Origin of the sequence: Bacillus sp. GMs2/2 (assembly GCF_050172095.1) — a bacterium.
GTDB lineage: Bacteria > Bacillota > Bacilli > Bacillales > Bacillaceae_G > Bacillus_A > Bacillus_A cereus.
On sequence record NZ_JBNLYE010000016.1, the window covers coordinates 1 to 41,155 of the forward strand.

Here is a 41,155-nt window from a genome sequence, read left to right on the forward strand (position 1 = left end):
TTGTTTGAAAATGAAAGGGTTAACATTTTTTTGGAGGGTGGAAGTATGAAAAAAAAGATACCAGTTTTTGTAGCATCAACAGTAGCGATGAGCATGATGTTAGGGGCATGTAGCTATCAAAAAGATGAATCGCAAGCAAACGCTAAAGGGGATAGCGGAAAAAGCGGCGCGAAGCAAGTTATTAACTTAATTGAAACACAAGAAATTCCAACGATGGATCCAGCGTTATCAGCTGATGCAGTTTCTTCAAGAGTAATGACTAATACGATGGAAGGCTTATACAGTTTAGGAAAAGATGATAAGCTAGTTCCTGGTGTAGCGAAGGAATTCAAAAAATCAGAAGATGGTAAAAAATATACATTTAAATTACGTGAAGACGCAAAATGGTCAAATGGTGAGCCTGTGACGGCAAAAGATTTCGTATATGCATGGCAAAGAGCGATTAACCCAGATACAGCTGCGAAATCAGCGTACATTATGTATGATATAAAAAATGCAGAGAAAATTAATAAAAAAGAGATGAGTCCGGATCAATTAGGGGTAAAGGCGATTGATGATTATACATTAGAAGTGGAATTAGATAATTCAATTCCATACCTTGTAGATTTAATGGTATATCCAATCTTCTATCCTGTGAATGAAAAGTTTGTGAAAGAGCAAGGTACGAAGTTTGGTTTGGAAGCGAATACAACGCTTTATAACGGGCCATTTACATTAAGTGATTGGCAACATGAACGTAGCTTTAAAATGACAAAGAGCGCGTCATATTGGGACAATAAAGAAGTGAAGATTGAAGAAGTAAACTTTAATATTGTAAAAGATACATCTACGCCAATTAACTTATATGAAACAAATGCAATTGATCGAGCGTCGTTATTAGCGGAGTTTATTGATAAATATAAAGGAAAACCAGATTTCCAAACAGTAGAAGATACATCTGTATTCTTCCTTCGTTTAAATCAAAAAGATCCAGCTTTAGCAAATAAAAATATTCGTAAAGCAATTTCACTTGCTTTTGACCGTAAGCCATTCGTGGATACATTATTAAATAACGGTTCTAAGCCAGCGACAGGATTAATTCCTGATAACTTCATTAAAGGACCAGATAAAAAAGATTTCCGTGCTGTAAACGGGGATATTGTAAAACCAAACGTGAAAGAAGCGAAGAAATATTGGGAAGCTGGTAAAAAAGAACTTGGTAAAAATGAAATCGAATTAGAATTATTAAATGAAGATGTAGAGTTATCAAAGAAAACTGGTGAATATTTAAAAGGTGAATTAGAAAAGAATTTACCAGGTTTAACAGTAAAAATTAAACAACAACCATTCGCACAAAAACTAAAATTAGAAGATGCGGGCGATTATGTCATGTCATTCTCTGGATGGAGTGCGGACTTCCCAGATCCAATTACATATCTTGATATGTTTGTAACAGATGGGTCACAAAATAAGATGAAGTACTCTAATCCAAAATACGATGAAATCATTATGAAGGCGAAAAAAGATGGAAGCGATGTAAATGCTCGTTGGAAGAACTTATTAGAAGCAGAAAAAATGTTACTTGATGATGCTGCGATCGTTCCAGTATATCAACGTGGTAGAGCATATTTACAAAGAGATTCAATTAAAAATATGTATAACCATAAATATGGCGGCGATTTAAGCTTTAAATGGGCGTCAGTAGAGAAATAAGAAAAAAAGCAGGTGATCACCTGCTTTTTTTAATACGTTCGTTTCTTATAAATGCCTTTTCCGCCAACTTGGTTCCAGCCAGATTGTACATCCAAACTTTTGTTAACAAACTTCATTTTTTCTTTTCCACCAAAGAGCTTTTCGCCGATGCTATTTGTAATGACACCAATCAATGCTGTTATTCCGATGATGAGGGCAGCAACCGTAATAAAATCAATAAAAAAAGCAATCATTTGAAAACTCCCCCTTTGCCTGTCTGTATGTTTATTGTATGAGATAAAAAATGAAAAAGAAAGAAATGTCAGAAAAATATTTAATTTACTTTAGAAATCATGTAGACAGGAGGGAGGATATTTGTTAAAATAAGAACAAATGTTCCTTTTTATTCTCATTTGTATAGTCTTACATTTCTTAATTGATTTATCAAGAAAAAGTAAGAAAACGTTCTCTTTTTCATAGGGAAGATTATAGATAAATAACTATATATTATATGAAAAATCTATGGGAAGTGAGTAGTAAAAGGGTTGAAAGTTATTGTTAAAGTACAGCTGAAATGAGCGTAATCATGTTACATAGCAGTGAAATACACGGGAGAGTTTTCTCAACTAGCAGGAAATTTACTGTATATTTCTTGCAAAATCTATTGTATAATGATTATAGAAGTTACTTATTAAAAGTAATTGTTGTTTATTATAAGTTGTTGCTTACATGAAATGTGATTTTTGTACTTTTCAATAAGACAAGTTATCACGAAAAATTGCTGAAGTTAGAAATTAAAACTGTATTTAGTACAGAATTTGTACTCTTTAAGGAGAGTGAGCTTTGTATGGTAACATTATATAGTTCTCCAAGCTGTACGTCTTGTAGAAAGGCGAAATTATGGCTAGAGGAAAATCATATTCCCTATACAGAACGTAATATTTTCTCAGATCCATTAACGATTGAGGAAATTAAAGAGATTTTACGTATGACAGAAAGCGGAACGGATGAGATTATTTCTACTCGTTCGAAAGTTTTCCAAGAATTGAATGTAAACTTAGAGTCTTTACCACTTCAAGATTTATATAAGATGATTCGTGACTATCCAGGGATTTTACGTCGTCCAATTATGATTGACGAGAAACGCCTTCAAGTTGGTTACAACGAAGACGAAATTCGTCGTTTCTTACCACGTACAGTAAGAACGTTCCAATTACGTGAAGCACAACGTCTTGTAAATTAATTATAATAATATGAAAACCTTCTACCTATTATATAGTAGAAGGTTTTTTTTAATGTTTCACATTGCGTAATCGAACTTGTTGTACAATAAAGCCGATGCATAAAATAGTGAAAATGAACAAATAAGGAATGCTTGCAGTGAAACTTGGATTGTTATGAAAAAAGGTTGCAAGTCTGTCTTCATGTGTAACCATTTTTCCTGCAGTATAGGCAAGAATTGCTGCACCGCAATAAATGAGGAATGGAAATCGCTCCATAAGTATTAAAATAAGTTTGCTGCCCCAAATAATAATCGGGATAGAAATGAGTAAGCCGATTATGACGAGTAAAAATCTCCCGTGAGCTGCACCTGCAATGGCAATAACATTATCAAACCCCATAACGAGATCCGCGAAAACAATTGTCCGCACAGCTTGAAATAAAGTTGTTTTTCCTTGAATAGAAGAAAGATCGTTGCTATTATCGGTTAATAAATTGACTGCAATTAATGTAAGTAAAACCCCGCCAATCAATTGTAGAAATGGAATGTCGAGTAAATAGACAGCTAGTATAGTAAGGACAATTCTTAGTACAATCGCTAAAAGAGTACCGATCAAAATAGCCTTATTTCGTTTCGATTCAGGTAAATTTCGGCTAGCTAGTGCGATGACGATTGCATTGTCACCACCTAATACAACATCGATACCGACAATCATTAGTACGGATGTTAAAAACTCTAAGTCCATTCGTCTGCCTCCATTTATGATGTTTTAATAAGCGAACTATATGTATGTGATGAAGAAAGTTGTTGTTAAATAATCTCTTCTAATAGAAGTTTCACTTTATTACAGTGTACGGGGGAATGTGGAAATGTATGTCCAAATTTTTTGTAAGTAAGAAATCGCTATAATAATATATTTACGTAGTTGATCGAGTAAAGATAGGCATATAACTATTTTTGTAAAATAAATCGATTTTATTTCCATTCTGGAGAATCTTATCATAAAATGAGAGTACAAGAATCTATTGATTTGTCATATGAGTGGGGAATCCCTTCATAACAATTCTAAGCAGGAAGGGAGAGTTGTATTTTGGATATTGAAAGAATTAATGATCATACGATGAAATTTTTTATTACGTACATTGATATAGAGGATAGAGGATTTAATCGTGAAGAGATTTGGTATGATCGCGAACGAAGTGAAGAGCTCTTTTGGGAGATGATGGACGAAGCTCGTGATCATGACGATTTCTTTATTGATGGACCGTTATGGATTCAAGTGCAAGCAGTCGATAAAGGGATTGAAGTACTTGTCACGAAAGCAGAGCTTTCAAAAGACGGGCAAAAGCTGGAACTACCGATAGGGGTAGACAAAATTATAGATATTCCTCTAGATGAAGGCATCGAATCATTATTCCAACAAGAATTAGTCGAAGAGGTAGAAGAACAAACAGGAACAAACTTTAATGAAGATGGTACGTTTGGCTTTTTAATTAAGTTTAATGATTTTGAAGATGTCATTTCATTAAGTCATCGTCTTATCTTTGAAGATATAAAAGATGAGCTGTATTCATTTGAGAACCGCTATTATGTATATGTGGAATTCGATGAAGTGCTACATGATGAAGAAGAAATCGATCGTATTTTAAGTATTATTTTAGAATATGGGGAAGAATCAACTTTAACAATTCATCGTGTAAGTGAGTATGGAAAACAAATTGTGAAAGAGCATGCTCTTGAAACGATTCGCAATAATTTTCCTGCTAAAACGTAGGCCGATTTCTGTAGTATGAAATCGGCTTTTTATATGAAGAATAGGAAAGCTTTCTTAGTTAGGAGGTAAGAGATGAAAAATACGTTAAAGCTGATTTTCTTTATACTGCTATTGTTCGCATTATTTGTTTCGTTACGTATGTTTATTGATGTAGCATTTTATTCAGATGTGATTGGGATAAAAGATGTTTCGATTTTAGGTATTATCAGTATTTTATTTACAGTATCTGCGTTTTTAATTGGTTGCGTTATTTTCTTAGAAAATCGACATCCATCTAAAACACTTACATGGTTAATTGTTTTAGGAATTTTTCCGGTATTTGGATTCTTCGCTTATTTATTATTCGGACAAAATTTTCGGAGAAAAAGAATGTTCCAAAAGAAGGCGTTACTTGATGAACAAGCGTTTTTACAATATAAGGGGCATGAAGATTACGAAGAACGGATTTTACGCAATCATAAGCATCAAGAGCTGTTATTTCGTTTAGCGGATCGATTAGGTGCTTTAAATATTTCATTTCAAACTGAAACGAGGACATTAACAAATGGAGATGAAACGTTTCGGGCTATTTTAAATGGGTTAAAACGAGCGAAACATCACATTCATATGGAATATTACATTGTGCGTGATGATAAGTTAGGAACAGAAATTAAAGATATTTTAATACAAAAATCGAAAGAGGGCGTAGTCGTTCGTTTTTTGTATGATGCGGTTGGAAGTTTTAAATTATCAAAATCGTATATTGAAGAATTAAACGATGCAGGAGTCGAAATGATTCCGTTCTTCCCTGTACGCTTTCCGATTTTAAACGATAAAATTAATTATCGAAATCATCGAAAAATCGTTATTATTGATGGAAATGAAGGCTTTGTAGGTGGATTAAATATTGGTGATGAATATTTAGGGAAGGATAAGTACTTCGGCTTTTGGCGAGACACACATTTATATTTGCGTGGTGAAGCTGTACAAAGTTTGCAGCTTATTTTCCTTCAAGATTGGTTTTATATGACTGGTGAGGCTGTGCTAGCCCCTGAATATTTACAAGCAAAAGCAGTTGAGGGTGATCATTGGGGAGGAGTGCAGCTAGTTGCAGGTGGCCCCGATAATAAGTGGGAAACGATTAAGCATTTATATTTTGCAATGATCGCTTCTGCTCGAAAATCTATTTGGATTGCAACGCCGTATTTTATTCCGGATGATGATATTTTATCCGCATTAAAGGTTGCTGCACTTGCTGGTATTGATGTTCGTTTATTAATGCCGAGTAAACCGGATAAGCGGACTGTCTTTTACGCATCGAGATCGTACTTCCCAGAGCTTTTAGATGCAGGTGTAAAGATATATGAATATGAAAAAGGTTTTCTTCATAGTAAAGTTGTCATCGTCGATTCTGATTTAGCTTCAATTGGGACAGCTAATATGGATATGAGAAGTTTTCATTTGAATTTTGAAGTAAATGCCTTTTTATATGATACAGATAGCATTCGAAAACTTGTTCAAGACTTTAAAGATGATTTAGAAGAATCAAGTGAAATTCATGTTGATCATTTTCATAAAAGACGTCTTCATAGACGAATTGTTGAATCAACATACCGCTTATTATCACCTTTATTATAAAAAGAGATGTCCGAAATTGGGACATCTCTTTTTTAAAAGGAATTTGTAACAAATTGTAGAATATAAGGAGCTGAAAGGGTGTGATTACGATATTTATCGCTAAAAGAGAAAACGGAGAGAAAATTCATTTACTCTATAATTGTAATGAAAAGCTTTTGCGCCGTATGCGTCAACAAGAACGATTCTTTTGTGTAGCTTGTGGAAAGGAAGTGCAAATGAAATTAGGGAAACAAAAAAGTTGGCATTTTGCTCATAAAAAAGTGGATTCATGTCTTGCCTTTTATGAAGCGGAATCAACGTATCATATGCACGGTAAAGAATTGTTATATAGATGGTTCAAGCGTCAAAACTTTCAGGTGGATATAGAGTACTACCTTCCAGAAATTAAGCAACGACCAGATGTTTTTGTAGAGAGGGCGGGCAGAAAAATTGCAATTGAATACCAATGTGCAAACCTCGCTATAGAACAGCTGTACAAAAGAACATATTCGTATTGGCAAGCTGGTATACAGGTCATTTGGATCGTTGGTGGAAATCAATTGAAAAAGCAATCTGCATATTGGATGAAATTTTCCTCACTTATGGCTTTCTCCTTACAATCTTATCCTCAGCCACTTCTTATTTTCTTCTGTCCGAAACAAAAATCATTTATGAAATGTGCATTTGTCACTCCCTTTTCTACAAATGTTTTTTTCTCACATACTATATATTTACCAACTGATACGACTACTTTTGAAATGCTTTTTTCTCCCGTTCCTTTCGGGAAAGAAAGATTGGGTGAAGAGTGGGAGAAGAGAAAGAACTACTTCCGCAAAAATGCCCTGCCGATTTGGAATTATAATTATAAGTCATTATTACGCCTCTTATATCAATTTAAATGTACTCCAGCAAGCTTTCCTTCTGAAATTGGTGTTCCACTCCCTTCTGCATTTGCTTTACAAACAAACCCATTTATATGGCAAGCTTTCCTCTATATGAAGTGTATAGGGGAGCTTGCAGTGGGAGAGTGTATTTCTCTTCAATACGTGTGTAGTTATGCAAAAAGGTATACGAAAAGGCGGATACTTCCGTACTTTTCAAAGCACATATGGAAAGTGGCAGTTACTGAATATATGACATTTTTATGCTATATAGGTGTTTTGCGTAAAGCGGGAACTTATACGTACCGGAAAATAAGGGATGTCGTGGTGTTAAAAACAGAGGAGGAAATTATGAAACATGATGAGATTTGCTTAATACATGCGCTATCTTTATTTGAGGCAAATTTTAACATGAGAGCAGGAAAAGGGGATATAATAAAGAATGATTGTGAAGGAATTACATAAGAAAAAAACGAATTGTACTTAAGTAGAGATATTTAAAGGAGGGCTTAAAGAATGTCTGAACAAAACAAAGCGAAAGCATTACCAGATCGCAACGAGATTGAAGAAGCAAGTACGTGGCGCTTAGAAGATATCTTCCAAACGGACGCAGAATGGGAAAAAGAATTCCAAGCTATTAAAGAGCTATTGCCGAAGTTAACTGAATTTAAAGGGAAACTTGGTGACTCTGCGGACAATTTACTTGAGGCATTGCAATATGAAGATGAAATTTCAATGCGATTAGGTAAGTTATATACATATGCTCATATGCGTTACGATCAAGATACAACAAACTCTGTATATCAAGCATTAAATGATCGCGCAACAAATTTATATTCACAAGTATCTAGTAGCACAGCGTATATTGTGCCTGAAATTTTATCGATTTCAGAAGATACACTGCAAACATTCTTGAAGGAAAATAGAGATTTAAGTGTATATGAACATGCATTAGAAGAAATTACACGTCAACGCCCGCACGTCTTATCAGAAGCTGAGGAAGCTTTATTAGCGGAAGCATCTGAAGTAATGAGTTCATCAAGCAATACATTCGGTATGTTGAATAACGCGGATTTAAAATTCCCATCTATTAAAGGGGAAGACGGAGAAGAAATAGAAATTACACATGGCCGTTACATTCAGTTTTTAGAAAGTGATGATCCTCGTGTTCGCAAAGATGCATTTAAAGCTGTATATGAAACGTACGGAAAATTTAAAAACACATTCGCAAGTACGTTAAGCGGAGCAGTAAAACGTAATAATTTCAATGCGCGTGTTCGTAAATATGATTCTGCTCGCCAAGCTGCACTGAGCAATAATAATATTCCGGAAGCAGTATACGATCAACTCGTTGAAACAGTAAATGACAACTTACATTTATTACACCGTTATATCGATATTCGTAAGCGTGCACTAGGACTTGATGAGCTTCATATGTATGATTTATATACACCACTTGTACCAGAAGTGAAAATGAATGTGAAATACGAAGAAGCGCAAGACCTTTTATTAAAATCTTTAAACGTACTTGGTGATGAATATGTTGATATTTTGAAAGAGGCATATGAAAATCGCTGGGTAGATGTGTATGAGAATAAAGGAAAACGAAGCGGTGCATATTCATCTGGTGCATATGGAACAAATCCGTATATTTTAATGAACTGGCATGATAATGTAAATAATTTATTTACACTTGCTCATGAGTTTGGTCATTCGGTGCATAGTTACTATACAAGAAAAACACAACCGCACGTATATGGTGATTATTCCATCTTCGTAGCAGAAGTGGCATCTACTTGTAATGAAGCGCTTCTAAATGATTATTTATTAAAAACGACAGAAGATAAGAAAGAGCGTCTATATTTATTAAATCATTATTTAGAAGGGTTCCGTGGTACTGTATTCCGTCAAACGATGTTTGCAGAGTTTGAACATATTATTCATAAGAAAGTACAAGAAGGACATGCTGTTACGCCAGACATGCTAACGGAAATTTACTACGATTTAAATAAGAAATATTTCGGTGACGCTTTAGTAATCGACGAAGAGATTGGTTTAGAATGGTCTCGTATTCCACACTTCTACTACAACTATTACGTATATCAATACGCAACAGGATTTAGTGCAGCGACAGCTCTATCTAAACAGATTTTAGAAGAAGGACAACCAGCAGTAGAACGTTATATTAACGAGTTCTTAAAAGCAGGAAGCTCTGATTATCCAATTGAAGTGCTGAAAAAAGCAGGAGTAGATATGGCATCTCCTGAACCAGTAAAAGAGGCGCTACAAGTATTTGAAGAGAAATTAAATGAATTAGAAGCATTATTATTTGAAGAAAAGTAATGAAAAAAGACGAGGGATTGTATCCTCGTCTTTTTTGTTGAATAGATTTAATGTCGATATTTGTTGAAGAGAAAGGTGGATTCCTTTGTTTTTTCTAACTGAAAGGATAGCTTTACGGCTGATTTTTGAAATTAAAACCCTTTGAATCGTTTTTTATAATTGAAATAAGAGAGTGTGATAACGATGATTCCGAATAAAAGAGGTAAGGCAATAATTTTAGGAAAAGCTTGTAGTAGAGAGAGGATGTACAAGAAAAAAGAAACGATGACAGCTAGAAAGAGAAGAGCAATATAAGATTTTTTCATAAATAAACCCCCTAAATGACCTTTTTTATAGCTTATTCAAAATGAAAACGTTTAGAATGTGACAAAAGTGTGAAATTCGACAAAAGGGGTTGTCATCTGACGTCGAATCTTGTAATATAATAAGCGTGAACGAATTCACATACAAACATATACCCCTTTGTTTGAACGTGAAAATTTCTCCCATCCCCTTTAATATTTTTATAAGCCGTAAAGAAGAAGACCTGGTGTTTACACCAGGTCTTTTTCTTTTGCTATCCATTTCCAATAACGTTCGCATTTTACTTCTATCATTTGTACTTTTCGTTTCAGTTGTAATTTTTTTAGTTCGCGTTCAATTTCTTGTTGCGGACAGTCATAAATAAATGCTACTTCTTTTGAAGATATAAATTGTGTTGCTTCTAGTAGCACTTCTAAAGGTGGTAATGGTTCTGGCTCAATTTCACATTTTACAAGTTCTTTCAATAATTGTACGTATACATCGTAGGAATAATTTCCAGCGATTTTAATACCTTCTTCATCTGAGTTCGCATGAAAAAAGACGAGGGAAGGTATTTCTGTAATATGCATTTCATTCGTGAATTTCAAGTCACATTGGAAAGCTTTTTTTGCACTAGCAGAATGTAGATCTTTTTTAAATTCTTCTACATCAATATTGCTATCTCTCGCACATGCAAGTAATAGTTCGCAATCAGGGTTTGATACATTTTCAAGGAAAATGTATTCTTGGAGTTTTCGCAAAAACTTCGAACCTGCTTTTCGGCCTTGCAACTCCGCTGCCTTAATTGCCATCGAAACTAAATATGGTGTTGACGATGCTTCTTGCATATGTACCTTTCCATCACATGAAAAACCTTGTAAACTGGTTGTCTTTTCCCACACAAATCGAATATTAGCAGGTTTATTCCATTTGTGTGAGGAAGCGTTCGTTCCATCCACTTTTCCTGTTACGATATGACGAATAGAGAAGTATTTCCCGTATTCAAGCCATAGTTTAATAATAAAAGGCTCAATTTCCCAGCAATCTTTACAAAGTGGATCAATAAATAAATATGCTTCTACAGACTTATGCTCGCATGCGGAAGGAGATGGCATATTTATATGCTTTGCTTCCTGCTTATCCATTACACTTCACCTGTTTCGTTTGGAGTATTAACCATATGCTGAGCGGTTAATGCTAAACGTTCAAAAACAAACTCTCTTATATGACCATGCACTCCAGTATCATCCATTGCTTGCTCCATACATGATAGCCAAGCCTCTGCTCGTTTTGGGGTAATCTCAAACGGGAGATGGCGTGCTCTTAACATAGGATGCCCATGTTCTTCAGTGTACAAATTAGGACCACCTAAATATTGTGTTAAAAATTGCTTCTGCTTCCTAGCGGTTTCTGTTAAATCTTCCGGGAAGATGGGAGATAAGTCAGGGTGTTTACTGACATAGGAATAAAATGTATCTACTAATATTGCAATGCATTGTTCACCGCCAATTGCTTCAAATGGTGTCATCGGTTGCTTGCTCATCCTTTATAAACTCCTTTTTCCATGAAATGTATATCTATTGTAGCAATGGAATGTTCGAGAGGGCAAATAAACAGACTTCTCAAAGATTCTTTGCTTATTCTACGGGTGTAACCTTTTTTAGTGAGATGTATCCACTAGTGAAACATATTCACTAGTGGAATTTTCACTTTAGCGTGCTTTGTTTTGTTTGGCAAGGAAAAAGCGTTTTACTTTGTTATTTGTATGGCGAACAGGTATGTTATGTTGCGTTAATAAATCAATAAATGCAGCTTTTCCTGTTTCTTCATCTTGCACTTCAAATTCAATTTCATAATCATCGTGATTGTAATAGAAACTATGATCAAAGACAAGCGTTCCGCCTTTAAATAATGTTTCTGCTCTTTCTGTTGTTAAACTACCCATATATGTTAAAGCAGAAACAGGAATTTGTAATTTGTGTAATTGATCTACTACTGCTCCTTGAATGATTGTGTTTGTTTCCATCATCATTTTTGCTTCGTCTTCTGTTACGACTTGATGCGTTTCTAATAAACCGATTTCTGCAGGTTGTTTCAACGTTAACGTATAAGTTTCTCCTTTATGACGAATACGAAGTGCAGAGCCAGCTTCTTTTAACGAGAAGTCAGGTGTTTCAAAGTAGTGATTCACTTGTTTTGTAAATGCTTCAATAGAAAACGATTTACATAATGTATCGAATTCTTCTTTTGTAACGATATTTTTGAATTCAATTTCAATTTCTTGTGTCATTGTATAATCTCCTTTTGAAAAATAATTCTTTACACATTATCGCTTTTTCATAAATTTGGTTCAATGTTTTATTTGTTTGCGTCCATGTTATGATACAATAATACTGTTAAGTAAGACAGGAAGTTGAGATGGAGGAGTTAGAGCATGCAAAATAAAATCCAAGTTAAGAGCGTAGAAAAGAGAGAGAATGCTCTTATTTTTTGTGCGGAAAATAGTGAAATAGAGGTAAAGGAGTTAAGTGCACGTAATCATGTACTTGTAGACTCAGACAATTTATCATTTTTATATATCTTAGAAAACGAATCATCTTTCATTTATGTAAGTATTCCGCACACATGCTGGGAAGCAATGCATGAAGCGATGAATAACGATGTGGTTATGTTCGTTCGTGTGAATGAAATTGAAATGGAATTAGAAGGATTAAAAGAAGAAGTAGAATATTTAGTTGAAAATATTGAAGGTAATGCAAATTACGGAGAAGAACTAGTAACTGCTGTAGAAAAAGTATTTCTATAAGCAAATGGATTGATTTTGGTGGTGGTTGAAATGAATCGAAATTGGGAAGAATTTTTAGCACCTTACCACCAAGCGGTGGCAGAGCTGAAAGTGAAACTAAAAGGAATGCGTACTCAATTTACAATGTTAACAGAGCATTCTCCAATTGAGTTTGTAACAGGAAGGGTAAAGTCGGTTCCAAGTATTATTGATAAAGCGGAGAAGAGAAATGTACCGCTGAACCGGCTGAGAGAAGATATGCAAGATATCGCGGGCCTTCGAATGATGTGTCAATTTGTTGATGAGATTAAGCCTGTTGTAGAATATCTTCGAAAACGAAATGACTTTGAAATCGTGGAAGAACGTGATTATGTCACGCAGAAGAAAGATAGCGGTTATCGTTCTTATCACGTTGTCATTAGTTACCCAGTCCAAACGATTCAGGGTGAACAAAAAGTATTGGTAGAAATCCAAATACGCACGCTAGCAATGAATTTTTGGGCAACAATTGAGCATTCTTTAAATTATAAATATAGTGGACGTTTTCCTGAAGATATTAAAATACGCTTGCAACGCGCAGCAGAAGCAGCATTTTTATTAGATGAAGAAATGTCTTCTATCCGTCTTGAAATTCAAGAAGCGCAGAAAGCTTTTTCAAGAAAGCAAGAAACGAAAGATTCCGAATCATAAACTAAAGGGTGTTGTGCGATGAAATTTACAATTATGTCAAAGGGAGATCAATCATCAGATGCACTGGCAAGCACGATGAAAGAATACTTGCTAGATTTCGGATTTATAATGGATGAAAAGGAACCCGATATTGTAATTTCTGTTGGGGGAGATGGAACGCTTTTATATGCATTTCATCGTTATTATGATCGATTGGCTGAAACGGCATTTGTTGGTGTACATACAGGACATCTAGGTTTCTATGCAGATTGGTTACCGACAGAAGTAGAGAAATTAGTAATTGCAATTGCAAAAACACCATTCCAAGTGGTGGAATATCCGCTTTTAGAAGTTATTATTCGCTATGTGAATGGAAGTAAAGAGTCACAGTATTTAGCGATGAATGAGGCGACTGTAAAAAGTGCAGAAGGTACATTAGTAACAGAAGTAGAAATACGCGGAGAATATTTTGAAACATTCCGCGGAGACGGCCTTTGTATCTCTACTCCTTCAGGAAGTACCGCGTATAATAAAGCGCTTGGCGGAGCGATTATTCACCCATCTATTGAAGCGATACAAATTGCAGAAATGGCGTCCATTAACAATCGTGTATTTCGTACTGTAGGATCGCCGCTCGTATTGCCGAAGCATCATACATGTGTGTTAAAGCCAGCTGCAGGAATGAACTTACAAATTACAGTGGATCATTTAACGATGGTTCATCAAGATGTGAAATCAATCCAGTATCGCGTCGCAAACGAGAAAGTACGATTTGTTCGTTTCCGTCCATTCCCGTTCTGGAAACGAGTTCGTGACTCGTTTGTTGCAGATAAATAGAAAGGGTTATATATTTGAACAGATTTACATTGAAATGGGATATAGGGCCGGCTGAAGAGGGAACTTTAGTTAGGGAATTTTTGAAAACGAAAGGCGTTTCTAAAGCCGCTTTAACGGATATAAAGTTTCACGGCGGGGCAATTGAAGTAAATGGTCAACATGCGAGTGTTCGTCATCAGTTGCGTGCTGGTGAAGAATTACGTGTCTTTTTTCCAGTTGAGGAAAGAAGTGAAGGGATGATGGCAGAAGATATCCCTTTAAGCATTGTATATGAAGATGACGCGGTTCTTATCATTAATAAAGAGGCGAACATGTCAACGATTCCGTCTAGAGAACATCCGACAAGGAGTGTTGCAAATGCGCTTTTATCTCATTATGATAAGCAGCACCTTGCAAGTACAGTGCACATCGTAACACGTTTAGATCGTGATACTTCGGGGCTTATGCTTATTGCAAAAAATCGTTTCGTGCATCATCTTTTATCGAAGCAGCATCAACAAAAAGCTGTGAAACGAACGTATGAAGCAATTGTTCACGGAAGGATTGTAGAACGAGAAGGAATGATTGATGCACCAATTGGTCGAAAATCTGATAGCATTATTGAGCGAACGGTTTGTGAGGATGGACAAAGGGCAGTTACTCATTTTAAGGTAATTGATAGTACATATCATAAGACACATGTAGCGCTTGAGCTTGAGACAGGAAGAACGCATCAAATTCGTGTGCATATGGCTCATATAGGACATCCGTTACTTGGTGATAGCTTATATGGAGGGAGAAGGGATGAAATGAAACGGCAAGCACTTCATAGTAAATCTTTGACGTTTTATCATCCTATTTTAGAGAAAGAGATGTCTTTCACTATAAAGCTTCCAAGCGATATGCAAGAAGTGTTGCGGCATACTTAAAAAGGGAACAAAATTCTTATATTATAAAGAATTTTGTTCCCTTTTTTCTTAGCGGAATAATATTAAAATTTGGTTTTCACCCGTACGCTTTATAACGAAAAATCCACTTTCGGCTTTTGTAGCAATGCCATTGTCATTTGGACGACAATATCCATGTGCTTCGCAAGTGCCGTCATCATGTACTAACATTTGTCCAATTAATCCGACAGGAAGCCACTCGGCGCGATCTTTTCTTGCTACATATTTGCAAGTTGGATCCCATTCTGTATTTAAAAGAGGTTGTATTTCTTCGGCTTCCGTCCATACATATTGGCGTTTTCCAAAGTTATCTGTTTTATAACGTTTTTGCCAACTTAAAGCCCCGCTATTTCCTATAAGGGCAGGGGTTGCACTAGATATTCCTAAAATGAACGAATCGCGTGAAGTAGCTATCCGAATTTTTTCTTCGTTACTAAATGTAACGAAATAACCGACATCAATAGGTTTATAACCTTCGGTTTCAAACATTTGTGCAAAATCCGTTCCGCTTGCATTGTAAGACGCGCCCTCAATGTACATTTCTCCATTATGAGCAAGCCATTTAGCCCCGATATTATGGTCGGTGTCGCTTACACCATTTGCAATAAACCAAGAATAAGCTTCTTCTGCAGTGCCGAAGCGCCCCATAATATGGCTACCTGCAAAATGAGCTGTTGATGTATGATGACCTTCCGCATGAGAAGAGGATCCGTTAGCAATAGTTGCGTTTCCTTCTGCGTGTGCTGCTTCGCCTAAAGCAATTGTCTGTTTACCCTCCGCATGAGAATAAGCCCCGCCTGCTGTCGTTTCACTTCCCTCACTATGAGAACTATGTCCAGTTGCTTTTGAGTTTGATCCTTCTGCATGAGAGAAAGAACCTTTTGCGTGTGTTAATAAGCCTTCCGCATGTGCTGCCATGCCCTCCGCATGAGAGTGAAGCCCCTCTGCATATGCATATCGGCCGCCCCTTTTAACTTTTGTATTTTCAGGTGTAGGTGTCTCAATTATGAGTGGTTTTTCAATTTGTATATCATTCGATGAAGCTAATGCTTCTTTTATTTTTTTTACTTTGTTTATAATAGCAGCTGGAATTTCTGGTTCCACTTTTTTATTCATTGCTACAGAAATATTTTCTTCCGTCTTTTCTTCTGTTTGGTTAGAACGTAGTATCTGTTCATCTTGATTTGAAAGCTGTTTATTTTTTTGTTGCATCTTTATTTTTCTGCGATCGATTATGCGGCTCATCACAGCATTTTCTAAAGAGACATATGTTGGTTTTACTTTGCTTTTTTTTGATGACTCTTGTTCTTCCAGTTCTTCTATCGCTGCAGCCCGAATACTACACCAGTTGTTAATTCCGTACATGGGCAGATATAAAGGGGGAAATTTTCTTTTTTGTTTAGAAGATTTTTTCTTCATTCTGTCACCTCCTGCGACATTATATGTAGTGTAATTAAAAAAAGATGCACTTTATTGCATCTTTTTTTAATTACTTTACCTAGTTTCATATGAAATCTGCCTAAATAATGCTAAGTAAGGTAGTTATGAAATTGGACGGAATTTCTCAGCGACAAAAGGTAAAGAAGAAGGGACAGAGATAGTCTCCATTTCAGGATAACGTAATCCGGTTAATTTGCCACCAAATACAGCACCAGTATCAATATTGACTGTCTGATTGACGAATCGAGGTTCTTTTACTGGTGTATGTCCATATACAATCCAAGCTTGTCCCTTGTATTCTTGCGCCCAATCGCGACGGACCGGTGAGCCATCGGCATGCTTTTCTCCTGTAATATCGCCATATAATACAAAGGTTTGTACTTTTTTATCTCGTCTTCCTATGTAATCTTGCCGAATCCCAGCGTGACATACGATTACTCTTTTTTCGTCTAGTATGTGGTAGAGTGGTGATTGTTCATAAAGAGTGATAAACTTTTCTTTTATAATGTTTTGCTTATGAGAAGGAAGTGCCTCATATTCAGCAACAGTTGTTTCAAGTCCGTGAGCGACTGTTACATTACGCCCAAGGAAAAATCGATATAGTTTATTACAGTGATTTCCAGGAGCGTAATAAGCTTCTTTTTTATGTATGACAAGTTCCCATACAATTTCAATCATACGTAATGAATGAGGACCACGGTCTGTAATATCGCCAACGAATGCAAGTTTGCGTTGGTCAGGGTGAACCGGTAGACCGCTACTCCAGTTATATCCTAGCTTCTCTGTTAAATTTTGAAAATCTTGGAAACATCCATGAATATCTCCTATAATGTCATATTTCATATTTAAACCTCCATCGTATTTTTCATTAGTATATCTAAAAAAGGATAGAGATAAAAATATAGCGTTTTTGTGTTGTTCATTTAAACATAAAGATTTTCGTTCTTGAGCGAACATTTAAAATGAACCCAATCGCAATCATGTATGTAAGCAGTGAACTTCCTCCGTAGCTCATAAGAGGTAATGTTATCCCTGTAATGGGAAGTAATCCGATTGTCATCCCGATATTTTGGAATACTTGGAAAGTAAACATTCCGATTGTACCAGCGCAAATGTAACTACCAAAAGGGTCATTACTTTCTAAAGCAATATGAATCATTCGAAAAATGAGTAAGAAAAAAAGAGAAATAATGACACTTGCGCCTAGAAATCCAAATTGTTCAGCGACATTAGTGAAAATAAAATCTGTATGTGGTTCTGGAAAATATACTTGTCCATTTTCCCACCCTTTTCCTTGCATTTCTCCGGATCCAGTCGCTAAGAATGCTTGTCTTAATTGATATCCTTGTGCATCATATTTGTAAGGTGCTAACCATCCGTAGAAGCGATTTAATTGATATTCTTTTAAAATATGTGCTTTAAAGAAATCTGTGTGAGTAAAAAAAATATATATTAATGTAGATCCAGCCACGAAAGTAGCTGAAACTAATCCGAAAATAAAACGCCATCGTATGCCAGAAACTAGTATCATTGCTGCAAGCATCGCTGAAATGACCATTGTATTTCCTAAATCTGGTTCCTTTGCGATCAGTAGTAGTGGTGGCAAACTTGTTGCAAATATTTTTCCAAGTAGTAAAAAATCGTCATGTATTGTTTGGAGAAAATATTTCTCATTATGGTTTGCTATAATTCGTCCAATGACGATAATTAAAAATAATTTCATAATTTCAGAAGGCTGAAAATTTCCGATGCCTGGGAGCCTGTACCAAGCTGTAGCGCCTTTAATTGTAACGGCACCTGGTACTTGAAGTTCTAGTCCAATAAGTAGTACCATTGCAAAGCTGTACAAATACCAAGCGATTTTTTGATAACGGTCGAAATCGATAATCATAATAACACCAATGGCTATAAATCCAATGAAATACCATTGGATTTGTTTTAGTACAAAATTGACGTTTTGTAAAAATGGCGGTAAAGAGGCTTGCGCACTTGCAATAGCACAACAACTAACAATCCCAATGGCAAATAAAATAAATAGTAATACGTAGTCTATTTGATATTGAGAATTTGGATCTTTCAATGTAGGTATTCCTTTCTACTGCTCTTTATAGTAATGGATTTTATCCCGCATTAATGGGCAGTAAGACCCCCACCTCAAAATTCAGCGAAAGCGAGGAAGTTCGGTGGGGGATCAACTGCCCGTAAAAGCCCGATTGGTGAGAGCTGATTAAAGTTTCACTTTATAGTATGAGAAAGAATGTATGAACTATACAAATAATTCACATATAGTCCATACACTTTTGATTTTGCAGAGTAGTTTAATTGTTTAACTCTTTAATAATTATATCCAAACAATGGGAAAGACGTACATGTGCGTCAGGAAAAATATCTAGTTGATGAAGATAGTATTTTAAGGAACTTTTACACCATTGGTAAGCACTAAGTAGAGCTGCTCTATAGTCCGTAGTATTTTGTAAAAAGCCATATTCTTTTGCTGTTATAACAAGGTGTGTGAAATCTTCACAACCTTGAAGGAGCTTATTGTGTATTTGTTGTCCAGCATGGTAGCGAAATTGACTTAAAGGCTCAGAAATGTATATTGCATTTCCTTTAGAAAGTAAAGAAATCCATGAGGCCATATCAACACTACAAGAATATTGTCGCTCTTTAAGGGTGCCAAAAGGTTCAGTGAGCAATTCCTTTCGGAACAAAGTAGTTGTAGGCTCACCGATAATGTTGTGTCCGCCCTTTAACATCCAATTACCTAAAAATATCCCGTTTAATGGGGTATCTTCACTATATAACCTTTGTGTTGGATGGGAATCACCTATTAGATTTCCATGATCATCAATACGTACTCGATAAGAAGTAACAAGAGCAAGGTTTTTATTGGGATCTTGCTCAAAATAGGCCATCATTTTTTGTATTTTATGCTTATAAAACACGTCATCGTCCATTAAAAAATTTATATACTCACCATTTGATTTTTCTATGAGCATAAGGTCATTGTGAAATTGTCCTAGAGTAGGGATATTTCGAATGTATGTTATATTTTTATAATTTGGTAAGTATTGTTCACGTATTAAAGTTGCTGTTTCATCATTTGTACTATCATCTCCGATGATGATTTCAATATTAGAATAAGTTTGTGCCAATGCACTTTCTAGAGCAATTTTGAAATAATGAGGCCGATTATAAGTGGGAATAAGGATGGAAACGAGAGGTGGATTTTTTTCATTCATCATACATAACTTCCTTTCAGAAGCTTTTTTTTGTAAGAACAATATCTTGGTAACTTGTATATTCATGTCTGCCGCACCATAAACCGTAATGCGGCTTATTGATTATTTCTAGGCCGTACTTATTCAATAGATTGCAAATATCTGTCTCAGGATAAGCAACTGCGAAATTCGGAATATCTTTATTTACAACGTAGCAATTTTCGATTCGATGATAAAAACCTAATGTACTTTGTCCTGCATTTAAATAATAGGCCGATTCAGGATTTATAAGAAAGAATGTAATGAAACATCTCCCGTCTTTTTTTAATACACGTACAATTTCAGATACGTAATGTTCTAATTCTTCTGGTAGAAGATGCGTAAATACAGAAGTTAAAAAGATAAAATCGAATGTCCCGTCTTCATAGGGAAAACGATATTGAGAGGCATCTTCTTTTCCTTCTGGATTATAGAATTGATTGTATATGTCAACATGTTCAAAGTGAAAATTATTACGCATAGTTGAAATGTTATTTTGACACCAAGTAATTCCATCTTTAAACAAATCAAATCCATAATACGCTCCATCATCATGTAAGTAATTCAATAATGGTACAGCCATTCGGCCGACGCCGCAGCCTACATCTAATACTTTTTCATTTGGTTTTAAAGCGCCAATTTGAATAAAATGCTTTAGGAACTCTTTTCCAACTTTTTTGAAGTCGCCACCTACATATTGGACGAGTTCAGGAGGGGGGAGTAAAGTCATTTCTTTGTTAAGTTCACTCATGAGTATACCCCTTTCTTGTATGAGAAGATGCAGTAAATCTATTAATAAAATTTTTAATTTGTAGTGAGAGAACACAGGAAAACAATTGTTATATGTAAGGAGATTCCGAAAAAGAATACTTAATTGGATTAGAAGTGAGAGAAGGATGAGTGAAAATGAAATCTCCTATAGATTAAATCTTTTTTATTCTTTTCTCCAATAAACGCCAAATACATCAATTTTAGTAATAGGGGCTTTTAAATTTCGTTGGTTTCTAAAGTCTGTCACAGCCTCAGCGCATGGCGGTAGCCCGTAGTCATCGATAATTATATAGCCACCTTTAGAAACTTTATCATATAAGTTCACGAGACCATCCATTGTGGATTCGTACATATCACCATCAAGCCGTGCAATTGCTATTTTTTCAATTGGTGCTGTTGGTAAAGTATCTTTAAACCAGCCTTTTAAAAATTTCACTTGATCATTTAGTAAATCATATTTTTTGAAATTCTCTTGTACTTGTTCTAAAGAGACGCGTAAGTAATCGAATGTGTGTAAATAATCACCGTAATCTTTTGGATATTGTTCTAGATTCGGTGCTGGCAAACCTTCAAATGAATCAGCGACCCACACATTACGATCCGTAATGTTGTTTGCTTGTAAAAAACCATTCATAAAAATGCACGATCCTCCGCGCCATACACCTGTTTCAATAAAATCTCCCTCTATATTTTCACGAACAACAGTTTCCATTGCCTCTTGTAATTGGTTCATACGTTCTCGACCGATCATGCTATGTGCTGCTCTTGGCCAATCCATTCCATCATGGCGTTCACTTTTTGAAACATTTGGTTTTACAATTTTTAAGTTATGGTTTTCAGCATATTGCTTAATGAATAAAGGGAGGGGGACTGTAACTGGCTCGAATTCTAGTTCTTTTGAAATATGTAGAGATGCGGGTAAGTATGCCTCATATTCTAACCATATTTCAAATAAAATGGTCTTCTTTAGCAATTCGAGATAAAGCTGAACAGCAGATTTACTTTCCATATTTGTGCCTCCTGCAAAATGTCATACAACAATATGATTATGTAGGTACCGAATGTTTCATGATTGAATTTGAAATTGAAAAAAGCAGTAAAACTGATATCAGTTTTACTGCTAAGTAAAAATTAAGCAACTTTTTCAATAATAATGGATGCACTCGTGCCAAGAGCTAATGATAGCCCAAGCCCTGTAACAATTACTTCAACTAATGATGGAGTTGTCGTAATTTGCGTAATTGCTTGAATAACGATAGGTGCTCCGAGTGAGATTAAACTCGATCCAGTACCTGGTACAGGTACTCCATTCACTTGGATTGTAAGACCTCCTAATAGACTTGCTGTTGCAGTGTTAGCGATAACAGTAATTTTATAGAATCCAGTTTCACTAATTACGAAAGTATCAGCATCTAATTGAGAAATTGCTGTACCAAACTGAGATCCAACAGTATTAAATGGTACTGGATCATTAATTCCTAGATCTAAAGAAATCCCACCGGAGTTAAATGCGTATAGTCCTGCTGGAAGTCCTAGTCCGGATGGTCCAGTCGGTCCAGTCGGTCCAGTAGCCCCAGTTGGTCCAGTCGGTCCAGTAGGTCCAGTAGCCCCAGTGTCACCAGTCGGCCCCGTAAGTCCAGTAGCCCCAGTGTCACCAGTCGGCCCCGTAGGTCCAGTAGCCCCAGTGTCACCAGTCGGCCCCGTAGGTCCAGTAGCCCCGGTGTCACCAGTCGGCCCCGTAGGTCCAGTAGCCCCGGTGTCACCAGTCGGCCCCGTAGGTCCAGTAGTCCCAGTGTCACCAGTCGGTCCCGTAGGTCCAGTTGGCCCAGTAGGCCCAGTCGGCCCAGTCGGTCCCGTAGGTACAGTCGGCCCCGTAGGTCCGGTAGGTCCAGTAGGCCCGGTCGGCCCAGTCGGAAGGGTAAACGGTGGTATCGGTGGTAATGTAGGTCCTACAAGATTAGGGTCAAATGCACTAGCTGATAAAGATTCATCGGGATTTAATCCATTTGAATAATTATTATTTGACATAAATTCACCTCCATAAAGCGTTCATTATATAGTAGATGCAAAACCGAAAGAAAATGACACGGACATTTGAATTATTGAAAAGAAATCTTAAACTACTTGAACAATTTAAAAAAATGGAAAGTTTAGTATATGTATAACATATGATTGATTTGGAAGAGGGTGATTATGTTGAACAAGCAAGGAATTACAATTAGTTTATGTATGATTGTTCGAGATGAGGAGGAGACAATAGCCCGTTGTTTAGACACAGTTGAAAAAATTGTGGATGAAATTATAGTGGTTGATACAGGCTCCGTCGATCGAACGAAAGAAATCGTAGAGAAATACACTTCTAACATATATGATTTCCAGTGGATTGATGATTTTGCAGCAGCAAGAAATTTTTCTTTTTCAAAAGCGACGCAAGAGTATATATTGTGGCTAGATGCAGATGACGTCTTATTAGAAGATGCTCAAGAAGCATTGAAACTTTTAAAAAGAGAATTAGATCCTAAAATTGATGCTGTTTCGATGCCTTATCACCTTGCAATGGATTCTAACGGGAAACCTTTATATTGTACAAAAAGAAATCGACTTGTAAAGCGTGAAAAACAATTTCAATGGTTTGGAAAGGTTCATGAGTATTTAGCTATTTCTGGTGAGGTTTTTAGTAGTAATGTTGCTATTACACATAAAAAAGAAAAAAAAGTAACAAATCGTAATTTGAAAATTTTTCAAAATACTGTAGCGGCAGGTGAAGAATTAAGTCCGAGAGATTTATTTTATTACGCAAATGAATCTACGGATAACCAAAAATATGATGATGCAGTTCTTCTATATGAAACATTTCTTAATCAAGACGAAGGATGGTATGAAGAGAAAATTTATGCATGTGGTAAGTTAGGAGATTGCTATGCAAAGCTCGGAATGTGGGAGAAGGCAATCGAATCTTGTGTGAAGTCGTTTCGGTATGACGTCCCTAGAGGAGAGAATTGTACAAGAATAGGATATATATATATGGAACAAGAAAAATATAATGAAGCGATATTTTGGTTTAAACTTGCTACGGAAGTACCAATGGCAACGGAAAGTCCTTTCCATAGTCCAGCTAGCTACACATGGCTACCCTATTTACAAATGTGTATTTGTTATAGCAGGTTAGGAGAGCAGGATAAAGCATATTATTACAATGAATTAGCAGCTTCTTATGTTCCGAATAATGCTGCAATTGAATATAACCGTAAATATTTTCGTGGAGTTTTTGATAAACCATATAAAGCGTAATAGGTTTCGTTTTTTGTAGAAATGATTTATCGTTATTCTAACTCTAATAGATTGGTTATATATTAAAGTATCAGTAACGTAACCAATATAGATAAAAAATTTTATACTGCTATTTGCGGACTAATAATCAATGGGGAGGAACAAAAACTGCACTTTATAGAATTCATATGAGATTTATATTTCTAATTCAATTTGCATAAGGAGTGTGTGAAATGAATCGCGAAAAAAGTTCTTTATATGAAGAAAAATCCGAACATTATTATAATGCAGCGAATCCGAATTTATTAAAGCATATAAAAAAGGAATGGAAAGAAGTTCTTGATATTGGTTGCTCGAGCGGTGCATTGGGAGCGGCTATTAAAGAAAATGGTACACGTGTATCAGGAATTGAGGCGTTTCCAGAGGCGGCAGAAAAAGCGAAAGAAAGACTAGATCATGTTATTTTAGGGGATATAGAAAAAATAGATCTTCCTTATGAGGAGGGGCAATTTGATTGCGTCATATTTGGGGATGTATTAGAGCATTTATTTGATCCGTGGGCTGTAATAGAAAAAGTAAAGCCATATATAAAGCAAAATGGTGTGATTCTAGCAAGTATACCAAACGTTGCTCATATTTCAGTATTAGCTCCCTTACTTGCTGGAAACTGGACGTATACAGAATATGGTTTATTAGATAAAACACATATTCGTTTCTTTACATTTAATGAAATGCTAAGAATGTTTTTAAAAGCAGGATATGTTATTAGTAAAGTAGATCGTGTATATGTTGATCATAAAATGTATGAACCGCTTATTGAGGAGTTATATGGAATTTGTAAAAAATATCGTCTTGGAAGTGGCTTCATGGCTGAGACAGTTGTATTTCAGTATATTATTGAAGCTGAAAAATCACAATTATGAGTGCTGCAGACAAAACAATATTATTTGTTACATGTATAAATGATCGGAAATTGTATGCAAACTGCGTGCGTCATATATTGCAATTGTTAGTACCGCCAGGGTATATTGTACAATTTATGCCGATTCGAAATGCGAAAAGTATGACGAGTGGATACAATCAAGCCATTTCGCATCCAGCGAAGTATAAAGTTTATTTACATCAAGATGTTTTTATTATAAATAGGGCTTTTTTATACGGATTACTTCAATTATTTGAGGAACATGAACACCTTGGGATGATTGGGATGGTTGGAGCGCAATATGTTCCTCCGACTGGCGTATGGAACGAAGGGCGTGGAATTGTAGGAAAGGTCATTGGTTATATGAATGATTTGTTTTATATGGCAAGTTTAGAACAACCATATCATGAATCAAAAACATTTATTCCTGTAGAATGTATTGATGGTTTATTAATGGCGACACAATATGATGTTCCGTGGCGAGAAGATTTATTTGACGGATTTGATTTTTATGATGTATCTCAATCATTTGAATTTAAAAAAGCAGGATATACAGTCGGTGTACCTGTACAGCGCGATGCTTGGTGTATCCATTATCATTTTGATGTGAATATGACGAACTATGAAAAGTATCGGAAAATATTTGTGGAACACTATATGTCAGATGTAAATAAGGAAGAATAAAAGGGGGGACAAAAATGAAAGATCATACAATATTAGTCGTTGTTTGTGTAAATAATGAGGAGCTTTTCAAACAATGTGAGAGCCAAATAAGAAACATTTTTGTTCCCCCAGGTTACACAGTACAAATTTTTCCGATACGAGATGCACAAAGTATGGCAAGTGCTTACAACCGAGCCCTTTCATATCCAGCGAAATACAAAGTGTATATACATCAAGATACATATCTTATTAATCGAGACATGTTTTCTACACTTATATCTCTGTTTAAAGAAAATGAAAAGCTTGGTTTAATAGGAGTCGCTGGGGCTCAGTTTTTACCGAATAACGGGATATGGTGGGAAGGGAAAAATTTAGTAGGGAAAGTGATTGAGTATAGAAGACGGAATTATCAATTATTAAATTTAGATCAGGTTTTTTATGGTAATCAACCATTTTTGTCAGTTCAGGCAATTGATGGTTTATTCATGGCAACGCAGTATGATATTCCGTGGCGAGAAGATTTGTTTCAAGGGTTTCACTTTTATGATGTGTCACAGTCTTTAGAGTTTCAAAGGGCTGGTTATTTAATTGGTATCCCAAATCAAGCAAATTTATGGTGTATTCATTACAACGGGGATGAGTTTGATGCGGATACATATGAGAAGTACCGGAAAGTGTTTGTAGAACATTACAAAGATATATTATCTCCATCATAAAGGAGAGATGCAAAGTGAAAGGAATTATTTTAGCAGGTGGTACTGGATCGAGATTATATCCAATAACGAAAGTAACGAATAAACATTTACTTCCTGTTGGTCGGTATCCGATGATTTATCATGCGGTATATAAGCTAAAACAATGCGATATTACAGATATTATGATTATTACAGGTAAAGAGCATATGGGGGATGTTGTTAGCTTTTTAGGGAGTGGTCATGAATTTGGAGTGTCCTTTACGTATCGTGTGCAAGATAAAGCGGGCGGGATCGCACAGGCGTTAGGACTTTGTGAAGATTTCGTCGGGAATGATCGTATGGTAGTTATATTAGGGGATAATATTTTTTCAGATGATATTCTTCCGTATGTTGAAGAGTTTGCAAACCAAAAAGAAGGTGCGAAAGTGCTATTGCAATCTGTAGAAGATCCCGAAAGATTTGGCGTAGCACATATTCAAAACCGAAAAATAGTTGAAATTGAAGAAAAGCCGAAAGAGCCGAAAAGTTCTTATGCGGTTACGGGAATTTATTTGTATGATTCGAAAGTCTTTTCTTATATTAAAGAATTAAAACCTTCTGCACGGGGAGAACTTGAAATTACAGATATAAATAATTGGTATTTAAAGCGAGGGGTACTTACTTATAATGAAATGAGCGGCTGGTGGACTGATGCGGGAACTCATGCTTCGCTTCAAAAGGCGAATACGTTAGCACGGGATATTAATTTTGGGAAACAGTTTAACGGAGAATAGGTGAGAATATGAAAGTTGTAGAAACAAATTTTACCGATGCAAAATTGTTAGAACCGAGGTTGTTTGGAGACGATCGTGGCTTTTTTTCAGAGAGCTATAATAAGCAGGTGCTAGAAACATTAGGGATAACGTATTCATTTGTACAGGATAACGTATCTTATTCGGCTAAGGCAGGAACGATTCGGGGACTACACTTTCAAAAAAATCCGAAAGCACAAACGAAACTCATTCAAGTTATGCAAGGGGCAATTTATGATGTTATCGTTGATTTACGAAAAAAATCACCGACATTTAAACAATGGAAAGGATATATTTTAAGTGCAGATAACCATCGGCAATTACTAGTGCCAAAAGGGTTTGCACATGGATTTTGCACGCTTGTCCCGCATACTATCGTTATGTATAAAGTAGATGAATATTATAGCGCAGAGCATGACTCAGGATTACTTTGGGAAGATAAAGATTTAGCAATTCCTTGGCCAGTAACCGATCCTATATTGTCCGATAAGGATCAGATATTACCATTACTAGAGGAATATGAAGATAGTTTTTAAGTAGGAGCGTTGTTTATGAATATATTAGTAACAGGTGGGGCTGGATTTATTGGAAGTAATTTCGTTCATTACATGCTACAAAGTTATGAAACATATAAAATTATTAATTACGATGCATTAACATATAGTGGGAATTTAAATAACGTAAAATCTCTTCAGGATCACCCGAATTACTCTTTTGTAAAAGGAGAAATTCAAAATGGAGAGCTATTAGAACACGTTATAAAAGAGCGAGACGTACAAGTGATTGTAAATTTTGCAGCTGAATCACATGTGGACCGTAGTATTGAAAATCCGATTCCTTTTTATGATACAAATGTAATTGGAACGGTTACTTTATTAGAACTAGTTAAAAAATATTCGCATATAAAACTTGTGCAAGTGTCAACGGATGAAGTGTATGGCTCTTTAGGAAAAACAGGGAAGTTTACAGAGAAAACACCGTTAGCTCCAAATAGTCCATATTCTTCAAGTAAGGCGAGCGCGGACATGATAGCTCTATCTTACTATAAAACATATCAATTACCGGTTATAGTAACGCGTTGTTCTAACAATTATGGACCGTACCAGTATCCTGAAAAATTAATTCCATTAATGGTTACGAATGCACTAGAAGGAAAAAAACTACCGCTATATGGTGATGGTTTAAATGTAAGAGATTGGTTACATGTAACGGATCATTGCAGTGCGATTGATGTTGTTCTGCATAAGGGACGTGTAGGAGAAGTATATAATATAGGTGGAAATAATGAAAAAACAAATGTAGAAGTTGTGAAACAAATTATTACTCTTTTAGGAAAAACAAAAAAAGACATTGAATATGTTACAGATCGTTTAGGGCACGATCGTCGTTATGCGATTGATGCAGAGAAAATGAAGAATGAATTTGATTGGGAACCGAAATACACGTTTGAACAAGGATTACAAGAGACGGTGAAATGGTATGAAAAGAATAAGGAATGGTGGAAACCACTAAAAGATTAGTAAGGGGCATGTTAAATGAAAGAGAGGGTTATCATAACAGGAGCAAACGGTCAATTAGGAAAGCAACTATTTGAAGAGTTAGACTCTGAAGAATATGATATATATCCATTTGATAAAAAGTTATTAGATGTGACAAATATATCTCGAATACAACAAGTGGTACAAGAAATAAAACCACATATAATTATTCATTGTGCTGCCTATACGAAAGTAGATCATGCGGAGAAAGAACAGGATTTTGCGTATAGAATAAATGCAATCGGAGCTCGAAATGTAGCGGTTGCTTCACAATTAGTAGGGGCAAAGCTAGTTTATATTAGTACTGATTATGTATTTCAAGGTGCCAGACCAGATGGATACGACGAATTTCATAGTCCAGCGCCGATAAATATATATGGGGCCTCTAAGTATGCGGGGGAGCAGTTCGTCAAAGAGTTACATAATAAATATTTTATCGTTCGCACATCGTGGCTATATGGTAAATATGGAAATAATTTCGTGAAAACGATGATGCGATTAGGAAAAGAAAGAGATGAAATATCCGTTGTAGCGGATCAAGTTGGCTCTCCTACGTATGTGGCGGATTTAAATATGGTTATTAATAAGCTCATTCATACTTCTTTATACGGTACATACCACGTATCAAACAGTGGTTCATGCTCTTGGTTTGAATTTGCACAAAAGATATTTTCGTACGCCAATATGAAAGTGAATGTATTACCTGTTTCAACGGAAGAATTCGGGGCTGCAGCTGCGAGACCCAAATATTCTGTTTTTCAACATAACATGCTACGATTAAATGGTTTTTCACAAATGCCGTCTTGGGAAGAAGGATTAGAGCGGTTTTTTATAGAAACCAAAAGTCATTAACAAATTTCTGTTAATGACTTTTTTGTTTGCCTTTAAGCGGTTTTATGGTACTATAATTATAGTATCAGGTACTAATAACAAGTATAAGTATTTCTGGGAGGATATATCATGGAACTATTACAAGGGAAAACATTTGTTGTTATGGGCGTTGCGAACCAAAGAAGTATTGCATGGGGAATTGCTCGCTCTTTGCATAATGCAGGTGCAAAATTAATATTCACATATGCAGGAGAACGTTTAGAAAGAAACGTTCGTGAATTAGCGGACACATTAGAAGGACAAGAATCACTTGTATTACCTTGTGATGTAACGAATGATGAGGAACTTACAGCTTGCTTTGAAACAATTAAACAAGAAGTAGGTACTATTCACGGTGTAGCACATTGTATTGCTTTTGCAAATCGCGATGACTTAAAAGGTGAGTTTGTAGATACTTCTCGCGATGGATTTTTACTTGCACAAAATATTAGCGCATTCTCTTTAACAGCTGTAGCAAGAGAAGCAAAAAAAGTAATGACAGAAGGCGGAAATATTTTAACGTTAACATACCTTGGCGGCGAGCGTGTTGTGAAAAATTATAACGTTATGGGTGTTGCGAAAGCTTCATTAGAAGCGAGCGTGAAATATTTAGCGAACGATTTAGGTCAACACGGTATTCGTGTTAACGCTATTTCTGCAGGACCAATTCGTACGTTATCTGCAAAAGGTGTAGGCGATTTTAACTCAATCTTAAGAGAAATTGAGGAGCGCGCACCACTTCGTCGTACAACAACTCCAGAAGAAGTTGGCGATACAGCAGTATTCCTATTCAGTGATTTAGCACGCGGTGTAACAGGAGAAAACATTCACGTTGATTCAGGGTATCATATCCTAGGATAAATATAATATTAATTTTTAAAGGACAATCTCTAAATGCTGAGATTGTCCTTTTTATTTGTTCTGAGAAAGAACGATTTTTAACGAAAGTTCTTACTACGTAATGAATATAACTATAATAGTACACGATTTATTCAGCTACGTATGGAAGTGGGAGGGACGAGTGTGAAGAATAAAAATAAAAGTTCAACAGTTGGAAAACCGTTGTTATATATTGCGCAAGTAAATTTGGAACTTGCTGCACCGAAAATAAAAAGGATTATCTTAACAAACTTTGAAAATGAGGATCGAAAAGAGAGCAGTAATAGAAACGAAAATGCTGTAAGCAGTGCTGTGGAAGAGGTAATAGAACAAGAACAACAAGAAGAGCAGCAAGTGGAAGAAAAAATAGAAGAAGAAAAAGAAGAACACATAGAACAAGAAGAGCAAGAACCAGAATCAGTAAGAACTGTCCCGTATAATAAATCATTTAAGGATATGAATAATGATGAAAAAATTCATTTTTTACTAAACCGCCCTCATTACATTCCGAAAGTAAGATGCAGAATAAAAACAGCTACAGTCTCATATGTTGGATCGATCATATCGTATCGTAATGGCATTGTATCTATTATGCCGCAAAATAGTATGAGAGATATTAGGTTGTCTATAGATGATATCCAATCGATTAGTATGGCCGGTTTTTAAATATGTAAAGGTGGTAGAAAGCTTCTACCACCCCAATAGTTTTTTAGTTTACTTTACGATAGAAACGTCGCGTAAGCATTGAATTGCACAGAAACAGCTTAAATCAACAGTAATGCAAGTAGTTGTAGATATTAATCTTGCATTTGGTACAGCTAAAAACGTACAAATTGGATCGTCACCAGGTGGTACCGGAGAACTGTCACCTAATACTACAGTTAATACACGTAATACAGCACAGCTATCGTCATCTACACTTTCCACACGGAAAATTGGAGAACGGCAGCTAGTAAGGCTTGCTGATGGTGCGAATGCTTCAAAAGGTTCTCCAGTTTTTGTGTATAAAATAAAAGGGCGTGTATTTGCTACTGATGCAGTATTATGTGCACCTAAAAATGGGATTTCACAACCAGATCCACATGTTGTTGTAGAACAATCTTGTAATTCATTGATGAATTTAACAACGTCAACTACACAATGAGAAGAGCCATGGTGTTTATTTTCGTTACAACTCATTAATGTCACTCCTTATCTTCTTGTTTGTATTTACATTAATAAGATATTGGAGTCGAGGAGATTTGGTCACAATCTCAAGACCTTTTTTTTTAAATAGGCGAAAGAGGATAAGGGAAGGTGGAATTATGCTGTTTACAAGCTGGCTTTTATTTTTTATTTTTGCGTTAGCTGCCTTTAGGCTCACTCGTTTAATTGTTTATGATAAAATTACAGCCTTTTTGCGAAGACCATTTATTGATGAATTAGAGATTACGGAGCCGGATGGAAGTGTATCAACGTTTACAAAAGTGAAAGGTAATGGATTAAGAAAGTGGATTGGCGAATTATTAAGCTGTTATTGGTGTACAGGTGTATGGGTTAGTGCTTTTTTATTAGTCTTATATAATTGGATCCCTATCGTTGCGGAACCGTTACTTGCATTATTAGCTATTGCAGGAGCAGCAGCCATCATTGAAACAATTACAGGATATTTTATGGGAGAATAATATATTTTCATAATACGAGAAAAAGCGGAGTTTAAAAGAATGAGGGAACGGAAATAAAGAGTTGTTCATATAGTAAATAGACAGAATTGACAGTAGAGGAGATGTTTGCTGTGAGCAATAATCCAAGGCAGAATTCATATGACCTGCAGCAGTGGTATCATATACAGCAACAACACCAAGCACAACAACAGGCATATCAAGAACAATTACAACAACAAGGATTTGTGAAGAAAAAGGGATGCAATTGCGGGAAAAAGAAGAACACAATAAAACAATATGAAGAATGAAACACTCATGCTACTGTGAGTGTTTTTTATTATGTATAAAAAGCGGTATTTCTGTATTAGAAATACCGCTTTTTACTAGCTAATTTGTGCAACTGTTAATGCTGCCGCACGGATGTCTACAGTTCCAATTAACTCAACTGGCACAATTTGAATTAAGTCACCAGGATTTAAGTTAATAAGAATAACACCACTGGATACATCTACTTCACCAGTACCAATAACGTTAGAACGAACTGCTGTACCTGATCCAGGAATAATGTTAGCTGGTGTATTTAATGATAAGAAGAAACGACCAGCTTCTGGTGCAGTAGGTACGTTATCAAGACTAATTGTTAATGTATAACTAATTTGATAAATACCAGCTCGCAGAATTCGAATGCCATCTCCGACACTTACTGTATCGTTGATTACAGGAACAGTAATATTTGGGTTTGGACTTACACTAGGTAATAGTAGTGGTGTAAATAGTGAAGCGAACTGAGGTGCAGAAGCATTGAAAGCAAAACCAAAGGCAGGTAGTGTACTAGCTGGTTTTGCCTCGCAATCGATTTTAGTAAATTCGCAATCAGAAGAGAACATGTTTTTCACTCCTTTATCTGTTTCTACTTTCAGTTAATGAAAAGGACAGGTTCTATGTTCTAGACAAGTTCCCAATTTTAAGAAATTTACATAAGAATACTCTTTAAGCATGGATTGGGTGGCAGAATTATCTGCCACCCAATCCATGCTTAACTCATTATTTAGTTTTAAATAGAAACATCACGTAAGCATTGAATAGCGCAGAAGCAACTTAAATCAACAGTAATGCAAGTGGAGGTTGATATTAGTCTTGCATTTGGTACAGCTAAAAACGTACAGATTGGGTCGTCACCAGGTGGTACAGCGGTACCATCACCTAAAACTACAGTTAATACACGCAATACAGCACAGTCATCATCATCTATACTTTCTACGCGGAAAATGGGAGAACGGCAACTAGTAAGGCTTGAAGATGGTGCAAATGCTTCGAAAGGTTCTCCAGTTTTTGTGTATAAAATAAAAGGACGTGTATTCGCTACTGATGCATTGTTATGTGCACCTAAAAATGGAACTTCGCAACCAGATCCACATGTTGTCGTTGCACATTCTTGTAGTTCATGTATAAAACGAACGACATTCGATACACAGTTGAAATCACACTCATGTTGATGATCTTCATTACAATTGCAGCTCATTATGTTCACTCCTTCTCGTGAGTTCTGACATACACTATTACAATATGAGTGGGATATGGCTGATATTACGTTAATTCTTACGATAAAAACAAGGAATTTATATAGGAGGGATGTACATAGCGTGATATAAAAAAAAGACATCCTTATTTAGTGGATGTCTTTTCAGGTAAATCTTTTCGCACAGTATATAAAAAACGAGATATATCTAATTTCTTTCCTCGGAAAAATTGCGGAGAAGAAATGTAAAGTTCTTCTTTCGCACGTGTAATGGCGACATATAGTAACCGGCGTTCTTCTTCTAACGCTTCAGAAGTTTCCGTAACACGATCATTTGCATCTTTTAAAGAAGAAGTATGGGGCAGGATTCCATCACTCGCTCCAAGTAAAAAGACACATGGAAATTCAAGGCCTTTTGCGTTATGAATTGACATAAGTGAAACGGCATCTTTTTGCGGCATTGTTTTTAATGCTTCCATTTCTTTTTGACCTTGAATCGCCTCGTCGATAAATTGTAAATAAGCTGGAATATCGGTGAAACGAGTGGCAGACTCCATTAATTCTTCCAACATTTCTTCTTGTATGTCTTTATGCATTGTAAAGGAAGAACGATCGTTACTTTGCAAGTACTCTAAATATTTTCCTTTACCATGAATGATTTCTTTTAATGCTTTTTTCGGTTCTAATTCTTTTATAAATTTAATAAAATCGATGCGCTCATTTACCTTTTTCACTTGAAAAGGTTTTAAGCTTGGATTTAATAGTAAGAAATGAAGAAGAGAAGGGAAGCGCCCCTCACCATATTTCCATTGTTCACGTTCAATAAATGAAATACAATCATCACGTCCGATATACATCGTCGGCAATATGTTTGAAAGTGATTCTAGTCGAAACGGCTCAATCACAAGTCGTAGATGATCTAATACAGGCTTAATTAAAGAATGTTCATAAAATGATTGGCTCGCTCCGTGTTTAATAAACGGGATTTTATGGATGGTAAGCTGATCAAGTAACGAACGACTTACAGAATGTGTGCGATACAGTAAACAAAAATCTTTAAAGTTACGTTCACCACTCTCTACTTTTTCTTGAATAAGCTGCAAAATTTGATTTGCTTCATCAAGAGTCGTAGCAGGTCTTGCATAAAAAGGTTGTACACCTTCCTCACGAACAGAGTATAGCTCTTTATCAAAACGTTCTTGATTTAATTTTATAACTTCATTTCCAAGCCCGACGATAAAGGGATTGGATCGATAATTCGTATTTAGTGCAATGATTGTTGTGTTATCAAATTCTTTTGGAAAAGATAAAATAATTTGGTGACTTGCTCCTCGCCAGCCGTATATCGCCTGGTCGTCATCACCTGCGATAAATAAATTATTTCTTGGCGTGGCTAACAATTTTACAATTTCATATTGTGCATAGGATGTATCTTGAAACTCATCTACTTCAATGTAGTGAAAACGTTGTTGTAATTGAGTTAGTAAAGGAGCATTATTTTCTAACATATAATATGTTTCCAATAAGATGTCATCGAAATCAATATAATTGTATCTTTGTTTTACCTCTTCAAAACGTTCGTATACTTCTTTAAATTCTTGTTCGACTGGTGTTTTCGCTTTTACATCTTTCGGACGATTTAATTTGTTTTTCTCAAGTGAAATCATCGCGAGCATCGTTTCAGCATCATAATCGTCTTTTAAACGCAATTCTTTTAAAATTTTTTTTATCATAATTTGTTTATGTTTTTCATTTGCTAAAATTTGCTGATTATACCCTTGGCTACGAAGCAATTTTAAGAAAACAGAGTGGAATGTACCAGCAACAACGTAACTACTTGCTGCATGATTCATACCCGGTAACTTCGCAACACGACTTCGGATTTCTTCAGCTGCTTTTTGTGTAAATGTAAGTAATAAAATATTTCGTGGATGAACTTGTTTTACATTTACTAAATAACCTACGCGAGTTGTTAAAACAGATGTTTTTCCGCTTCCGGCACCAGCTAGTGTAAGAACAGGACCTTCTGTTGTACGCACGGCTTCTAATTGTTTTTCGTTTAAAAAAACATTTTGTTGTTCGAGAGCGCGGAAATAAGCCGCATCTACATCTTCTTCCATGATTAAATGGGTAGATGTTTTCGGAATATGATATGTCGCACGCGGAATATCAGCGTGTGTTAACGATTTTTGTGAAAATTTTTCTTGTGTCATATGTTCACCTTCAAAACTATAGCATCAACATTTAACTTTAGCGGAAGAAAAAGAAAATAGCAATGTAAAAAAACAGGAGGGATCACCTCCTGCTTTCAAATTACAATTCTTTTATCATTACGACGTGCGGGATATTAGCTTCCATAAATACATCAGAACTCGTTACATATCCAAGTTTTTTATAGAAATCTTCGGCATGTGTTTGAGCGTGAAGTTTCAATTTTGGTAGCGAATTTTCTTTTGCATACGCTTCAAGCGCATCCATAACAATTTTTCCGATACCTTTTTTTCGATGAGAACTTAGCACGCAAATGCGTTCCATTTTTCCGATACCATCAAGGGCGCGAAAACGTCCAGCACCGATTGGAACATCATTGTCATATATAACAACGTGTGTTGAAGTTTCTTCAAACTCATCGTACTCTTCTTCAGCAGAGACACGTTGTTCATTTACAAACACTTGTTTACGTACAGAGAATGCATCTCTTAGTTGTTCGTCCGTTTGTACAATCTGTGCGTGCAAATTAGTTGTTCCCCTTTCCAAGACGGAATGTTTCGTGTACAGTCCATGTTCCATTTTCTAATTGATATAGAAGATGGAAACGATCAATTGGTTGTTCGTAATAGAAATCTTTCATACGTAATCGGCCCAACACATCAGCATGCTCTGCATCTGATAAGCCTTGTCCGATTGTTAAATGAGGTACGAAAGCATATTCGCGTTCTTGCGTGAATAACCCGCTATGCATTTCTTCATTTAAGAAAGTAAGTTCAGGTGTTTTTTCTACTTTAAAGTAAAGGACGTTATTAACAGGTGCGAATGAACCAACTTTCCCAACATGAAGGGTGAAAGGGTTCGTTTTACTTGCGATTGTATGTAACTCGTTTACAATCGACTCTAATTGTTCATCTTGCGCCTCAAAGGGTGTTTTCAATGTAATATGTGGCGGAACTAATGCGTAGTGCGGGTCATAACGTTTACGCAATCCGTTCGCTTTATCTTGAATCATTTTAGATGGAAAAATTACAATGCCTAATTTCATGTTCCAATTCCTCCCTTTGTAAGTCTAGTTAGATTTTGAGATAAATAAATCTCTTTATCTATTATATCAAATTATTCTGAATACTGCTCTCTATTATTTCATTGATAGAATATGAGAGAAGGCTTTCGGTAAATCAGTCTGCCAATATTTCCAAGTATGATTGCCTTCAAATTCCTCATAATGCGTGATGAAGTTTTTATCTGTAAGAAGCGTATTTAACTCACGGTTCGGCCCTACGAAATCAGATACTTGTCCATCAGTACGCTTTACAGCCGTTTCTTCTGTACCGATGACGTGATACAGTTCTAACGCCTGTGGATCTTTGAATTCTTTTGCTAAGTTCATCACTGTCTCATCCACAAATGGTGATTGCATAACGACTTTACCGAATGTATGCGGATACATAAGTGCAGTCATAAAGGAAACTGTTCCACCAAGAGAATCACCAATTAAAACACGGCCTTTTCCCATTTGGTACGTTGGATAATTTTCATCAATATATGGTGCAAGTTCATGAGCAAGGAAACGAATATATGCAGCATTTTTTACTTCATTTGGGAAATATTTTTCTTTACGATCATGTACATTTTTATATGGAATACCGACAATAATTGTACGGTCAATTTCTTCGGTTTCACGAAGGCGCTCAATTACACGGTGCGCTTTACCGAGCTGAAAATAATCTCTACCATCTTGTGCAATTACAACTGTATGTTTGTGCAGTGGCGTGTAATTTACTGGTAAATAAACGAGAAGTGTAACGTCTTCTTGGAGTGATGCGCTATAAAATGAAATTTCTTCAATTCTCCCTATTGTTTGACTCATGTAGATCCCCCTAAATAAAAATTTACTGTAACGATTGTAAGAGCGACGCTTGTAGTGAAAAGGAAAGAAATATTCACTAATCGGTGCCTTAATTTCTATTTTACCATAATGGTACGAAGAATCTAAAAAATTAGTATTTAAGTTGCGAAAGAAAACGGATATAATGAAGTGGGATTTTTGACAGGTGAGAGGGGAGACAGGATTTGAAACAAGAAAAATCAATCGCACTACCATTAGCAATTTCTATAATTGCCATTTCCTTTGCAGCAGTTTTTGTAAAGATGTCCTCAGCACCATCTTCAATATTAAGTATGTACCGCTTATGGATTATCGTACTTATTATGCTGCCTATCGTATGGAAAAAAAGAGAGGAATTTAATAGGATTCAAATGAAAGATTGGGGCTTTTTAATTGGATCTGGTTTCTTTTTAGCACTTCATTTTCTTTTATGGTTTGAATCTTTAAAGCATACAACAGTTGCTAGTTCAACAATTATTTTGGCACTTCAACCAATCGTATCTTTAGTTGGAGGTTTTTTTCTATTTAAAGAAAGAACAACATATTCAGCCATTGCAACGATGGGAATCGCTATTTTAGGAGTAATGTGCATTGGTTGGGGAGATTTAGGTTTAAGTAAGCAAGCAATTTATGGTGACATATTATCCTTTCTAAGTGTAATAGCGGTTGTCGGTTATTTATTTATCGGGCAAACGACAGTGAAGAAAGTATCGCACTGGATTTATAGCTTTACAGTCTTTGCGTTCGCAGGTCTTTTTATGGGGATTTATAATGTTATATTACAAGTACCCTTTACAGGTTATACGAAGTGGGATTGGACTGTTTTTCTTTTACTTGCGGTTGTGCCGACAGTGTCACATGTAATTAATAACTGGCTATTAAATTATGTAAATGCAACGACAATTTCAATGAGTATTTTAGGAGAACCTGTTGGAGCATCTATACTTGCGTTCTTCTTACTTGGAGAAAAATTAAATGCAATGCAAATGATCGGTAGCATGCTCGTATTGTTTGGTGTATCTGTTTTCTTAATGCAGCAACAAAAGCGAACAGCAAAAAATGTCGTAAACGAGCCGGTGTATACACAGGAATTATAGTGTTAGGGGAGAAAAGAGAAGTTATGATACTTCTCTTTTTGTTTTATAGAAATGCGGGCGTAGAAGGGGGAGGAAAATGGAAGAGATATTAAAGAAGTATATGAATAGATTTACAACACTAAGTGAAGAAGAGCAGCAAATGATCCTCAGTGAATTACAAATTGAAGAATATAAAAAAGGAACAGTGCTCCTAAGACAAGGAAATGTTCCGTTAAAATGTTATTTTGTATTAAAAGGATGCGTTAGGCAACATAGTATAGATGAAGCAGGGAAAGAAGTTACATCAAATTTTTATACAGAAGAACAGGCAATTTCGAATTTCAACCATCATAAACAAGATAAATCTTCATCTTTTTTTATTAACCTTGTAAAAAGTAAAAACTAAAATATTGAAATCAAGTAAAAGAGTGGCTACGAAGCCACTCTTTTACTTTGGATTTGTCATATAAGGTTGTACATGAATGACACATAGGTCACGAAATTTGCCTTCAGCAGTTGTGACAATTACGACTGCTTTACCTGCACTTTTTCCAGTAATCGTTACGGTGTCACCTTTTGGATATATGGTGATGATATCAGAATTCATATTTGACCAAATAAGCTCTTTATTCGTTGCTTGTATTGGTAAAATGGAAGCTGATAACACAATGTTTTGTCCCGTTTTTATTTTTAATTTATGTTTTTCCATATGAACACCGATGACTGAAATAACAGAAGGAGCAATTGAAATTTTAGGCGGGTTAGGTTGCATGTTTAAACAAGACGCAGAAGTATTTGTGATAGGTGAAAATTTTCGTGTTTGTTGTTGCTGGAAAGCTGCTAACATGTTGGAGTCCCCTTTCTGTATAAGTGCTGATACTTATACTATAAAGGAGTAGTGTTATGTTAAATTTAACGAAACATAAAGAATTTGTTAAATTTGATAAGAAGATTGTCGAACTGTAAAAAATCTCTGCTGTTATCGTAACAGCAGAGATTTTTTTATAAATTATGACGATGTTGTTTTTCGAAATCCTCAAATTGCTCTTTAACTTCTTTTGAAGGTTGTGTTAGTAAACTAACAATTACGATTACTAGTAAACTAATAGTAAAACCAGGAATCATTTCATATAAGAATTCTTTTAAGAATTTGAATTGAGTCCAAATAATGACTGTAGCGGCACCAGAAATCATACCAGCAAGTGCGCCCCACTTCGTCATGCGTTTCCAATATAAGCTTAATAAAATAGCAGGTCCGAATGAAGAACCAAATCCAGCCCAAGCGTACCCAACAAGAGCTAAAATCGTATCATTTTGTTTAAACGCTAATGCGCACCCAACTAAGGCAATAACAAGTACAGCCATACGACCGACAAATACAAGTTCTTTATCAGAAGCAGAACGTTTAAAGAATGTACGATATAAATCTTCTGTTATAGCGCTAGAAGTAACGAGTAATTGAGATGAAATTGTACTCATAATCGCTGCTAAAATAGCTGCTAATAAAAATCCAGTAATAAGTGGATGGAATAAAATTTTTCCGAGTTCAAGGAAAATTGTTTCTGGGTTAGATAATGTTAACTCTTGTTGTGAGTAGTAAGCAATACCGATAAGACCAGTAAACATAGCTCCGACAACAGAGAAAATCATCCAGCTCATACCAATTCTTCGTGCGCTTTTAATTTCTTTTACAGAGGAAATCGCCATAAAGCGTACGATAATATGAGGTTGTCCAACATAACCAAGGCCCCATGCAAATAAAGAAATAATCCCTAAAGTAGAGGCACCTTTAAAAATATCTAAACGTGTTGGATCTACAGAACGAATTGTATCAAATGCAGGTCCCAGTCCGTTCGAATTCATAATTGTTACGATAGGAACAAGAATAAGAGCAACTACCATAATGATTCCTTGCACGAAGTCTGTCCAACTCACTGCTAAGAAACCACCAAATAATGTGTAAGCGACAACAACACCAGCTACAATGAATAATCCAACGTGGTAGTTCATACCAAATGAATTTTCAAATAATACAGCGCCTGAAACTAATCCTGAAGCTACATAGAAAGTAAAGAAAATCATAATAACAAGTCCAGATACTAAACGTAGCATATGAGATTTGTCGTGGAAACGGTGTTCCAAAAATTCTGGAATAGTAATAGAGTTATTTGCAATTTCTGAGTAGGTACGTAAGCGAGGAGCAACATAAAGCCAGTTTGCGTATGCGCCTAGTGTTAGGCCGATCGCAATCCAACTACTACTTAATCCAACGCTAAACATTGCACCTGGTAATCCCATTAAAAGCCAACCACTCATATCGGATGCTCCAGCACTTAATGCCGTTACTGCGGGGCCTAGTGTACGCCCGCCAAGCATATAATCTGTTAAGTTGGACGTTCGTTTATAGGCGAAATAGCCGATTACTAACATCCCGAGCATGTAAATAGAGATTGAAGTTAAAGTTAACATCTGCGTACTCATGAAGTTCCCCTTCCTTTTGTCATGTCTTTTGATGCGTTATGCATATTTATCCCGCATAAACGGGCAGTAAAACTCCCACCTTAAAATTGGCTGGGCAAGGAAGTTAGGTGGGAGAGCAACTGCCCGTAAATGCCCGATTGATTTAACTAATAATCAGTGGGATGAACAAACCCCTACTGATTAAAGTTTCACTTTATAATCTATCATGATTATTCTGAAAAATCCATATAGAAATACGAATTTTCAGAAATG

Annotated in this window: 45 protein-coding genes and 1 pseudogene; 24 read left to right on the forward strand and 22 right to left on the reverse strand. The window is 35.8% G+C overall.

Translation table 11 applies throughout. The annotated features are described in order from the left end of the window. The first annotated feature begins 45 nt into the window (after positions 1-45). Positions 46-1,692: a peptide ABC transporter substrate-binding protein gene (locus ACQGS6_RS04685; RefSeq protein ID WP_000727250.1), complete on the forward strand. Its 1,647-nt coding sequence runs from the start codon at positions 46-48 to the stop codon at positions 1,690-1,692. 29 nt (positions 1,693-1,721) lie between these two features. Here the strand turns inward: ACQGS6_RS04685 and ACQGS6_RS04690 are convergent, their stop codons facing one another. Further along, the gene (locus ACQGS6_RS04690) at positions 1,722-1,925 is read right to left on the reverse strand and encodes a hypothetical protein (RefSeq protein WP_000559971.1); all 204 of its coding nucleotides are present in this window, start codon (positions 1,923-1,925) and stop codon (positions 1,722-1,724) included. A 593-nt stretch (positions 1,926-2,518) separates the two neighbouring features. Between ACQGS6_RS04690 and spx the strand changes: the two genes are divergently transcribed. Next, entirely contained in the window at positions 2,519-2,914 is a 396-nt protein-coding gene (gene spx / locus ACQGS6_RS04695; RefSeq protein ID WP_000258267.1) for a transcriptional regulator Spx, read from the forward strand. A 49-nt stretch (positions 2,915-2,963) separates the two neighbouring features. Here the strand turns inward: spx and ACQGS6_RS04700 are convergent, their stop codons facing one another. Then, positions 2,964-3,638 (reverse strand): TerC family protein, encoded by a 675-nt coding sequence (locus ACQGS6_RS04700; protein WP_000362615.1) that lies wholly within the window; start codon positions 3,636-3,638, stop codon positions 2,964-2,966. A gap of 345 nt (positions 3,639-3,983) precedes the next feature. On the opposite strand from ACQGS6_RS04700, the gene mecA reads away from it, so the two are divergent. From mecA to pepF, 4 genes are all read left to right on the forward strand, one after another. Further along, on the forward strand, positions 3,984-4,667 hold the full coding sequence (mecA, locus tag ACQGS6_RS04705; protein ID WP_000350716.1) for an adaptor protein MecA: 684 nt from the start codon (positions 3,984-3,986) through the stop codon (positions 4,665-4,667). A gap of 72 nt (positions 4,668-4,739) precedes the next feature. After that, on the forward strand, positions 4,740-6,284 hold the full coding sequence (locus ACQGS6_RS04710; protein ID WP_000799192.1) for a cardiolipin synthase: 1,545 nt from the start codon (positions 4,740-4,742) through the stop codon (positions 6,282-6,284). 80 nt (positions 6,285-6,364) lie between these two features. After that, positions 6,365-7,609 carry a competence protein CoiA gene (locus ACQGS6_RS04715; protein ID WP_000628329.1) on the forward strand — a complete coding sequence of 415 codons (1,245 nt, stop codon included), beginning with the start codon at positions 6,365-6,367 and terminating at the stop codon, positions 7,607-7,609. 51 nt (positions 7,610-7,660) lie between these two features. Next, entirely contained in the window at positions 7,661-9,487 is a 1,827-nt protein-coding gene (pepF, locus tag ACQGS6_RS04720) for an oligoendopeptidase F (RefSeq protein WP_000003348.1), read from the forward strand. Between the two features lie 131 nt (positions 9,488-9,618). On the opposite strand, the gene ACQGS6_RS04725 is transcribed toward pepF, so the two are convergent. The 4 genes from ACQGS6_RS04725 to ACQGS6_RS04740 all read right to left on the reverse strand — a co-directional run bounded on the left by ACQGS6_RS04725 (position 9,619) and on the right by ACQGS6_RS04740 (position 12,059). Beyond that, a complete protein-coding gene (locus tag ACQGS6_RS04725; protein WP_000750355.1) occupies positions 9,619-9,792 on the reverse strand; it encodes a hypothetical protein in 174 nt (57 codons plus the stop codon). Between the two features lie 228 nt (positions 9,793-10,020). Continuing rightward, positions 10,021-10,914, reverse strand: coding sequence for a ClpXP adapter SpxH family protein (locus ACQGS6_RS04730; RefSeq protein WP_000360656.1), 894 nt, complete (start codon positions 10,912-10,914; stop codon positions 10,021-10,023). Beyond that, positions 10,914-11,312 carry a hypothetical protein gene (locus ACQGS6_RS04735; protein WP_000043386.1) on the reverse strand — a complete coding sequence of 133 codons (399 nt, stop codon included), beginning with the start codon at positions 11,310-11,312 and terminating at the stop codon, positions 10,914-10,916. The genes ACQGS6_RS04730 and ACQGS6_RS04735 overlap by 1 nt, the downstream gene beginning before the upstream one ends. A gap of 168 nt (positions 11,313-11,480) precedes the next feature. After that, positions 11,481-12,059 (reverse strand): CYTH domain-containing protein, encoded by a 579-nt coding sequence (locus ACQGS6_RS04740; RefSeq protein ID WP_000191120.1) that lies wholly within the window; start codon positions 12,057-12,059, stop codon positions 11,481-11,483. A 144-nt stretch (positions 12,060-12,203) separates the two neighbouring features. Between ACQGS6_RS04740 and ACQGS6_RS04745 the strand changes: the two genes are divergently transcribed. The 4 genes from ACQGS6_RS04745 to ACQGS6_RS04760 are packed head-to-tail and all read left to right on the forward strand — an operon-like array spanning position 12,204 to position 14,968. Next, a complete protein-coding gene (locus ACQGS6_RS04745; RefSeq protein ID WP_001180004.1) occupies positions 12,204-12,575 on the forward strand; it encodes a hypothetical protein in 372 nt (123 codons plus the stop codon). Between the two features lie 30 nt (positions 12,576-12,605). Beyond that, complete coding sequence (locus ACQGS6_RS04750) at positions 12,606-13,244, forward strand: GTP pyrophosphokinase (RefSeq protein ID WP_001081489.1); 639 nt, start codon at positions 12,606-12,608, stop codon at positions 13,242-13,244. Positions 13,245-13,262: 18 nt separating this feature from the next. Then, positions 13,263-14,060, forward strand: a complete 798-nt coding sequence (locus ACQGS6_RS04755) for an NAD kinase (RefSeq protein ID WP_000673182.1) — start codon at positions 13,263-13,265, stop codon at positions 14,058-14,060. Positions 14,061-14,074: 14 nt separating this feature from the next. Then, positions 14,075-14,968 (forward strand): RluA family pseudouridine synthase, encoded by an 894-nt coding sequence (locus ACQGS6_RS04760; protein ID WP_001079141.1) that lies wholly within the window; start codon positions 14,075-14,077, stop codon positions 14,966-14,968. Between the two features lie 48 nt (positions 14,969-15,016). Here the strand turns inward: ACQGS6_RS04760 and ACQGS6_RS04765 are convergent, their stop codons facing one another. The 7 genes from ACQGS6_RS04765 to ACQGS6_RS04795 all read right to left on the reverse strand — a co-directional run bounded on the left by ACQGS6_RS04765 (position 15,017) and on the right by ACQGS6_RS04795 (position 22,485). Then, positions 15,017-16,405, reverse strand: a complete 1,389-nt coding sequence (locus ACQGS6_RS04765; RefSeq protein ID WP_426964931.1) for a peptidase G2 autoproteolytic cleavage domain-containing protein — start codon at positions 16,403-16,405, stop codon at positions 15,017-15,019. A gap of 123 nt (positions 16,406-16,528) precedes the next feature. Further along, on the reverse strand, positions 16,529-17,269 hold the full coding sequence (gene prpE, locus ACQGS6_RS04770; RefSeq protein ID WP_426964932.1) for a bis(5'-nucleosyl)-tetraphosphatase PrpE: 741 nt from the start codon (positions 17,267-17,269) through the stop codon (positions 16,529-16,531). Between the two features lie 76 nt (positions 17,270-17,345). Next, positions 17,346-18,506, reverse strand: coding sequence for an FtsW/RodA/SpoVE family cell cycle protein (locus ACQGS6_RS04775; RefSeq protein WP_000654697.1), 1,161 nt, complete (start codon positions 18,504-18,506; stop codon positions 17,346-17,348). Positions 18,507-18,744: 238 nt separating this feature from the next. Continuing rightward, entirely contained in the window at positions 18,745-19,671 is a 927-nt protein-coding gene (locus ACQGS6_RS04780; protein ID WP_009327247.1) for a glycosyltransferase family 2 protein, read from the reverse strand. Positions 19,672-19,684: 13 nt separating this feature from the next. Continuing rightward, positions 19,685-20,437, reverse strand: coding sequence for a class I SAM-dependent methyltransferase (locus tag ACQGS6_RS04785; protein ID WP_001292834.1), 753 nt, complete (start codon positions 20,435-20,437; stop codon positions 19,685-19,687). A gap of 183 nt (positions 20,438-20,620) precedes the next feature. Continuing rightward, a complete protein-coding gene (locus ACQGS6_RS04790) occupies positions 20,621-21,466 on the reverse strand; it encodes a TylF/MycF family methyltransferase (RefSeq protein ID WP_000444381.1) in 846 nt (281 codons plus the stop codon). 122 nt (positions 21,467-21,588) lie between these two features. Then, positions 21,589-22,485 carry a BclA C-terminal domain-containing protein gene (locus ACQGS6_RS04795; protein WP_426964934.1) on the reverse strand — a complete coding sequence of 299 codons (897 nt, stop codon included), beginning with the start codon at positions 22,483-22,485 and terminating at the stop codon, positions 21,589-21,591. 165 nt (positions 22,486-22,650) lie between these two features. Here ACQGS6_RS04795 and ACQGS6_RS04800 point away from each other — a divergent pair, with 165 nt between their 5' ends. From ACQGS6_RS04800 to ACQGS6_RS04845, 10 genes are all read left to right on the forward strand, one after another. Then, positions 22,651-23,748 (forward strand): glycosyltransferase, encoded by a 1,098-nt coding sequence (locus ACQGS6_RS04800; RefSeq protein ID WP_000932907.1) that lies wholly within the window; start codon positions 22,651-22,653, stop codon positions 23,746-23,748. A 212-nt stretch (positions 23,749-23,960) separates the two neighbouring features. Then, on the forward strand, positions 23,961-24,650 hold the full coding sequence (locus ACQGS6_RS04805) for a class I SAM-dependent methyltransferase (RefSeq protein ID WP_001078431.1): 690 nt from the start codon (positions 23,961-23,963) through the stop codon (positions 24,648-24,650). Then, a complete protein-coding gene (locus tag ACQGS6_RS04810) occupies positions 24,647-25,333 on the forward strand; it encodes a glycosyltransferase family protein (protein WP_001271183.1) in 687 nt (228 codons plus the stop codon). The genes ACQGS6_RS04805 and ACQGS6_RS04810 overlap by 4 nt, the downstream gene beginning before the upstream one ends. 14 nt (positions 25,334-25,347) lie before the next feature. Then, a complete protein-coding gene (locus ACQGS6_RS04815) occupies positions 25,348-26,028 on the forward strand; it encodes a glycosyltransferase family protein (RefSeq protein WP_000651520.1) in 681 nt (226 codons plus the stop codon). Positions 26,029-26,042: 14 nt separating this feature from the next. Next, positions 26,043-26,780, forward strand: a complete 738-nt coding sequence (locus tag ACQGS6_RS04820) for a sugar phosphate nucleotidyltransferase (RefSeq protein ID WP_000676160.1) — start codon at positions 26,043-26,045, stop codon at positions 26,778-26,780. A gap of 8 nt (positions 26,781-26,788) precedes the next feature. Then, positions 26,789-27,334 carry a dTDP-4-dehydrorhamnose 3,5-epimerase gene (gene rfbC, locus ACQGS6_RS04825; protein ID WP_000869413.1) on the forward strand — a complete coding sequence of 182 codons (546 nt, stop codon included), beginning with the start codon at positions 26,789-26,791 and terminating at the stop codon, positions 27,332-27,334. A gap of 15 nt (positions 27,335-27,349) precedes the next feature. Next, positions 27,350-28,318: a dTDP-glucose 4,6-dehydratase gene (rfbB, locus tag ACQGS6_RS04830; RefSeq protein WP_426964935.1), complete on the forward strand. Its 969-nt coding sequence runs from the start codon at positions 27,350-27,352 to the stop codon at positions 28,316-28,318. Positions 28,319-28,333: 15 nt separating this feature from the next. After that, the gene (gene rfbD / locus ACQGS6_RS04835) at positions 28,334-29,188 is read left to right on the forward strand and encodes a dTDP-4-dehydrorhamnose reductase (RefSeq protein WP_000664648.1); all 855 of its coding nucleotides are present in this window, start codon (positions 28,334-28,336) and stop codon (positions 29,186-29,188) included. 108 nt (positions 29,189-29,296) lie between these two features. Further along, positions 29,297-30,067 (forward strand): enoyl-ACP reductase FabI, encoded by a 771-nt coding sequence (fabI, locus tag ACQGS6_RS04840; RefSeq protein WP_000421885.1) that lies wholly within the window; start codon positions 29,297-29,299, stop codon positions 30,065-30,067. A 141-nt stretch (positions 30,068-30,208) separates the two neighbouring features. Next, positions 30,209-30,751, forward strand: a complete 543-nt coding sequence (locus ACQGS6_RS04845; protein ID WP_080008921.1) for a spore coat CotO family protein — start codon at positions 30,209-30,211, stop codon at positions 30,749-30,751. Between the two features lie 48 nt (positions 30,752-30,799). On the opposite strand, the gene exsY is transcribed toward ACQGS6_RS04845, so the two are convergent. After that, positions 30,800-31,264 (reverse strand): exosporium assembly protein ExsY, encoded by a 465-nt coding sequence (gene exsY, locus ACQGS6_RS04850; RefSeq protein ID WP_001277740.1) that lies wholly within the window; start codon positions 31,262-31,264, stop codon positions 30,800-30,802. A gap of 125 nt (positions 31,265-31,389) precedes the next feature. Here exsY and ACQGS6_RS04855 point away from each other — a divergent pair, with 125 nt between their 5' ends. Next, on the forward strand, positions 31,390-31,749 hold the full coding sequence (locus ACQGS6_RS04855; RefSeq protein ID WP_000899664.1) for a DUF1360 domain-containing protein: 360 nt from the start codon (positions 31,390-31,392) through the stop codon (positions 31,747-31,749). A 101-nt stretch (positions 31,750-31,850) separates the two neighbouring features. Then, positions 31,851-32,036, forward strand: coding sequence for a hypothetical protein (locus tag ACQGS6_RS04860; protein WP_029948404.1), 186 nt, complete (start codon positions 31,851-31,853; stop codon positions 32,034-32,036). A gap of 75 nt (positions 32,037-32,111) precedes the next feature. Here the strand turns inward: ACQGS6_RS04860 and exsF are convergent, their stop codons facing one another. The 6 genes from exsF to ACQGS6_RS04890 all read right to left on the reverse strand — a co-directional run bounded on the left by exsF (position 32,112) and on the right by ACQGS6_RS04890 (position 37,328). Further along, on the reverse strand, positions 32,112-32,615 hold the full coding sequence (exsF, locus tag ACQGS6_RS04865; RefSeq protein WP_000492942.1) for an exosporium protein ExsF: 504 nt from the start codon (positions 32,613-32,615) through the stop codon (positions 32,112-32,114). A 167-nt stretch (positions 32,616-32,782) separates the two neighbouring features. Beyond that, on the reverse strand, positions 32,783-33,250 hold the full coding sequence (gene cotY / locus ACQGS6_RS04870; protein WP_001277719.1) for a spore coat protein CotY: 468 nt from the start codon (positions 33,248-33,250) through the stop codon (positions 32,783-32,785). 143 nt (positions 33,251-33,393) lie between these two features. Next, positions 33,394-35,460, reverse strand: a complete 2,067-nt coding sequence (locus ACQGS6_RS04875) for an ATP-dependent helicase (RefSeq protein WP_000191204.1) — start codon at positions 35,458-35,460, stop codon at positions 33,394-33,396. A 100-nt stretch (positions 35,461-35,560) separates the two neighbouring features. Then, positions 35,561-35,983 (reverse strand): GNAT family N-acetyltransferase, encoded by a 423-nt coding sequence (locus tag ACQGS6_RS04880; protein ID WP_000543293.1) that lies wholly within the window; start codon positions 35,981-35,983, stop codon positions 35,561-35,563. A gap of 1 nt (position 35,984) precedes the next feature. Further along, the gene (locus ACQGS6_RS04885; protein ID WP_000765863.1) at positions 35,985-36,503 is read right to left on the reverse strand and encodes a YjcG family protein; all 519 of its coding nucleotides are present in this window, start codon (positions 36,501-36,503) and stop codon (positions 35,985-35,987) included. Between the two features lie 93 nt (positions 36,504-36,596). Next, positions 36,597-37,328, reverse strand: a complete 732-nt coding sequence (locus ACQGS6_RS04890) for an alpha/beta hydrolase (RefSeq protein ID WP_000084012.1) — start codon at positions 37,326-37,328, stop codon at positions 36,597-36,599. Positions 37,329-37,531: 203 nt separating this feature from the next. On the opposite strand from ACQGS6_RS04890, the gene ACQGS6_RS04895 reads away from it, so the two are divergent. Further along, a complete protein-coding gene (locus ACQGS6_RS04895) occupies positions 37,532-38,443 on the forward strand; it encodes a DMT family transporter (RefSeq protein WP_000806941.1) in 912 nt (303 codons plus the stop codon). Positions 38,444-38,519: 76 nt separating this feature from the next. Next, positions 38,520-38,792: pseudogene (locus ACQGS6_RS04900) on the forward strand (Crp/Fnr family transcriptional regulator); the annotation flags it as partial. 78 nt (positions 38,793-38,870) lie between these two features. Here ACQGS6_RS04900 and ACQGS6_RS04905 read toward each other — a convergent pair. Next, complete coding sequence (locus ACQGS6_RS04905) at positions 38,871-39,269, reverse strand: Ig-like domain-containing protein (RefSeq protein ID WP_000878734.1); 399 nt, start codon at positions 39,267-39,269, stop codon at positions 38,871-38,873. A gap of 155 nt (positions 39,270-39,424) precedes the next feature. Then, the gene (putP, locus tag ACQGS6_RS04910; RefSeq protein ID WP_000107205.1) at positions 39,425-40,903 is read right to left on the reverse strand and encodes a sodium/proline symporter PutP; all 1,479 of its coding nucleotides are present in this window, start codon (positions 40,901-40,903) and stop codon (positions 39,425-39,427) included. Positions 40,904-41,155: the final 252 nt, after the last annotated feature.

Bases quoted from the DNA above. Each gene is read 5' to 3' on its own strand.
- ACQGS6_RS04805 (WP_001078431.1), top strand. From the start codon at position 23,961: ATGAATCGCGAAAAAAGTTCTTTATATGAAGAAAAATCCGAACATTAT.
- rfbB (WP_426964935.1), top strand. From the start codon at position 27,350: ATGAATATATTAGTAACAGGTGGGGCTGGATTTATTGGAAGTAATTTC.
- ACQGS6_RS04730 (WP_000360656.1), bottom strand. From the start codon at position 10,914: ATGGATAAGCAGGAAGCAAAGCATATAAATATGCCATCTCCTTCCGCA.
- ACQGS6_RS04740 (WP_000191120.1), bottom strand. From the start codon at position 12,059: ATGACACAAGAAATTGAAATTGAATTCAAAAATATCGTTACAAAAGAA.
- ACQGS6_RS04755 (WP_000673182.1), top strand. From the start codon at position 13,263: ATGAAATTTACAATTATGTCAAAGGGAGATCAATCATCAGATGCACTG.
- cotY (WP_001277719.1), bottom strand. From the start codon at position 33,250: ATGAGCTGCAATTGTAATGAAGATCATCAACATGAGTGTGATTTCAAC.
- ACQGS6_RS04815 (WP_000651520.1), top strand. From the start codon at position 25,348: ATGAAAGATCATACAATATTAGTCGTTGTTTGTGTAAATAATGAGGAG.
- spx (WP_000258267.1), top strand. From the start codon at position 2,519: ATGGTAACATTATATAGTTCTCCAAGCTGTACGTCTTGTAGAAAGGCG.
- ACQGS6_RS04790 (WP_000444381.1), bottom strand. From the start codon at position 21,466: ATGGAAAGTAAATCTGCTGTTCAGCTTTATCTCGAATTGCTAAAGAAG.
- ACQGS6_RS04725 (WP_000750355.1), bottom strand. From the start codon at position 9,792: ATGAAAAAATCTTATATTGCTCTTCTCTTTCTAGCTGTCATCGTTTCT.
- rfbD (WP_000664648.1), top strand. From the start codon at position 28,334: ATGAAAGAGAGGGTTATCATAACAGGAGCAAACGGTCAATTAGGAAAG.
- ACQGS6_RS04785 (WP_001292834.1), bottom strand. From the start codon at position 20,437: ATGAGTGAACTTAACAAAGAAATGACTTTACTCCCCCCTCCTGAACTC.
- fabI (WP_000421885.1), top strand. From the start codon at position 29,297: ATGGAACTATTACAAGGGAAAACATTTGTTGTTATGGGCGTTGCGAAC.
- ACQGS6_RS04855 (WP_000899664.1), top strand. From the start codon at position 31,390: ATGCTGTTTACAAGCTGGCTTTTATTTTTTATTTTTGCGTTAGCTGCC.
- ACQGS6_RS04685 (WP_000727250.1), top strand. From the start codon at position 46: ATGAAAAAAAAGATACCAGTTTTTGTAGCATCAACAGTAGCGATGAGC.
- ACQGS6_RS04875 (WP_000191204.1), bottom strand. From the start codon at position 35,460: ATGACACAAGAAAAATTTTCACAAAAATCGTTAACACACGCTGATATT.
- ACQGS6_RS04750 (WP_001081489.1), top strand. From the start codon at position 12,606: ATGAATCGAAATTGGGAAGAATTTTTAGCACCTTACCACCAAGCGGTG.
- ACQGS6_RS04800 (WP_000932907.1), top strand. From the start codon at position 22,651: ATGTTGAACAAGCAAGGAATTACAATTAGTTTATGTATGATTGTTCGA.
- ACQGS6_RS04735 (WP_000043386.1), bottom strand. From the start codon at position 11,312: ATGAGCAAGCAACCGATGACACCATTTGAAGCAATTGGCGGTGAACAA.
- ACQGS6_RS04710 (WP_000799192.1), top strand. From the start codon at position 4,740: ATGAAAAATACGTTAAAGCTGATTTTCTTTATACTGCTATTGTTCGCA.
- putP (WP_000107205.1), bottom strand. From the start codon at position 40,903: ATGAGTACGCAGATGTTAACTTTAACTTCAATCTCTATTTACATGCTC.
- prpE (WP_426964932.1), bottom strand. From the start codon at position 17,269: ATGAAATATGACATTATAGGAGATATTCATGGATGTTTCCAAGATTTT.
- ACQGS6_RS04780 (WP_009327247.1), bottom strand. From the start codon at position 19,671: ATGATGAATGAAAAAAATCCACCTCTCGTTTCCATCCTTATTCCCACT.
- ACQGS6_RS04890 (WP_000084012.1), bottom strand. From the start codon at position 37,328: ATGAGTCAAACAATAGGGAGAATTGAAGAAATTTCATTTTATAGCGCA.
- exsY (WP_001277740.1), bottom strand. From the start codon at position 31,264: ATGAGTTGTAACGAAAATAAACACCATGGCTCTTCTCATTGTGTAGTT.
- ACQGS6_RS04845 (WP_080008921.1), top strand. From the start codon at position 30,209: ATGGAAGTGGGAGGGACGAGTGTGAAGAATAAAAATAAAAGTTCAACA.
- pepF (WP_000003348.1), top strand. From the start codon at position 7,661: ATGTCTGAACAAAACAAAGCGAAAGCATTACCAGATCGCAACGAGATT.
- ACQGS6_RS04765 (WP_426964931.1), bottom strand. From the start codon at position 16,405: ATGAAGAAAAAATCTTCTAAACAAAAAAGAAAATTTCCCCCTTTATAT.
- ACQGS6_RS04700 (WP_000362615.1), bottom strand. From the start codon at position 3,638: ATGGACTTAGAGTTTTTAACATCCGTACTAATGATTGTCGGTATCGAT.
- exsF (WP_000492942.1), bottom strand. From the start codon at position 32,615: ATGTTCTCTTCTGATTGCGAATTTACTAAAATCGATTGCGAGGCAAAA.
- ACQGS6_RS04810 (WP_001271183.1), top strand. From the start codon at position 24,647: ATGAGTGCTGCAGACAAAACAATATTATTTGTTACATGTATAAATGAT.
- ACQGS6_RS04885 (WP_000765863.1), bottom strand. From the start codon at position 36,503: ATGAAATTAGGCATTGTAATTTTTCCATCTAAAATGATTCAAGATAAA.
- ACQGS6_RS04795 (WP_426964934.1), bottom strand. From the start codon at position 22,485: ATGTCAAATAATAATTATTCAAATGGATTAAATCCCGATGAATCTTTA.
- rfbC (WP_000869413.1), top strand. From the start codon at position 26,789: ATGAAAGTTGTAGAAACAAATTTTACCGATGCAAAATTGTTAGAACCG.
- ACQGS6_RS04745 (WP_001180004.1), top strand. From the start codon at position 12,204: ATGCAAAATAAAATCCAAGTTAAGAGCGTAGAAAAGAGAGAGAATGCT.
- ACQGS6_RS04905 (WP_000878734.1), bottom strand. From the start codon at position 39,269: ATGTTAGCAGCTTTCCAGCAACAACAAACACGAAAATTTTCACCTATC.
- ACQGS6_RS04690 (WP_000559971.1), bottom strand. From the start codon at position 1,925: ATGATTGCTTTTTTTATTGATTTTATTACGGTTGCTGCCCTCATCATC.
- ACQGS6_RS04860 (WP_029948404.1), top strand. From the start codon at position 31,851: ATGTTTGCTGTGAGCAATAATCCAAGGCAGAATTCATATGACCTGCAG.